Genomic DNA, 53926 nt, shown 5'->3' with positions numbered 1-53926 from the left:
TGCAGCTGCCCTATGGCAGCGCGGCGCCGGGCTCGCACACCGTGCATTTCGATGTGCGCTCGGAGGACGGCGCGTCGCATGTCTCGGAAAAAGCCATCTTCCTGGTCCCGCGCTAGCGCGGACCGCCATGTTCAACAGAAAGAGATCGTCATGAATGCTCCCGGCCTCCTGCCCACCGTCGCCGAACCCTGGTGGAAGTTTCCCTATGTCTGGATGGTGATCGCCGGGCCGGCCGCCGTCGTGGTGGCGGGCTTCGCCACGCTGTGGATCGCGGTCCGCACGCCCGACCCGGTGGTGGCCGAGGACTACTACCGCCAGGGCGTTGCGATCAACAAGACGCTGGCCGACAAGAAGCTGATGCCGGCGCAGTCGGGCCGCAACCACGCCGCCACGCCCAGCGACGACGTGCCGCTGCCGAAGCACTGACGGCCATGAAGCAGCGCATCCGTCGCCTGGCCTGGATCCTCTGGCCCTCGTTCCTGCTGGCCTGCGTGGTGGAGATGCTCGTGTTCGCGCTGGTCGACCCGGGCGACCTGCACTGGCGCGGCGAACCGCTGCCGCTCTCGCGGCAGGGCATCTACACGCTGGGTTTCTTCGTGTTCTGGGCGCTGGGCATGGGCTCGAGCGCGCTCACGGCGCTGCTCGGCATGTCCAGGCGCGAGATCAACAGGCCGGAGGATTGACGATGCGCTTGAGCTTGTCGGCGTCGACGATGCGCACATGGCGCTGCTGCACGGCCACGATGCCGTCCTCGACGAACTTCGACAGCGTGCGGCTCACGGTCTCGAGCTTGAGGCCGAGGTAGCTGCCGATCTCCTCGCGGGTCATGCGCAACACCAGCTCCGACTGCGAGAAGCCGCGCGCATGCAGCCGTTGCACCAGGTTCAGCAGGAAGGCCGCGAGCCGCTCCTCGGCGCGCATGCTGCCCAGCAGCAGCATCACGCCGTGCTCGCGCACGATCTCGCGGCTCATGATCTTGTGCACATGGCGCTGCAGGGCCGTGACCTCGCGCGACAGCTCCTCGATGCGGTCGAAGGGCATCACGCAGACCTCGGAGTCCTCCAGCGCCACCGCGTCGCAGGTGTGGTGCTCGCTCACGATGCCGTCCAGCCCGATGATCTCGCCCGCCATCTGGAAGCCCGTGACCTGGTCGCGCCCGTCCTCGGCCGTGATGCAGGTCTTGAACACGCCGGTGCGGATCGCGTAGAGCGAGGTGAAGCGTTCGCCGTTGTGGAACAGCGCCTCGCGCCGCTTGACCTTGCGCCGCGTCGCGACGATCTCGTCGATGCGTTCCAGCTCCGCGGGCTGCAGGCCCACGGGCATGCACAGCTCGCGCAGGTTGCAGTTGGAGCAGGCGACTTTGATGGTGTCAGGTGTCATGGCGGTTCGGTGCCGGCCGGGGAGGGGGCGGCCACGCTTCAAGTTGGTGCCCCGATTGTCGTCGCCTCCCCGCGCACGGGACTTGATGCAGGTCAAGGAAGTCCGGCCCGGTCGTCGGCACAGTCAGGGAGCCCCGTGTGCCACATCACCATGCCAACCACCCTGTCCCCCGTCCTCGCCGCCCCCGTGGCACCCGCCGCGCCTGCTTCCGCCGCGCCCGTCATGACGGCCGCGATGCTCCAGCGCTTCGACGTGCAGGGGCCGCGCTACACCTCCTACCCGACCGCCGACCGCTTCGTCGAGGCCTTCGGCAGCGAGGACTACGCACAGGCGCTGCGCCAGCGCGCGCTGAACACCGGCGCGCGGGCGCTGCCGCTGTCGGTCTACGTGCACCTGCCCTTCTGCGCCTCGCTGTGCTATTTCTGCGCCTGCAACAAGATCGTGACCGGCCACCCCGAGCGCGCCGAGGCCTACCTGGACTATCTCGAGCGCGAGATCGCCCTGCAGGTGGCGCAGCTCGGGCGCGGCGCGGCCGTGAGCCAGCTGCACCTGGGCGGAGGCACCCCGACCTTCCTCGACGATGCGGCGCTCGCGCGGCTGATGGCGATGCTGCGCGGCGCCTTCACCTTGGCGCCCGAGGGCGAGTACGCGATCGAGATCGACCCGCGCACCATCGACGAGGCCCGCCTGGAACGGATCGCGGCGCTGGGCTTCAACCGGCTGAGCTTCGGCGTGCAGGATTTCGATCCGGCGGTGCAGAAGGCGGTGCACCGCATCCAGCCGGCCGAGCAGGTGTTCGACCTGGTGGCCTCGGCGCGGCGGCTGGGCTTCGGCTCCATCAACGTCGACCTGATCTACGGCCTGCCCCGGCAGACCGCGGCTTCCTTCGACCGCACGCTGGAAAAGATCTGCGCCCTGCGGCCCGAGCGCATCGCGCTCTATGCCTATGCCCACCTGCCCGAGCGCTTCAAGCCCCAGCGCCGCATCGACCCGGCCGAGCTGCCCGATGCCGCCGCCAAGCTCGACATGCTTTCGCGCTCGATCGCGGCGCTGACCGCGGCCGGCTATGTCTACATCGGCATGGACCATTTCGCGCTGCCCACCGACCCGCTGGCCGTCGCGCGCCGCCAGGGTCGGCTGCACCGCAATTTCCAGGGCTACAGCACCCAGCCCGAATGCGACCTGGTGGCGCTGGGCGTGTCGGCCATCGGCCGGGTCGGTGCCACCTACAGCCAGAACGCCAAGACGCTGGAGGAGTACTACGACCTGCTCGACCAGGGCCGGCTGCCGGTGGTGCGCGGCCTCGCGCTGTCGCGCGACGACGTGCTGCGGCGTGCGGTGATCATGGCGCTGATGTGCCAGGGACAGCTGAGCTTCGAGTCCATCGGCCTGGCGCACCTGGTCGACTTCCGCCAGCACTTCGCGGCCGAGCTCGAGGCGCTGCAGCCGCTGGTGGCGCAGGGCCTGGTCACGGTCGACGACCACGAGATCGAGGTCACGCCCGTCGGCTGGTTCTTCGTGCGCGCCATCGCGATGGTCTTCGACCGCTACCTGCAGGCCGACCGCAACCGCTCGCGCTTCTCGCGGATCATCTGATGCAGACGGCGCTCATCGGCAGCGCGTTGTTGATGGGCCTGGCCGGCGGCCCGCACTGCGTGGCCATGTGCGGCGCGGCCTGCGCGGGCGTGATCCGCTTCGCGCGTGCGCCCGCGGGCGGCGGCGCGGCGGTGCTGCCCACGCCGGCGGTGCCGGCCGCAGTCCTGTTCCATGGGGCGCGCCTGGCCAGCTACGCGGCCGGCGGCGCGCTCGCGGCGAGCGCCGTGCAGGGCCTGGCCTTCGCGAGCGAGCAGGTCGCGCTGCTGCGGCCGCTCTGGCTGCTGCTGCATGTGGCGGTGTTCGCATGGGGCCTGCTGCTGGCCGTGGCGGGGCGCCAGCCGCTGTGGGCGCACAGCCTGGGGCGCTTGCTGGCGAAGCGGCTTCGACCCCGGGAGGGTTCGCGCTGGCGGGTGCTCGCCACCGGCGCGCTGTGGGTCTCGATGCCCTGCGGGCTGCTCTATTCGGCGCTGATGCTCGCCGCCTTGGGCAACGACGCGGGGCAGGGCGCGGCCGTGATGGCCGCGTTCGCCCTGGGTAGCGGCATCGCGCTTCTGGTCGCGCCCTGGCTGTGGCGCCGTCTGCACGGCGTGTTCGGCGCGTCCCGGCGCGAATGGGGCACCCGGCTCGCGGGCGCGGTGCTGGCGGTGGTCGCGCTGCAGGCCGTGTGGCACGACCTGGGCCGGCAGATCGCGGTCTGGTGCCAATAGCACCCGGGACCCGCCTGCCGTCCTTACTTCACCAGCTTCAACGTGCCCTTCATGAGCGAGGAGTGGCCGGGGAAGGAGCAGAAGTAGCTGTAGCTGCCGGCCGCGTCCAGCTTCGCGACCGCGAAGCTCACGCTGTCGCTCTCGCCGCCGCCGACGATGCGGGTGTGGGCCAGCACGCGCGCGTCGCCGGCCTTCACGTAGTTCTGCGCCGCGCCGGCCGCGATGCCGTCGCTCGCGACCGCCTGCACGTCGGCTGCCTTGCTCAACACCCAGTTGTGGCCCATGGCCTGCCTGGGCAGCTTGCCGCTGTGCCTGAGCTTGACGGTGAATTCCTTGCAGCTTTTGCTGACCTCGATCACCGGCTGGTTGAACTGCATGGCGTCGTTGCCCTCGATCTCGATCGTGCAGTCGGCGGCGAAGGCGGGCGCGGCGGCGAAGGCGAGCAGGGCAAGGGCGAAGCGGGGGCGAAGCATGGGAGGGTTTCCTGATGAAGAAGGCGGCGGGCCGAGGTGCCCACCGCATCACAGGCATTGTGCGAATGCGCGTAGCGGCTTCGTCTGACCTGCATCAAGGGCCGTCCATTCCGCCTGGCCCTGGCGTTCAGGTCCCCGGCTCGATCCCGTGCGAGCGCAGCAGCGCCTTGGCGCGCCGCAGCTCGTGCTGCAGGTCGAGGATCAGCGCCGCCGCGTCAAGGTCGACGCCGAAGTCGCGCTCCAGCCGGCGCGCGGCCAGGGCCTGCTGCAGGTCGGCGCTCTGGAAGCGCCAGTCGTCGGGCGGCAAGGTGCGCGAAGGCACCGAGACGATGCCGACCTCGACCAGCTGCACGACCCATTCGATGCCGGCACCGCAGGCGTGCGCCAGCTCCCGCGCGGCCAGCGGGTGGGCCGCGCTCAAGGTGGTGGTGGTCGTCGTGACGGAAACATGGGCCATGGTGCTCACACTCCCAGGTGGCGGCGCGGGTTGAAGCCGCTGCTGGCCGCGGCCAGTTGTTCGTAGGCCTGCCGGGCCGCGTCGCTGTCGGCGGGCGGCAGCGCGATCTCCAGCAGCAGGTAGAGGTCGCCGGGCGGCGTGCCGGCGAAACCGCGGCCCTTGAGCCGCAGCTTGAGGCCGCTGCGCGCCTTGGCCGGCACGGTGATCTCGACCGTGCCGCCGGCGGGCACGGGCACCTCGATCGAGGCGCCCAGCGCGGCCTCGCTGGGCGTCACCGGCAGCGTCATGTAGAGGTCGCGGCCCTCGATGCGGTAGCGCGCATGCGGCGCGATGCGCACCTCGAGATACAGGTCGCCGGCCGGCTCGCCGCCGTGGCCAGGCATGCCCTGTTTGGCCAGTCGGATGAACTGGCCGGGATGCACGCCGGCCGGGATCTTCACGCTCAGCGTGCGGGTCTTGAATTCGGGCTGGCCGTCGGCGCCGGTCTCGATGCCGCGCAGCGAGATCTCGCGCTCGGCGCCCTGCAGCGCCTCTTCCAGCGTGATCTCGATCGCGGCGTGATGGTCCTCGCCGCGTGCGCGGTAGTTCTGGCGCGCGGCGCTGCGGCGCTCCGAGGCGCCGAACAACGAGGAGAAGAATTCGCTGAACTCGGCCTGGTCGGCCGGGCCGTGGGCGCCGGTCGGCGGACCGCGGTGGAATTCGAAGCCTTCGTCCCAGCCGGGCGGCGGCTGGAAGTCGCCGCCGGGGCTGCCGCCGCGCGCGACCCGGTCGGCCAGCGCATCGTAGGCCGCGCGCTTTTCCTTGTCGGCCAGCACGTCCTTGGCCTCGTTGAGGTCGCGCATCCTGTGCTCGGCGTCGGCTTCCTTGCTGACGTCGGGGTGGTACTTGCGCGCCAGCCGGCGGTAGGCCTTGCGCACCTCGTCGTCGGAGGCACCGCGCTCGACCCCGAGCACCTTGTAGTAGTCCTTGAAGTCCATGGCGGTGTCCGGCGAGGTGATCAGGCCAGGGCGGCAGCGTCGCCGGTGCGCGCGAGCAGGGGTTCCACCTGCCAGCGGCCGTCGACACGCTCGAAGCGCAGCGGCTGCGCATTGCCCAGGATGGCCGGCTCGATCGTCACGCCCAGCAGCGCGGCCAGCACGTACAGCGTGCCGCCGTGCGCCACCACCAGCACCGGGCCCGGCTGCGCCAGCGCCAGGTTGAGCGCCGCGCGCTTGCGGTCGACGAACTGCGCCAGCGTCTCGCCGCCCTCGGGCGCGCAGGCCCAGTCGAGGTTCACCGAGGAGGTGCCGATCAGCGCGCCGAAATGGCGCTCGCGCAGGTCCTCGCGCGCCAGCGGCACGATGCGCAGGCTGGCGGCCACGGTGTGGGCGGTGTCGAAGGCGCGGCGCGCGTCGCTGCAGACGATGGTGCGGATCGGCTCGCCGGTCAGGCGCTCGGCGGCCAGCACGGCCTGCTGCTGGCCCAGTTCGCTCAGCGGCTCGTCGACGGCCTGGAAGATGCGCGACGCGTTGCGGCCGGTCTGGCCGTGGCGCAGGAAGTAGAAGTGGTCGCAGGCCGGCGCGATGGGCTCGGCGGCGGCCAGGCGGACCAGTTCGTCGAAGCCGGCGGGATGCTGCTGGGTGAAATGCGCGGTGGTGGTGCTCATGGGGCTGGGGTCAGGAGGAAGAGGGCCGGCCGATCTTCATGGCGTGGGGACGCGCCAGCAGACGGTCAACGTAGACGTCGATCTTCGCACTGCCCGAGCGCCGGCCCATCATGCGTTGCCAGATGAACATCGAGCCGATCATCACGTCGGCGGCGCTGAAGCGCGCGCCGAACAGGTAGGGGCCCTCGCCGAGTTCGCGTTCGACCACGTCGGTGACGATGGCGTAGTCGTTCCAGCCGCGCGCATCCGGCGTCTCCAGGTCCAGCAGTTCGTCGCTCAGCGAGGGCTCGAGTTGCGCGGTGGCGTAGACCATCAGCGAGAGATAGCGGCCGCGTTCGGGCGTGCCCAGCGGCGGCGCGAGCCTGGCCTGCGGATATTTCTCTGCGATGTAGAGCGCGATGGCCGGGTTCTCGAACACCCGCGCCTTGCCGTCGACCAGCGCCGGCAGCTTGCCCGCGGGGTTGATGGCGCGGAAGGCCGACGTCTTGTGTTCCTTCTTCTTGAAGTCGATGGGCACGATCTCGTAGGGCACGCCGGCCTCGTCGAGCATCCATTTGGCGATCAGCGCCCGGCTGTACGGGTTGAAGTAGAGCTTCATCGCGGTCTCCTGGGGTCAGAGTTTGGGAATGCGCAGCGTCTTGCTCACCATCAGCGTGCCCGACAGCGCGAACAGCAGGACCAGCGGATGCAGCTGCCACGGGCCCAGCATCCAGGCGCCGCCCCACACCGCATCGCCCACGCGGCCCTGCCATGCCGACCAGGCGAGCACGCCCACCAGCACCACGCTGGTCGGGATCGGCGTGCCTTCGAAGTACTTGACCTTGTCGGCGCCCTCGGACAGCGCCTCCGCCGTGACGTTGTAGCGCGCCAGCCGGCTCACGCCGCAGCAGACGAAATAGACCAGCACCAGGCAGTCCCAGCCGCCGTCCAGGCCGGCCGCGAAGGCCAGCGCAGCGGGCGCGACGCCGAAGGAGATCACGTCGGCCAGCGAGTCGAGTTCGCGCCCGAGCGCCGAGTGGGTCTGGCGCCAGCGCGCGATGCGGCCGTCGAACACGTCGAACACGAAGGCCGCGGGGGCCAGCGCCGCGGCCCAGAGGAAATGCGAGAGCGAGGGCTTGGCCATGTAGGCCATCGCGAGGAAGACCGCGCCGACGCCGCAGGCCGCGTTGCCCAGCGTGAACACGTCGGCCAGGTGGAAGCCGCGGATCATGGAGAAGTGCTGGCGTGGCATGGGGCGGTGTCCTCGGTGCGGGGTTCGGGCCGCCGGTCGGCGGTCGCATCGCCGCACCTTAGCGCAATCGGCGCGCGCGCCTTGTAGGCTCAATCCGGCGTCTCGGCCCCGCTGCGGGTCAGCAGCACGCGGTTGCCGCCCGACTTCTTGGCCGCGTACATCGCCTCGTCGGCGTAACGGATCAGCTGCTTGTAGTCGTCGCCGTGCTCGGGGTACAGCGCGATCCCGATGCTGGGCGAGACCTGCAGCTGGCGCGCGGCCAGCATGAAGGGCAGGCGCAGCACGCTCAGGATGCGGCCGGCCACGGCCATGGCCTGGCCCGCGGAATGGTCGTTGTCCAGCAGCACCAGGAACTCGTCGCCGCCGATGCGCCCGACGGTGTCGGCCGCGCCCACGCAATGGCGCAGCCGCAGGGCGGTTTCCTGCAGCAGCAGGTCGCCCACCGCGTGACCGAAGCTGTCGTTGACCTGCTTGAACATGTCCAGGTCGAGGTAGAGCACCGCGAAGCGCGAGGCGCGGGTGCGTGCGCGCTGCAGCGCGGCCTCCATGCGGTCGTGCAGCAATGCGCGGTTGGGCAGGTCGGTCAGCGGATCGTGGCGCGCGATGTGCCGCAGCCAGGTCTCGCGGCGCTTGCGCTCGATCGCGGTCGCGACCTGGTCCGAGACGAACTGCAGCAGCTCCACGTCGGCGTCGGTGTAGCGCTCGTCGCCCGAGTAGCTCTGCACCACCAGCACGCCGATCGTGCCCTGCTGGGTGCGCAGCGGCACGCCCAGCCAGTCGAGCGAGCCCTTGCCGACGTCGAGCTTCACGCGCGCCGGCAGCGGGGTCGGGATGTCGGAGCGCAGCAGCAGCGGCTGGCCGCTGCGGATCACCTCGGCGCTCAGCGTGCCCGCGCTCAGGGTCAGCGGCGCGGGGGGCGTGTGGTGGGTGTCGACGTAGTAGGGGAACGTGAGCGCGTCGGTGGCCTCGTCGTAGAGCGCGACGAAGAAGTTGAGCGCGGGCAGCAGGCCGCCGACGATCCGGTGCACGCGCTCGAACAGCGCGACCAGGTCCTCGGCCGTGTGCGCGGCCTCGGACACCGCGTACAGCGCGGCGCGCATCGATTCGGCGCGCCGGCGCTCGGTCACGTCGCGTGCCACGGCCACCCGCACCTGGTCGGCTTCCGACCAGCGGGCCGACCACATGATGTAGACCGGGCGCCCGTCCTTGCGGCGGTAGCGGTTCTCGAAATGCGGGTCCTGGGTGCCGGCGATGACCTTGTCCACGCCTTCGAGCGTCCGGGCGCGGTCCTCGGGCCAGACGAAATCGATCATCGGCTGGCCGACCATCTCCTGGGCGGTGTAGCCGAAGATTCGCTCGCAGGCCGCGCTCAGGAAGACGAAGCGGCCCGACCCGTCGACCACGCAGATGGCGTCGACCAGCAGGTCCATGACGGTGTGGAGGAAGTCGGCGCCGTGGCGGTTCATGGACAGGGTCGCGGAAAGGGCAAAGGAGCGGATGCAGCCGCAGGACGCACATGTCGTGCCAACGCAGGAGCGCATCATGCCGCACCCGCTGCCCGGCCGCCGCCGCCGCCTGTTTCCCAGGACCCTTGCGCCAGATCAAGGGCGACGCAGATCCGGGCGCCGCGCGCCGTCGCGGCGTGCGAAGGCGCCTAAGATTCTTCCGCAGCGCAACGGCCGCGCGAAGCGGCGAAGGACACACAGGCATGTACTACAGCAGTGGCAACTACGAGGCCTTCGCCCGGCCGCGCAAACCCGGCGGCGTGGAGAACAAGACCGCATGGTTCGTCGGCTCGGGCCTGGCGGCGCTGGCGGGCGCGGCCTTCCTGATCCGCGACGGGCACATGCTCGGGAACCGGATCACCATCCTCGAGCGGCTCGCGCTGCCCGGCGGCGCGCTCGACGGGCTCGAGGTGCCGAAGAAGGGCTTCGTGATCCGCGGCGGGCGCGAGATGGAGAACCACTTCGAATGCCTGTGGGACCTGTTCCGCTCGATTCCCTCGCTCGAAGTCGAGGGCGCGAGCGTGCTCGACGAGTTCTACTGGCTCGACAAGGACGACCCGAACTACTCCCTGCAGCGCGCCACGGTGAACCGGGGCGAGGACGCCCGTACCGACGGCCTGTTCACGCTCAGCGAGCAGGCGCAGAAGGAGATCGTCCAGCTGTTCCTGGCCACCCGCGAGGAGATGGAGAACAAGCGCATCGATGAAGTTCTGGGGCAGGACTTCCTCGCCAGCAACTTCTGGCTCTACTGGCGCACCATGTTCGCCTTCGAGGAGTGGCATTCGGCGCTGGAGATGAAGCTGTACCTGCACCGCTTCATCCACCACATCGGCGGCCTGCCGGATTTCTCCGCGCTCAAGTTCACCAAATTCAACCAGTACGAATCGCTGGTGCTGCCGCTGGTCGCGTGGCTGCAGGAGAAAGGCGTGATGTTCCAGTACGGCACCGAGGTCACCGACGTCGATTTCGACATCGCCGCCGCGCGCAAGCAGGCCACGCGCATCCACTGGACGAAGGACGGCGTTGCGGGCGGAGTCGACCTGGGGCCCGACGATCTGGTGTTCATGACCATCGGCTCGCTGACCGAGAACTCCGACAGCGGCGACCACCACACGCCCGCCAAGCTCGACGAAGGCCCGGCGCCTGCCTGGGACCTGTGGCGCCGCATCGCCGCCAAGGACCGCGCCTTCGGCCGGCCCGACGTGTTCGGCGCGCACATCCCTGAAACCAAATGGGAGTCGGCCACCGTCACCACGCTCGATGCGCGGATTCCGCAGTACATCCGGAAGATCGCCAAGCGCGACCCGTTCAGCGGCAAGGTCGTGACCGGCGGCATCGTCAGCGCCCGGGACTCGGCCTGGCTGATGAGCTGGACCGTGAACCGGCAGCCGCATTTCAAGCGCCAGCCCAAGGACCAGATCGTGGTCTGGGTCTATGCACTGTTCGTGGACACGCCCGGCGACCATGTGAAGAAGCCGATGCAGGACTGCACGGGCGAGGAGATCACCCAGGAATGGCTCTACCACCTGGGCGTGCCGGTCGAGGACATCGCCGAACTGGCGGCGACAGGCGCCAAGACCGTGCCGGTGATGATGCCCTACATCACGGCCTTCTTCATGCCGCGCCAGGCGGGCGACCGGCCGGACGTGGTGCCCGAGGGGGCCGCCAACTTCGCCTTCATCGGCCAGTTCGCCGAGTCGAAACAGCGCGACTGCATCTTCACCACCGAGTACTCGGTGCGCACGCCGATGGAAGCCGTCTACACGCTGCTGGGCGTGGAGCGCGGCGTGCCGGAGGTGTTCAACTCGACCTACGACATCCGCACCCTGCTGGCCGCGACCGGCCGCCTGCGCGACGGCAAGGAGATCGAGATCCCCGGCCCGGCCTTCCTGCGCCACCTGCTGATGAAGAAGCTCGACAGCATCCAGGTCGGCGCGCTGCTGCGGGAGTTCAAGCTGGTGGCCGACGACTGAGGGCGGCCGGCGGCCTCAGGGCCTGTAGCCCGTGCGGTCCTGGTCCGTGATCGCACGCAGGACCCGGCAGGGCGCGCCGGCGGCGATCACGCCCGCGGGGATGTCGCTCGTGACCACGCTGCCCGAGCCGACGATCGAACCCTCGCCGATCGTGACGCCGGGGTTCAGGTGCACGCCGGCGCCGATCCACACGCGGTGCCCGATCCGCACCGGCTTGGCGCGGCAGCCGCCCGCCGCGCGCTCCGCGGGGTCGAGCGCGTGGTTGCTGGTGTAGATGCCCACGCGCGGCGCCAGCAGCACGTCGTCGCCGATGAAGATCCCGCCGCCGTCGAGCATCACGCAATCGAAGTTGGCGTAGAAGTTGTTGCCGATGTGGATGTTGCGCCCGAACTCGCAGCGGAATGTGGGCTCGAAATGCACGCCGCGGCCGACCGATCCCAGAAGCTCAGCCAGCAGGGCTTCCCGCTCGGCGGCGGGGCGCGAGAAGGACTGGTTGTAGGCGTTGGTCAACAGCACGGCCTGCTGGCGCGCGGCGATCAGTTCCGCCGTCAGGTCGTTGTACATCTGTCCGCTCTGCATGTGGGCGAACTGCCGCTGCAGGTCGAGGGACGGCGGGGTGGGGCTGTGCATCCGCGGAATGCTCTCATGGCCGCGCCGGAGGCGGGACGGCCTTGGCCCCCCGCGAGGCAGGGAAAAGGGTGAGGCATCCCGTCAACCGGCCTTTCTCAGCCAGCGCGTGATGGCGACCCGATGGGCCGCGTCCTCGCGCCGCTCGCGGGCCAGCACCCGGAGGACCACGACCACGGCGGCGATCCCGAGCAGCGGTGCCAGCAGGCCGCTGTAGGGCACATGGGCGGAGAACACCGACAGGTCCCACAGGGCATGCAGCAGCATGGCCGGGACCAGCGAGCCGGTGGTGCGACGCGCCAGGTAGAACACCGATCCCATGCCGAAGGCGATGAACACCTGCACGATCGCCAGCGCGCCGATGCCGAAGAAGAGGTTGGGCAGGTGGAACAGCGCGAACATCGCGGTCGACAGCAGCCACACGCCGGTCTCGCCGAAGCGGCTGCGCAGCGCGACGATCAGCGTGCCGCGGTGGACCATCTCCTCGTTGAAGCCGACCACGAGGCAGCCGCCGACGAGGTAGAGCCACATCTCGGGCGTGACGCTGCGGTAGTCGCCGAACAGCATGTTCCCCACCGCCACCAGCGCCGCGAGGGCGGGTACGACCATGGCCCAGCGCGCCAGCCGGCGCCGCTCGGTCAACGCGGGGCGCCACCAGCCATAAGCCCAGACCGAGCCCAGCGCCACCACGAAGCCGGCGAGGGTCGGGGGCAGCAGCCAGGTCCGCAGGGTCTGGGCGCTCTCGCCGATGCGTGCGTAGTCGATGCCGACCCACACGAAGGCGGCGTAGAACACCGCCGCGTAGGCGAGGCAGATCCCGACGCCGCGCCACACGGAGGGTGGTACGCGCAGGACGGGGCGGATATCGGTCTTGTCGGTCATTGGCGGTTCTTCGCGCGCCCGGATCGCATGCAGGGGCCCGGTGCCCCTGGCGTCAGCGCGTCCGTAATGTAAACCAATATCGATAAAAACAGACCATATTGGTAGATTTTAGCGAATCAGGTCGCAGGCACAGAGGCCGCGAAGCGCATCACCGCGCGCCGCACACCGCGCGCAACGCCTGCACGAACAACGCATCGGCTTCGCGCAGCGAGGCTTCGGCGCGCCGGAACAGCGTCACGGGCGGCAGGGTCCAGCCGAAGCGATGGTCGACCACGCCCACACCCGCCAGGCGGGCCAGTTCCTCGGCGATGTCGGCCGGCACGATGGACACGGCCCGTTCATTGGCCGCGATCAGTTCGCCGATCACCTTGGCCGACAGGCTCTCCACCATGGGCGCGGGCGGGGCCACGCCCGCGCGCAAGAAGAAGTCGGTGATCTGCTCGCGCATGGGCGTGTTGCGCTGGCCCAGCACCCAGTCCAGCTGCGCCAGCTCGGGCCAGGACAGCGGCTTGCGGCCCAGCCGCGTCGCCAGGCGCCGGTGCGCCACCAGCCGCGGCTCCTGTTCGTAGAGCACCTCGTGCACCAGGCCGTCCATGGCCAGCACGGCCGAGCTGCGGCCGATCACGCAGTCGAGTTCATGGCCACGCAGCCGGGCCAGCAGGTGGTCGCTGGTGCCTTCGTGGATCGTCACCGTGATGCCCCGGTCCTGCGGCCGGGTGCGGCCGATGGCCTGGGCCAGCAGGCGACCCGGGATGAAGGGGATCACGCCCACCTGCAGGTGCGCGGCGCGGCCGGCACGCGCGGCCTCCATGTCGCGCACCCAATGGCCCAGGTCCTGCAGCATGGCCTGGGCACGGCTCAGCGCCACCTCGCCCAGCGCCGTCGGCGCCATGCCGCGCGCCGAGCGCGTGAACAGCGGCGCGCCGAACATCGCCTCGAGTTCGGCCAGCGCGTGCGTCACGGCTGGCTGGCTGGTCGCCATGTGCTCGGCCACGCGGGTGAGCGAGCCGTGCTGCGCGATCAGGCGCAGCAGCTGCAGGTGGCGCATCTTGAGCCGGGAGGCGAGCCGCGCCTGGATGTCGTCGGAGGAGGAGGTCATTGTCGAGGTCATGAGGAAATCATGATGCCTCGATACGCAATTCGAATGATCAGCTTATGCCCCCTGGCCACAATGCGGCATCGCCATTGCAAGACACACAGGAGCGGACAGGGGCATGGAGTCGATCTATTTCATCGTGGCACTGGGGGCGGTGGTCGCCGGTTTCGTGCAGGGCCTGTCGGGCTTCGCCTTCGGGCTGGTGGCCATGTCCTTCTGGGCCTGGGCGCTGGAGCCGCGCCTGGCGGCCGTGCTGGCGGTGTTCGGCGCGCTGACCGGCCAGGTCATCGCGGCCGTCTCGGTGCGGCGCGGCTTCGATGTCCAGCGGCTGCTGCCCTTCGTGCTGGGCGGCCTGGCGGGCGTGCCCATGGGCGTGTGGCTGCTGCCGCGCCTGGACGTGGACGCGTTCAAGGCGGTGCTGGGCGGCCTGCTCATCGTCTGGTGCCCGGCCATGCTGATGGCGAAGCGGCTGCCGCGCATCCGCTTCGGCGGCCGGCTGGCCGATGGCGCGGTGGGCCTGGCCGGCGGCGTGATGGGCGGCATCGGCGGCTTCACCGGCACCTTGCCCACGCTGTGGTGCACGCTGCGCGGCTTCGACAAGGACGCCCAGCGCGCGGTGATCCAGAACTTCAATCTGTCGATGCTGGCGGTGACCATGGCGACCTACGTGGCCACCGGCATCGTCACGCGGGAGATGCTGCCGATGTTCGCCATCGTGGCGCCGGCCATGCTGGTGCCCACGCTGCTGGGCGCGCGGCTCTATGTGGGCATCAGCGAAGCGCGCTTCCGGCAACTGGTGCTGGGGCTGCTGACCGTGTCGGGTGTCGTGCTGCTGGCCGCGGCCTTGCCGAGGCTGCTGACGCGGTAGCGATGGGTGAAGGGAACCGAGCGCGACGGTGCCTGCATCGCGAGCGGCTACAGTCGGCCACGGACGCGCATTCACGGTGCCGCCCACCTCGCAGGAGACTCGCATGGGACTGCTCACCTTCAGCCTCAACCTCACCCTGGACGGCTGCGTCGACCACCAGGAGGGCATCGCCGACGACGAGACGCACGCCTTCTTCCTCCGCCTCATGGAGGAGAGTGGCGCGATGCTGTGGGGCCGCACCACCTACGAGATGATGGAGAGCCACTGGCCGGCGGTTGCCCGCGGCGATGTGGCGGCGCCGCCGACGGTGCGCGAATGGGCGCTCAAGCTGGAGACCCAGCCGAAGTACGTCGTGTCGTCGACGCGAACGGACTTCCCCTGGGCCCACAGCCATCGCGTCCCCGGCGACCTGCGAACGGGCGTGCAACAGCTCAAGGACGCGACCCCGGCCGGCGTGCTGCTCGGCAGCGCCAAGCTCGCGAACGCGCTGGACCGGCTGGACCTGATCGACGAGTACAGATTCCTCGTCCACCCCAGGATCGCCGGCCACGGCCCGACGCTGTACCAGAACGGGCTGCCCGGCACGCGACGGCTGGCGCTGGTCTCGGCGAAGCCGCTGCGCAACGGCGCGGTCGCGATGCACTACCGGCGCGCGCGCGGCTGACCATCGCTTGCAGCGGACGGGCTGATGCGCGGCCCGCCGCGGACCGGAAGCGCTGGGACGCCTGCACGTCTGCCGAGCGCTGCCCATTCGGTGTGAACCGCTTGCGGCTCAAAGAACCCGCAGCACCTCGAACTGCTGTCGGTGGGGGGCGATCTGCAAGGACACCTCGTCACCCTCGCATTTGCCCTGGATGGCCCTCGCCAAAGGGGCTTCGCTGCTGATGACCTGAACCCGCTGAGCGCCACTGACCAACTTCATGCTGCCCCCATCCGGGCCGATAAAGAACTGGTGCTGCTTGTCGTCGGAATCGACCAGGCAGACCAGCGAGCCGAGCTGTATGCCTTGGATGGCGTCGTAGGGACGCGGGCGGAATTGGCGCCAATTGGCCATCGCCTGGCGTATGGCTTCGGCGCGCCGAGCCTGGCCGGTGGCCAGGTAGGCGGCTTCGAGTCCCAATGTGTCGTATTTGTTTTCGGCGATGTTTTCTTCGTGCGTCGCCGTCTCATGGGCTGCCCGCACGGCCTGTTCAGCTTGCAGCAGGTCTTCGGCGAGCCGTTCCAGCACCTGCTGTTGCAGCAGGAATTTATCCATGACAAAGGTCGGCATCTCGAACAAGCGGGGACAGGTTGGGACTATGAAGGGCGGCAGAAGCTTTGGACGCTTCTGTTGCCACGGGTTGACTTCAGCTAGGACGCTTGTGGCCGGGTGCCTTCAAGCGTGCGCGGGCGCGGCTTCAACCCAGACGACCTCGCTGCGGTGAGGCTGGTCGATGGTATCAAGCGCCCTCGCGAGGACCCGCGGGTCGCGAGCTTGCAACGCGCAGGTGAAGCGCGTCAGGCCTTTTCCTTCTCGCGAAAAAACGCGAACCCCCTCCGTTCAAGCAGAGAGGTGCGATTGGAGGAAGCGCGGCACCGGCCGGCCCTGCGAAGCCAGGAACTTCATCATCGGTCCGACCACCTTGCGCACCGCCACGCGCTGGCCGACGCGTTCACGCCAGGCGACCAGGCGCGGCGTGGCCTCGGTCATGCCGGCGCCCTTGCGGTCCGCGAACACGTGGGCCATGTACAGGGCGATGTCGGCGTAGGAATAGTCACCCGCGAGGTGGTCCTGCCCGGCGAGCAGCCCCTCCATCGCCTCGTAGTGCCGCGCACACGCCGCGCAGGCTGCGATGGCGGGGGCGCTCTGCATCGCTTCCTGCAGGCCGAACAGCTGGACGACGTTGGGAAAGAAGACCTCGTCGGCCAGGTGCTCGAGCTTGCGTGCCTGGGCACGCGCCGCCGCGCCGCTCGGCCAGAGGGCAGGGTGCGGCTTCAGGTCTTCGAAGTACTCGAAGATCTGCGTCGAGTCGAAGAGCTCGACGGCCCCGTGGATCAGCACCGGCACCTGCTGCTTGGGGTTGATGCGCAGCACCTCGGGGTGGCGTGGCGCGTAGCGGTCGTCACGGTCGAAGGGCACCATCACGCGCTCGAAGGCCAGCCCTTTCTCGAGCGCCGCGATCTCGGCCTTGGCGCCGAACATGCTGAGCGGGCCGGTGAACAATTGCATGCGCTCGGATGTCATCGGGTCGTTGCGCCGTGATCGCCTGCACGTTTCAACCGGCGCGCCTCACACGCCTTCGACGATCCGCAGGTCCCGCTCGGCGCCGTCGCCCAACGCATCAAGCGCGGCCTGGTAGGCGGCACTGTCGTGCACGGACTTCGCCTGCGCGACGCTGTCGAATTCGATCAGCACCGTGCGCTGGGCCAGGCCGAACTCGTAGACCTCGGCCGGCAGTCCCCGGGCCAGGAAGCGTCCGCCGCCGGCGGTGATGGCCGGGCCGGCCAACGCTGCATAGGCTGCAAGTTTGTCGGCGTCCTTGACCGCACGGTACGCACTGACCCAGTAGGCTTTTGCCATGGTGATCTCTCTTTTGGTGTTGGAAAAAACGGAAGCCCGCATCGGCTCGGTCGCAGGCAGCGACGCGCGCGGTGCCGCTTCTGGCCGGATCTTGCCAGACCTGGAAGAAGATGGCGCCCGGCCCGTCGCGCAGCTGTCGGCGACGAGGGATTTCTAGGGCGTGCCCGTCGGCTCCGGCCACCGCTGCGGTACGCGGCGCAGCTTGTCGGTGCTGTAGCCCAGCGCCACCAGCCGCGCCACCGCCGCCTGGTAGCGCGGTTCGGGGATGGTCGGCGTGCGCGCCATGATCCAGGCGTAGTCGCGGTCGCTGCGCCCGACGATGGTGAGCTGGTAGTCGGGGTCGATGTCGACGATCACGTACTCGGCCTTGATCGGCCAGATGAACTGCATGCCCCACACCGCGTTGCCTGTGCCCGGCACCACCGTGCCTTCGGGGTGCATCGTCTTCACTTCGCCGTCGAAGGCGCCCTCGCGGTAGCGGAAGCGCGTCGCGATCCGGCCGTCGGGCTGGAGCGTGTACGACTCCACCGCGTTGAAGGCCTCGCGCTCGGGCCGGGTCGGGATGTTGCCGATCACGTACCAGTCGCCCATGAAGCGCTGCAGGTCCACCTGCGCGACCGGCGGGATCGTCGACCTCGACGAGGTGGCGCAGCCCGCGACGACCAGTGCGGCGGCCAGCGCCACGGCGATCAGGACGGGCGGGCGGGTGAGGGTCTGGCGCAGGCTTCGGGTCATGGCGGGCTCCTGGAATGCTGCGCAAGCTACCGGAGCCGCGGCGTCCCCGGCGTCGGACGATGCCGCCAGAGCGAGGGCCGCCGCCGCTACTTCAGCGCGCCGAAGCGCTCGGCATAGATCGCCGTCACCCAGTCGATGAACACCCGCACCCGCGGCGAGAGCTGCCGGTGGTGCGGGTACAGCACCGAATGGACCATGGGCGGGCAGGGCGTGTGGGCCAGGATCTCGACCAGCGTGCCTTCGCGCAACTGCCGCTCGATGCCGTAGCGCGGCACCTGGATGATCCCGCAGCCCTGCTCGGCGCAGAGCTTGTAGCTGTCGGCGCCGTTGACGCTGATCCAGCCCTGCAGCGTGTGCTCTTCCACCTTGCCGTCGACCTCGAACAGGTAGGGAAAGACGTCGGGCCGCGCGGCGGAGAAGAAGTTCACGCCCAGGTGCCGCGCCAGGTCGGCGGGCTGCAGCGGCGTGCCATGGACTGCGAGGTAGGCCGGGCTGGCGCAGGTCACCTGCGGCACGAGCGCGAGCCGGCGCGTGACCAGCGACGAATCGCGCGGCTCGCCGCCGCGCACCACGCAGTCCACGCCCTCGCGCACCAGGTCCACCAGCCGGTCGCCGCTGCCCATCACCATCTCGATGTGCGGATAGCGCGCATGGAACTCGCCGATGCGCGGCAGCAGCAGGTCGTTCGCGGCGGCGCCGTGGATGTCGATGCGCAGCCGCCCGCGCGGGCTGACCGCCAGCTGCGCCAGCGAGGATTCGGCGTCCTCCAGGTCGCGCAGCAGGTGGCGGCAACGCTCGTAGAAGGCCTGGCCGTCGACCGTGGTGCGCACCTGGCGCGTGGTGCGTTCGAGCAGCCGCACCTGCAGCCGGGCCTCGAGCGCCTTGAGCGCATGGGTGGCGGTGGCGCGCGGGATGTCGAGGGCATGGGCGGCCTGCGTGAAGCTGCCGAGCTCGACGATGCGGGTGAAAAGTTGCATGGCATCGAAGCGGTCCATGGCGTCCTTCTCAAGCTGATTGTTGAGGTGGGTTGGATTGTATTGGCGAGTTTTGGGCCTTTATCCCACCGGTGCGAATAGAGAGACTCGTGCCGCATCCACCCCAGAGGCCCCGATGAACCATCCCTCCACACCGCCCCCGGCAGCGCCCCAGCTGAACCGGCGCACCTTCATGATGAGCACCGCGGCCGGTGCCGGCGTGGCCGTGACCCCGCACGCGGCTGCGGCGCCGGATGCGCCTCCGACCGCTCATGCCGGCACGCAGCCCACGCAGGTCAGCGTCAACGGCCAGCCGCACGCGCTGATGCTGGAACCGCGCGCCTCGCTGCTCGATGTGCTGCGCGAGCAGCTGGGCCTGACCGGCGCCAAGAAGGGCTGCGACCACGGCCAGTGCGGCGCCTGCACGGTGCACCTCGACGGCCGGCGCGTGGCCTCCTGCCTCACGCTCGCCGTCAAGGCCGACGGCTGCGCCGTCACCACCATCGAAGGCATCGAGTCGGCCGACGGCACGCTGCACCCGATGCAGCAGGCCTTCGTCGACCACGACGCGCTGCAGTGCGGCTACTGCACGCCGGGCCAGGTGATGGCGGCCATCGCCTGCGTGCGCGAAGGCCATGCCACCAGCGACGCGCAGATCCGCGAGTACATGAGCGGCAACCTCTGCCGCTGCGGCGCCTACGCGGGCATCCTCGAGGCGATCCGCGAAGCCGCGCCGCAGATGCTGCACCGGGAGGGCCTGCGCCATGCGTGACTTCGCCTACCTCCGCCCGCGCAGCACCGGCGAGGCCGTGCAGCTGTTCGCCCGGCAGCCGACCGGTGCGCGCTACTTCGCGGGCGGCACCACGCTGTTCGACCTGATGAAGCTGGGCGTGGAAGCGCCGGCCACGGTGATCGACGTCACGCGCATCGAGGGGCTGGCCCGCATCGATGCGAGCGAGCGCGGCGAGCTGCGCATCGGCGCGCTCGCGGCCATGAGCGAGGTGGCCGAGCACGCGGTGGTGCTGCGTGAATTCCCGGCCCTGTCGGAGTCGCTCTGGAAGGCCGCCTCGCAGCAGTTGCGCAACATGGCGACCGTAGGCGGCAACCTGCTGCAGCGCACGCGCTGCGCCTACTTCCGCGGCGGCCCCGAGTTCGCCTGCAACAAGCGCCAGCCCGGCAGCGGCTGCGCGGCCCTCGGCGGGCAGAACCGCGGCCATGCGGTGCTGGGCGGCAGCGAGGCCTGCGTGGCGGTCTATCCCGGCGACATGGCGGTCGCGCTCACGGCCTTCGACGCGGTGGTCGACACGCTGAGCCCGCGCGGCGAGCGCACGGTGCCGGTGCGCGAGCTGCACCGCGCGCCGGGCGCCACGCCGCACCTCGAGACGGTGCTGGCGGCCGACGAACTGATTGTGCGGATCCGCATCCCGCGCGGGCCGGTGGGCCGGGCCTCGACGTACCACAAGATCCGCGACCGCGAGTCCTATGCCTTCGCGCTGGCCTCGGCCGCGGTGGCCGTGCACCTGCAGGGCCAGCGCGTGGCCGATGCGCGCATCGCGCTGGGCGGCGTGGCCACGCGGCCCTGGCGCGCCACCGAGGCCGAGCGCAGCCTGCGCGGGCTGCCGCTCACGCGCGCGGCCGCACGGCGCGCGGCCGAGCTGGCTTTCGCGGGCGCACAGCCGCTGGAACACAACGCGTTCAAGGTGGCGCTGGGCATCGAGACCGTGACCGATGCGCTCATGCTGGCCAAGGACAGGAGCTGACGATGGCAACGACGATCAAGAACACCCCGCGCGCCGGCACCGAGCGCGTCGACGCGCACGACAAGGTGCGCGGCGCCACGCGCTACGCGGCCGACGACACGCGCCCCGGGCTGCTGCATGCGGCGCTGGTGCCTTCGCGCATCGCGCGCGGCCGCATCACCGGCATCGACACGGCGGCCGCGCAGCGCGTGCGCGGCGTGCGCGCGGTGCTCACGCACGAGAACGTCGGCGCCTTCGACAGCGGCGGCTTCCTGATGGGCGGCGGCTTCGGCTTCCAGAGCGTCTATCCGCTGCGCTCGGCGCAGATCGCCTACCGCGGCCAGAGCGTCGCGATGGTGGTGGCCGACACGCTCGAGGCCGCGCGCGAGGCGGCCGCGCTGGTGGTGGTGGCGTACGAAGCCGCGCCCTTCGTCGCCACGCTCGACGCGCCCGAGGCCGAGCCGCTGGCGCAGACCGCGGTGCTGCCGCAGCCGATGTTCGCCGACCGCCGCGTGGGCGATCCCGAGGGCGCGCTGGCCGGCGCGGCCGTGACGGTGGACCTGCGCTACACGCTGCCGGCCCAGCACCAGAACCCGATGGAGATCATCGCCACCGTGGCCGAGTGGGACAGCGAGGGCGTGCTCACGATCCACGAGCCCACGCAGAACGCCGAGGGCGTGCGGCACGGCGTCGCGAAGCAGCTGGGCCTCGATGCCGCCAGGGTGCGCGTGCGCTCGCCCTCGCTGGGCGGCGGCTTCGGCCAGAAGAACTCGCTGCAGTCGCACACCGCGCTGGTGGCGATCGCGGCGCGCATGCTGGGGCGTCCGGTCAAGCTGGTGATGACGCGCGCGCAGCTGTTCCACAACGCCAGCTTCCGCCCGGCCAGCCGGCACCGCGTGCGGCTGGGCGCCGACCGGAATGGCCGCTTGCTGGCGGCGGTCCACGAGATCGACCAGCAGAGCTCGCGCCACGACCTGTTCCCCTCGATGGGCACCGAGATCACGTCGCGGCTGTACGGCATCGACCATTTCCTCGGGCGCGAGCGGCTGGTGCGCACCGATGTGCAGACGCCGGGCTACATGCGCGCACCCTTCGAACATCCCGCGGCCTTCGCCTTCGAGAGCGCGATCGACGAGATGGCCTACGCGCTCGACCGCGACCCGGTGGCGCTGCGGCTGGCCAACGACGCCGCGGCCGACCCGCTGACCGGCAAGCCCTTCTCCTCGCGCCACGTGGCCGAGTGCCTGGTGAAGGGCAGCGAGATCTTCGGCTGGGCCCGCCGCACGATGGCGCCGGGCTCGATGCGCGCGCCCGACGGCAGCCAGGTCGGCTGGGGCGTGGCCATCGGCACCTACAAGGCGGCCATGGCGCCGGCCATCGCCACCGTGCGCCTGCGCAGCAACGGCACGGTGCGGGTGGCGGTGGGCGGCCACGAGATGGGGCAGGGCATGCGCACCGCCATCGCGGTGACGGTGGCGCGCGCCCTCGGCGCGCCGGTGGCCGCGGTCGAGATCCTGCTGGGCGACACCACGGCCGCGCCGCAGCACCTGACGGCCGGTTCCTGGGGCACGGCCACCGCGTTGCCGCCGGTGCAGGAAGCCGCGCAGCGGCTGATGGACGACCTGCGGCAGCACGCGGGCGCCGCGGCCGGCGAGGCGGGCGTCACGGCGCTGTCGCTGCTGCGTGCCTCGGGCCGCGCCTTCGCAGAAGCCGAGAGCCGCCGGCGCGCGCCGGGCCAGCCCGAGCAGGTGTTCGGCCGGCTGACCGGCGGCCTGCCCGCGGCCGCCGGGCCGGTGTACCCGGACTTCGTGGGCTTCAGCTTCATCGCGCATTTCGTCGAGGTGCGCATCGAGCCCACCACGCGCCGCATCCGCGTGCCGCGCGTGGTCAGCGTGGCCGACTGCGGCATCGTCGCCAGCCCGCGCACCGCGCGCAGCCAGGTCGAGGGCGGCGTGGTCTGGGGCATCGGTGCCGCGCTGCGCGAGGTCAGCGAGGTCGATGCGCGCTACGGCGGTTTCCTCAACGCCGACCTGGCCGAGTACGTGCTGCCGGTGGCGGCCGACATCGGCCGCATCGAGGTCGACTTCGTGGGCAAGCCCGACACGCGGCTCAACGCGCTGGGCGTCAAGGGCCTAGGCGAGGTGGCGATGGTGGGGGTGGCGCCGGCCATCGTGAACGCGGTGTTCCATGCGACCGGCAAGCGCTTGCGGCGGCTGCCGCTGATGCTCGAGGACCTGCTGTAGCGGCGCTGCGCCATCAGCCCGGCGAATCGAAGAAGGCCTTGAGTTCGAGCAGCTTGCGCGCGATGTGCGCCGCGTCGCGGAAGTCGCCCTCGGGCCGTGCCACGCCCACCGCCAGCGTGGCGGGGTGCGCGCTGGAGCTCGAGCGCGCGAGCTGCAGCGCCATCAGGTTCACCAGCCCGCCATGGTCGCCGTACTGCGCGTTGGTGGCCAGCGTGAGCTCGAACACGCCGGGCCGCGTCAGCTCCGAGGGCGGGGGCGCGGTCGCATAGCGATAGGTCTGGAAGGACTGCACCACCAGGTGCCCGGGGTTGAAGCCCATGGCCACGGTGCCCACCGTCAGGATCTCGGCCATGCTGGCCATGAACACCGTCTCGCCCGACTGGTCGCGCAGGTGGCGCACCAGCGGCGCCAGGCGCTGCGCCGCCACCTGGAAGCCCAGCGCGTCGAGCGCCATCTGCTGCGGCCGGATGCCCACCAGCAGGTAGCCGCTCTCGTCGCGCGCCAGGCAGGACAGGCGTTCCAGCTCCGTCACCGTGAGGTAGGTCGAACTCACCGGCAGCTTGAGCCGCACCGCGATCTCGTAGGCCGTGCGCACCTGCTCGCGCGACACCAGCGCGAGGATGTCGCGAAAGCGCGTGACGGCTTCGGTGGCCCAGGCCGCGGACATCAGGCCGGCCCCGCGTTCACACGAAGAAGGGCTTGCGCCCGTTCGGCGTGGTGCTGCTGGGTATCCAGCCCGAGGCGTGCACGTATTCGTCCTCGCGGTCCCAGCGCACCTTTTCCTCGGCGAACAGGTCGGCCTTGACCGAGGCGGTCTCGTGGCCGCGCGAGATCACGATCTCGAGGTTGGCCTCGACGCGGCGCGGCACCTGGCGGCCGAACAGCGTGTCGAGCGCGGTCTGGAAGCTCAGCGCGCCCATGGCCGCGGGGTAGTCGACGCCGCACAGCGGGATCTTGTGGTGGAAGGCCAGCTTGTACATCAGGTTGACCTCGCCCCCGGTGTGCGGCGGGATGGTGCCGCGCTTGTAGCCGGCCTCGGTGAAGGCGCGCAGCGAGCCCACGCCCTGCAGGCCCGAGTCGCACCACACGCCGTCGAACTTCGTGCCCTCGGCCAGGTGGCGCTGCACGATCGCATGGCCCAGGCTGGCCTCCCAGTTGGTGAACTCGATCGCCACCACCTCGATGTCCGGATGCAGGCCCAGGATCTCCATCGCGGCCTGCAGCCGCAGCCGGCAGGGGCTCGCGTCCTCGCGGCCGCAGAGCATCAGGATGCGGCCGCGGCCGCCCAGGTGCTCGACCAGCCACAGCGCGCTCATGCGGCCGACCAGCACGTCCGACGCCGTCACGAAGGACACCATGTCCTCGGGCTGGCCGCAGAGGCGGTCGACGCCGATCACCGGGATGCCCGCGGCGCCGAGCCCGCGCACCGCGGCCAGCAGCTCGGGGTGGTCGCTGGCGGCCGCGCTGAGGATGCACAGGTCCATGCGCTCCGCGCGCATCTCGGCCAGCTGCTCGATCTGGCGGCGCGGGTCGTCCCTGGCGTCGCGCACCATCACGCGCGAGACCACGTCGCGCTGGCGCTGCGCCGCGGCCATCAGGCTGCGCGCCATGGCCACGCGCCAGGGGCTGGAGCTCGAGGCGTTGGCGAAACCGATCACGAAGGGCGGCTCGCGCCGGAAGCGGGTGGTCGACACCAGGTCGAGCAGGTTCGGGTTCCACTGCGCCATGCGCGGCATGCCGCGGCCGCTGGCGTCGGGGTAGTGGCGCACGCCGCCCGAGATGCTCGGGTCGCCGGCGGGCGCCAGGGCCCGCAGCGGCGCGAAGAAGAAGGCCGCGGCCGCCGGGCCCAGCGCGAGCATGCCGCGCGCCGGCCGCTGCAGGAAGCCCTCGTCCACCAGCGCGTTGACCAGCTTGTAGCCCGAGGACTGCGGGATGCCGCTGCGCGCCAGCAGCGTGGCCAGCGGCAGTTCCGCCTGGCCCTCGCCGAAGCTGGACAGGAGGTTGGCGATGCGCTCGAAGCTTTGCATGGTGGGCCTGACTTTAGCCAAGCGAATCTTCCATGGGCCTGAGTTTTCTCCCTATGTGGAATAGAAAGCTCGGGGCTAACCCTATTTTTCTCGTCGGCTGGAATAAGCGCTGCGGATAGGCGTTGAGAGGGCAGGGGGCACTGGGAACACTACGCATCCCCTGAACACCGCCCCGAGCGACCCGATCCCATGGCCCTTCCTACCGACATCCAGCCCGCCGTCTTCCAATCGCACAACCCCGCCACCGGCGCACTGATCGAGGCCAGCACCGGCCACGATTCGGCCGAGATCGAAGCCCGCGTCGCGCAGTCCCACGCCACCTGGAAGACCTGGTCGCGCACGCCCATGGCCGAGCGCAGCGCGATGCTGCACCGCCTGGGCGACCTGCTCGAGCAGCGCGCCGAGACCTACGGCCGCCTCATCACCACCGAGATGGGCAAGCCCATCGGCGAGGCCATCGCCGAGGTGAAGAAGGCCGCCCTGGGTGCGCGCCACTTCGCCGACCAGGGCCCGGCCTACCTGGCGCCCGTGCCCATCGAGGGCATGAACGCCCGGGTGGTCTACGAATCCCTGGGCCCGGTGTTCGCGGTCATGCCCTGGAACCTGCCCTTCTGGCAGGTGCTGCGCTTCTTCATCCCCACCGCGCTGGCGGGCAACACCGTGCTGGTCAAGCATGCCGAGACGGTGCAGGGCTGCGCCCGTGCGCTGGAGCAGCTGGTGCTCGACGCCGGCGCGCCGCCCGGCCTGTACCTGAACCTGGCGATCCGCCGCGGCGCGGTGGCGGCCGTGGTGGCAGACCCGCGCGTGCGCAGCGTGACCGTCACCGGCAGCACGCAGGCCGGCCGCGCGGTGGCGGCGGAAGCGGGTGCCCATGGCAAGAAGGCCGTGCTCGAACTGGGCGGCTCCGACCCCTTCATCGTCTGCGAGGACGCGGACTTCGAGCGCGCGGTGCAGCTGGCCGTGACCTCGCGTTTTTCCAACAACGCGCAGAGCTGCATCGCGGCCAAGCGCTTCTTCATTCACGAGGCCATCGCCGAGAAGTTCCAAGCGGCCTTCGTCGCGCGCGCCTCGGCGCTGCGCATGGGCGACCCGCTGCAGCCCGACACGCAACTGGGCCCGCTGGCGCGCGCCGACCTGCGCGAGAGCGTGCATGCGCAGGTGCAGGCCGCGCTGGCCCAAGGGGGCACGCTGCTGTGCGGCGGCCAGCCCGGCGAGGGCCCGGGCAATTTCTACCCACCCACCGTGATCGCGGGCCTGTCGCACGATGCGCCCATCGTGCAGGAAGAGATCTTCGGCCCGGTCGCGTTGCTGTTCACCTTCAGGACCGACGAAGAAGCCATCGCGCTGGCCAACGCCACCGAGTTCGGCCTGGGCGCGACGATCTGGAGCCGCGACCTCGAGCGTGCGCACAAGCTTGCCTCGGCGGTGGAAGCGGGCGCGGTGTTCATCAACGACTTCGTGCGCTCGGACCCGCGGGCGTCCTTCGGCGGCGTCAAGGGCTCGGGCTTCGGCCGCGAACTCGGCGCGCTGGGCGCACGCGAGCTGACCAACGCCAAGCTGGTCTTCGTGGGGTGAGCGCTCCACACGACAACGCGCCGCGGCTGGAGATGCGCGCGATCCGCAAGGTCTTCGGCGCCGTCACCGTGCTGCGCGAGGTGAGCCTGCAGTGCCGCGCCGGCCAGGTGCATGCGATCTGCGGCGAGAACGGCGCGGGCAAGTCCACGCTGATGAAGGTGCTGGGCGGCATCCATGCGCCCGATGGCGGCGAGATCCGGATCGACGGCCAGGCCGTGCGCTTCGGCCACCCGTCGGAGGCGCGCCGCGCCGGCATCGCGATCATCCACCAGGAGCTCGCGCTGCTGCCGCACCGCACGGTGGCCCAGAACATCTTCCTGGGCCACGAGCCCGCGCGCTGGGGCGTGATCGACACGCAGGCGATGAACGCCGGCGCCGAGGCGGCCCTGCGCCGGGTCGGCTGCCACATCGACCCGCGCACCGAATGCGGCCGGCTCTCGGTGGCCGAACAGCAGATGGTCGAGATCGCCAAGGCGGTGTCGCTGGACGCGCGCATCCTGGTGCTCGACGAACCCACGGCCGCGCTCGACGACGTCGAGTCGCAGAAGCTCTTCGACCTGATCGCCGAGCTGCGCCGCGCGGGCGTGGCCATGCTCTACATCTCGCACCGCATGGCCGAGGTGATGGCACTGGCCGACGACATCTCGGTCATCAAGGACGGCCAGTTGATGGCCACGCTGCCGGCCGCCGAGGCCACGGTCGACCGCATCGTGCGGCTGATGGTGGGGCGCGAGCTCAGCGACTTCTATCCGCCCGCGGCCGCGCAGCCGCCGGGCGCCGAGGTGCTGGCGGTCGAGCAGGGCGGCAACGACCGGCTGCACGGCATCGACCTGCGCCTGCATGCGGGCGAGATCGTGGGCGTCGCGGGGCTGGAAGCCTCGGGCAAGGTCGAGCTGGCGCGCGCGCTCTACGGCGAGCGCCGCTTCACCCGCGGCACGGTGCGCGCCTGGGACGGCAAGGGCGCGGCCCGCAGCCCGCGCGAGGCAGCGCGGCGCGGCATCGGCTACCTGCCCGACGACCGCAAGCGCGAGGGCCTGGGCCTGCAGCAATCGCTGCGCGACAACGCGGCGCTCACGCTGCGTGCGCTGGCCGGGCCATTCGCGGGTGCTGCGAGTGCGCAACGCGCCCGCAGCCGCATCGATGCGCTGCTGAACAAGGTGGAGGTGCGCGCCGCCGATTTCGAGATGCCGGTGGGCGCGCTCTCGGGCGGCAACCAGCAGAAGGTGATAGTCGCCCGCTGGATGGCGCGCGAGCCGCGCCTGTGGATCGTCTGCGAACCCACGCGCGGCATCGACGTGGGCGCCAAGGCCACCATCTACCGGCTGCTGCGCGACTACGCCGACGCGGGCGGCGCGGTGCTGGTGGTGTCCTCGGACGTGGCCGAGATCATCGGCCTGTGCGACCGCATCTGCGTGATGGCGCTGGGGCGCATCGTGGCGCAGCTGCCGCGGGGTGCGTCCGAAGAGGCCGTCATTGCGCAGGCCGTGCGGCACGACGTGGCCGAAGGGGCGCCGGCATGAGCGCGCAACCGCATTTCGCGCGCCGCCACCTGATCCCGATCACGCTGGTCGCGATCTCGGCCTGCGTCTACGTCGGCACCGCGATCGCGACCGGCCAGCATGCGCAGCTCACGCTGGCCGGCGTGATGGGCCTGGTGCAGCGCATGGTCGCGCTGGGCCTGGTGGCGCTGGGCCAGAACTTCGTGATCCTGGCCGGCTCGATCGACCTGTCGGTGGCCAACCTGATCAGCGTGAGCGCGGTGCTCGCGTCGTACTTCATGCAGGGCGACACCGGTGCCATCGGCTATGCGGTGGTGGGCGTGCTCGGCGTGGCCGCCGCGGTCGGCATGGTCAACGGCCTGCTGGTCGCGCGGCTGGGCGTGAGCCCGCTGATCGCGACGCTGGGCGTGGGCCTAGTGCTGCAGGGCGTGCTCACCGTGGCCTTCACCTCGTTGCAGGGCCAGGTGCCCAAGGCCTACCAGGCGCTGGCCTATGGCAGCGTGGCCGGCGTGCCGATCGCGGTGCTGGTGCTGGGGGCGGTTGCGGTCGCGGCGGCCCTGGCGCTCACGCGCACGGTGGCGGGCGCGCACCTGTTCGCGGTGGGCGGCAACGCCGACAGCGCGCGGCTCGCGGGCATCCGCACCGCGCGCGTGACCATCGGCGCGCATGCGGTGGCGGGCCTGATGTCCGGCCTGGCCGGGCTCTACCTCGCGAGCTGGCTGGGGGCGGGCACGCCCTGGGTCGGCCGCGACGGCGGCTACGACCTCGACTCGATCGCGGCCGTGGTCATCGGCGGCACCCTGCTGGCCGGCGGGCGCGGCAGCATCGCCGGCACCATGGCGGGCGTGTTCGTGTTCGCCACCCTCGACGCGGTGTTCAACATGCTGCAGATCGACGCCTTCCTGAGCCAGGTGCTGCGCGGGCTGATCGTGGTCATGGCGGTCGGGGTCTACACCTTCCGCAACAAGGGGCATGTCGCATGAAGCGGCTCCGCAAAGTAAATCCGGCGCTGGTGCTGCTGCTCGTGCTGTTGGCCACGATGGTGTGCATGAGCCCGCTCTACCAGACGGCGCCGGGCTTCATGAGCTTCCTGCAGCGCGCGGCACCGCTGGTGATCCTGACCTGCGGCGCGTCCTTCGTGCTGATCGCCGGCGGCTTCGACCTGTCCTCGGGCGCGCTGATCACGCTGGTGGTGATCGGCTGCGCGCTGATCACCAACGGCGATCCGTCGATGACCTGGACCGCCGTGGCCGCGGTCTACGGCATGGGCCTGGCGGTGGGCCTGCTCAACGGCCTGATCGTCACCCAGCTCAAGGTGCCCTCGATCATCGCGACGCTGGGCGGGCTGCTGTCGATCAAGGGCCTGGCCATGGTCTGGTCGGGCGGGGCGCCCTCGGGCTACCTGCCGCCCAACCTGCGCTACCTGGGCCGCGGCGTGCTGCGCGACATGCCCATCACCGGCACGCTGCCCATCGCGGTGATCGTGCTGGTGGGCTTCGTCGCGCTGTACCACTGGCTGATGCATCGCACCAACTTCGGCCGGCTGGTGCTGATGATCGGCGACAACCCGGTGGCGGCCGAGCTCGCGGGCGCGCCGGTGCGGCGGGTGCGGGTGGCGGCCTTCGTGCTGTCTTCGCTGTCGGCCGTCACGGCGGGCATCCTGCTGGGCGGCTTCTCGGGCGTGTCGGTCGATGTCGGCACGGGCTACGACCTGCAGGCCATCGCCGCGGCCGTGATCGGCGGCGTGGTGCTGCTGGGCGGGCGCGGCTCGATCCCGGGCGCCTGCATCGGCGCGCTCACGCTCTACACGCTGTTCACCGTGCTCAACCTGCTGGGCTTCTCCGAGCCGCTGCGGGTGGCTGTGCAGGGGCTGATCCTGATCGGCGCCGCGGCCCTCACGGCCTGGCGCCACCAGCGCCGCTAACACGGAGGCCTCGCATGCAGTGAACACGACGCCACTTTTTCCATCCCGTTCCCACAACAGATCCACAGGAGACACCCTCATGAATTTCACCCCCTCCCTCCGGCAGCAAGCGCTGCGTTGCGGCGCCCTGGTGCTCGCGCTCGCCGCCCCCGCGGGCGCCTTCGCGCAGGTCGCCAACGTCAATGTCGACCAGGAGATGCAGGCCCAGGCCCAGCTCATGGCCACCAAGCCCGAAGGCCCGGCCGACCAGCCCTGGCTGCAGCACATCGGCGGCAAGAACATCGACACCGCCAAGTACAAGAAGAAGGGCCCCTACACGCTGTGCTTCTCGAACGCCAGCGTGGGCAACCCCTGGCGCGTGGTGGGATGGAACACCATGCAGGCCGAGGTCGAGCTCAACAAGGCCGACATCAAGGGCTTCGAATACGCCGACGCGCAGGGCAAGGACGAGAAGCAGATCTCCGACATCCGCTCGCTGGTGAACAGCGGCAAGTGCGATGCGCTGATCGTCTCGCCCAACACCTCGGCCGCGCTCACGCCGGCGGTGGAGGAGGCCTGCAAGAAGCTGCCGGTCGTGACCTTCGACCGCTCGGTCAACAGCCTGTGCCCGGTCACGGCCGTGCGTTCGGTCGGCGGCTATGCCTGGGGCAAGGTCGGCGCCGACTTCATCGCGGCCAACGCACCCAAGGGCGGCAAGGTGCTGGTGCTGCGCACCGCGCCGGGCGTGGACCTGTTCGAGACCCGCTGGGCCGCCGCGAAGAAGGTGTTCGACGATGCCGGCCTCAAGGTGGTGGGCAACGAGTTCGTGGGCGGCGACCGCGCCAAGACCAAGGCCACCGTGGCCGACTACCTGAGCCGCAGCGGCAAGATCGACGCGGTGTGGGTCGACCTCGGCGCCGTGTCGGTCGCCGTGGCCGAGGCCTTCGAGGACGCGGGCCAGCCGTACCCGGTCATCACCGGCGAGGACCAGCAGGACTACCTGCAGGCCTGGAAGAAGAACGGTTTCAAGGGCATCGCGCCGACCTACCCGGCCTACCAGTGGCGCACCGCCGTGATCGCCGCGCTCAAGACCCTCAAGGGCGAACCGCTGCCGGGCCCGACCTGGGTGCTGCCGCAGCCGAGCATCACCGCCAAGGAGCTGCCGCTGTACGTCAACGAGAAGCTGCCGCCGCTGCATTACTCGATGTGCGGCTGCGAGAAGATGCCGGGCTACCCGCAGCGCTGGGGCGGCAAGCAGTGATGGCCCGGAAGATCGACTACCTGATCCTGGGCGGCGGCACCGCGGGCTGCGCGCTGGCCGCGCGGCTGTCGGAGAGCGCGGACAAGCAGGTGCTGCTGGTGGAAGCCGGCCGCGACCTGCGGCCCGATGCCATGAGCGACAGCATCCGCAGCCGCTACCCCGGCCTGGCCTACCTCGACAAGCAGAACCTCTGGACCGCGCTGGTCGCCACCGTGAGCGGCGCGCCCACGCGCCAGCCCCACCGCACGCCGCGCGGCTACGAGCAGGCGCGCGTGCTGGGCGGCGGCTCGGCCATCAACGCGATGGTGGCCAACCGCGGCGCGCCCGACGACTACGACGAATGGGCGCGGCTCGGCGCCGAAGGCTGGAGCGGCGAGCTCGCGCTGCAGTACTTCCGCAAGCTGGAGCGCGACTGCGACTTCGACGACAAGTACCACGGCCAGACCGGGCCGGTCCCGGTGCGCCGGCTCGCGCCGGGCCGCGTGTCGCCCTTCGTGCAGGCGGTGTGCCGCTCGCTCAGGCTGCGCGGCCATCCGCAGCATCCGGACCAGAACGGCGAGTGGAAGGACGGCGTGTTCCCGGCCGCGATCGCCACCAGCGACGACGGCCAGCGCGTGCCCGCCTCGATCGTCTACCTGACGCCTGAGGTGCGCGCGCGCCAGAACCTGCGCATCCTCACCGACACCCAGGTGCAGCGTTTGCTGTTCGACGGTGGCCGCGTGGTCGGCGCCGAGGCTGGCGGTCAGCCGCTGCATGCGGCGCAGACCATCGTCTGCATGGGTGGCATCCATTCGGCCGCGCTGCTGCTGCGCAGCGGCATCGGCCCGGCCGCCGACCTCGAGGCGCTGGGCATCACGGTGAAGGCCGACCGGCCCGGCGTGGGCGCGAACCTGATGGAGCACCCGCTGACGGCCGTCTCGACCTACCTGCCGCCCGCCTCGCGCATGAAGGACCTGGCCGAGCACCACGACCAGGCGCTGCTGCGCTACACCTCCAAGAGCATCCCCGACGCACCCGCGGGCGACATGCACGTGGCCATCATCGGCCGCACCGCCTGGCATGCGATCGGGCAGCGCATGGGCACGATGCTGGTGTGGGTCAACAAGTCCTACTCGCGCGGCACCGTCAAGCTGCGCTCGGCCGATCCGAACGAGGAGCCGGCGGTGGACTTCAGGCTGCTGTCCGACCCGCGCGACCTGGCGCGGCTCAAGGAGGGCTTCACGGTCGCGGCCAAGGCGCTGGCCGACGCGAACCTCGACGGCGTGCGCGGCACGGTGTTCCCCACCAGCTACTCGGAGCGCGTGCGCCGGGTCTCGGCACCCGGTGCCTGGAACGCCTTCCAGATGGGCATGCTGTCCTTTGTGCTCGACTGGGCCGGGCCGCTGCGCGGCGCGATCGTGCACGGGCTGATCACGCTGGGCGTGCGCATCGACGACCTGCTGGCCGACGACGCCAAGCTCACCGAGTTCGTGGGCAACGGCGTGGCCGGCGTGTGGCATGCCTCGGGCACCTGCAAGATGGGCGCGGCCGACGACCCGATGGCCGTGACCGACGGCGCGGGCCGAGTGCACGGTGTGGAGGGGCTGCGGGTGTGCGACTCGTCGATCATGCCGTCGATCCCGCGCGCCAACACCAACATGCCGACCCTGATGCTGACCGAGCGGATCGCGGACCTGATCAAGGCCGAGGCGGCGCGCTTCGCGGTGGGCGACCGGCGCGTGGCCTGAGCGGCTTCAGCGGGCCGCGAAGGCGCGCTGCAGGACCTGCGCGAGCGTGCCCACCAGCGCCTCGCGCTGCGGCGAGGCGCGGCGGAAGTGGTGCACCACGCCGCCGCGCGCTTCCCATTCCGGATGGTTGCGTGCCGGCTGCACCGCGCGCACCGCATCGGCCGCGGCGCGCGTGGGCGCATCGCCGTCCTTCGCAGCCTCGGTGTCGATGCGCTGCGTGGCCGCATGGCCGCGCCGCTCCAATGCCTGGGTGAGCTGCAGCTGCCAGGCGGCCAGCGCGTACAGCACCTTGTCTTCCACCGTGAGCTCGTGCAGGTCGCGCAGCTTGTTGGCGAGCTTGCGGCCCAGCGGGCCCCAGCCCTGCGAGACCGCGCCGCCGATGGCACCGCCCAGCGCAGCACCCGCGCCCAGCGACAGGCCGGCCAGCGCGAGGTCGGCCACCACGCCCACGGCCACGCCGACCGCCGCCCCTTTGCCCAGGCGCAGGCTCGCGTCCTTGAGCGCCTCGGGGCTGAAGAAATCCATCGACCAGCGGCCTTCGAGCAGCGGCAGCGCGGCCTCGGCCGCATCGCCTTCGCGGAAGCCGTAGAGCGCCAGCAGGTCGGAGGTGCAGCGCTGCGCCTTGGCCGACACCGCCTGCTGCAGGGCCGCGACCTGCGGTGCGCGGCGCGCCGCGTCCTCGAACTCGGCCGCCGGCAGCGTGCGGCGCGTGGCGGCCACGTCGACCAGCAGCTCGGCGATGCGCGCGGCGGCGTCGCCGCGGCGCTGGGCGAACTCGGCGTCGAGCGAGGCGATCACCTCCTGCAGCTGCGCGCGGCGTTCGCGCAGCAGCGTGACCAGGTCCTGGTAGAGCTCGTGCTCGGCACCGACGAAGGGAGCGGCCGCATCGAAGCGCACCACCGCATGCATGCCGTAGGCCGCCAGCAGCTGGCGCCATTGGTCTTCGCGCGCCGCATCGTCGCGCACGAAGTTGAGCACCGGCAGCACCGGCCGCGCGCAGGAGCGCAGCAGCTCGATCTCGTCGCGGTACTTGGGCAGCACCGGTTCGCGCGCATCGATCACCAGGAAGGCGGCGTCGACCTCGAGCAGCGTGCGCAGCACCTTGGCCTCCTGTTCGAAGCTGCCGTGCGCCTCCGGGCCCTCGAGAAAGCGGCGGATGCGCTCGGGCGGCGTGGGGGCGTCGCCGAGTTGCGCGATGTGTTCGCGCAGGCTCACCGCGTCTTCCAGCCCGGGCGTGTCGAAGAACTGCACGGCCGCGCGCTCGCGCACCTTGAGCTCGATGCGCTCCACATGGCGCGTGGTGCCCGGCCGCGCCGACACCTCGCCGAAGTCGACGCGCCGGGTCAGCGTGCGCAGCAGCGAGGTCTTGCCGGCGTTGGTGTGGCCGACCACGGCGATGCGGATGGCGGGGTCTTGCATGCTCATCCTCCCGCCAGCGCATCGCCGAGCCGCGCATGGACGGCGATGCGCTCGAGGCCGCAGTCCCGCAGCCAGTCGCGCCAGCGCTGCACACCGGTCTCGGGCAGCGCAGCGCCGCCGTCCTCGGCCAGCAGCCACAGACCGCAGTCGCCGCAGTGGGCGAGCAGCTCGCGCAGCAGGCGTTCGGTGCCGCGGTCGGGGCTGGCGGCCGCGCGACAGGCCAGCAGCAGGGCGCGCGGCCGCAGCTGCGCGGCGGTGTCGAGCAAGGTGCGCCGGGCCTCGGCGCTGCCGTCGATGCGCAGCGCCCGCGCATCGGCGGGCAGGCCGGCCGGCGGCCAGGCGACGTCGGGCGGCAGCTCGAAGCCGACGGCGAGCAGCGCGTCGCCGGTGTCGAGCGGGCGCGCGGGAGCGGGCGGGTGTTCGGCACCGGGGTCGGCATCGACGATGGCGCGCGGCGCCAGTGCCTCGAAGCGCGCGGCCAGCCGGCGGTGGCAGGGCGCATCGAGCGCGGGTTGCAGGCCGCGCCGGCGCCACTGCCACATCGCGACGCTCAGCAGCAGGAGCAGCATGCGCGGCAGCAGCCCGTAGACCACGATGCAGCCTGTGAGCCACAGGGCCCAGCTACGCTGGCCCGCCGCATCGGCCATGCCGCCCGGTGCCAGCACCACGCCGGCGTCGGGGGTGGCGAAGCCGAACACCGCGGGCAGGCGGCCCAGCCATTGCACCGCCTGCAGGAAGAACTGCGGGTCGAGTATGGTGGTCTCCCAGTTCAGCGTGTAGCGGTGGAAGGCCAGCGCGAAGAGCAGGGCGGCCAGCACGACCAGGAAGGACAGCGTCCAGATGCCATGGCTCACCAGCCCCAGCGCCCAGGGCAGCAGGCGGGCGCGTGCCAGCAGCCGGGTGGCGGCGCGCATCAGCACCGGGGCCTGGCCCTGGCGCCCGCCCGCGACGCGCGCCGTGAGCGTCATCCAGAGCCAGCCGAAGGACAGGCGCGGTGCCCGCAGGGGCAGCAGCAGGCCGAGCAGCCAGGCCAGCAGCGTGAGCAGGTGCAGGCCCAGCAGGCTGACCAGCGCCGCCATGATGTTGATGCGCCGCTCGGCGCCGCCGACCACGCTGCCCGCCAGGCCCAGGCCCGCGAGCACGATGGCCAGCACCAGGCCCAGGCCGATCCAGGGCGCCCACTGGCGGGCGCGTGCGAGTTCGTGTTGGAGGCCGAGACGCTGGCCCAGCAGCTGCGCGCGCAGCGCGATCCGGCCGGGCAGGTCCGTCCGCCGGGCCATGGCTTCGCGCATGGCGGCCGCATCGTCGAGCGGGCCGGCTTCCTCGATCAGCTGGACGGCTTCGGTGATCAGCGCATTCGGCGGCGGCGTGGCGGCGGTCGGGCGCGATGCGATGTTCAACGGCGTTTCTCGGTTCTTCTTCGGCGGCACCGGCGCAAGGGGCCGGCAGGGTGCGGGAAATTATGCCGTGCGCACCAACGCGAAGGGGCCGCGAACGGCCCCTTCGGATGGCCGGCCTTGCGGTCGGCGCTTTGGTTTGCCGGGTTCAGCGCAGGCCGAAGAACGACAGCACAGCAACCACGACCACGACCAGACCGACGATGTAGATGATGGAATTCACGCGAGGGCTCCTCTTTGTTGACAACAGCGACAGCCTCTCACGCAGCCGTTTTTTCACTGTCGGCGGCCAGCGGCGTGTGCTGTAGGACGCACCGATCTTCGCGGGGGCGCCGCCAGGTGGCCCGCAGAATGGCCGCTGCGCTCACTTCCTGTCACCGATCTCCATGCCCACGCCTCGCCTTCGCTCCTTCCTCCTCCTGTGCAGCCTGGCTTTCAGCGGCCTCTGCATCGCAGCCGAGCCCGCCAGCGACGACCGGCGCCAGGCGCGCCTGTTCATCGATCCCGCAGGTCAGGCTCAGTTCAGGCCGCCCGCAGGCTGGAAGCCCTTGTCGACCGCCGAAGCGCAGGGCAAGCGTTTCTTCTTCTACAGCTACGCGCTGCCCGGCGTGAACGGCGTGAAGGGCGCACGGGCCGTGGCCCGGGTCTCGCTGAAGCCGGTGTCGCGCTCGGTGCGGCTCGCCGACCTGACACCCGAGGAGCAGAAGGCGGCCGAGCATGCCAGCAGCGCCGCCATCGAGGACATGCAGCGCGAGGTCGACGCCATGCCCGGGCTCGACTTCCTGGCCGGCGGCACGCAGTACATCTACACCGCGCTCGAGGACGGCCAGCGCTTCCACTATTCGCAGTTCATCAACGTCAAGGGTGTGACCCGGGAAGATCAGGCGCTGCGTCCTGCGGTCGCGATCGGGTTGCGCTGCCGCAACGCGGTCGCCGAGGGTGCGCCGGGTGCGGCCAGGGCCGCGGAGGCGCTGGAGGCGAGTTGCTACCAGACGATGCTGGGCCTGCAGACGCGCTGAAGGGCGCAGGGGCGGACCGGTCGCGTGTCGGCATCGCGTCGGCGGCATGACGCCACCGAAACGTCATGGACGCTTCACCCACGCGTCACGGCCGCTGCCTACGCTCGCGGGCTCCTCTGGCTCTTGTCCCCGACTCCTCCATGTCCCAGTCCAAAGATCCGCGCGAGCTTCGTTCGAGCGCGCCCGATGCCGCTTCCGTCACCGCAACGCCTGCCGGCGAAGGTCCGGCGCGTCGACAACTTCTCAAGCTCGGTGCCGGCCTGCTGGCCGTGACCGGCAGCTCCCTGCTGGCCGCCTGCGGTGGCGGCAACAACGATGCGGCCGCCGCGCCCGCGCCCCCCGCGCCGTCGCCCGCACCCGCGCCGGCCCCCGGCCCGGCACCGGCGCCCGCGCCGATCTCCAGCTTCGCGCTCGCCGTGATGCCCGACACGCAGTTCTACGCCCGCTATGCGACCTCGGCCGAAGGCAGCGAGTACATGACCCGCTTCGGCAACGAGCCCTTCTCGGCCCAGACGGGCTGGATCGTGGCCAACGCCAAGGCGCTGAACATCCCCTTCACCATCCACCTGGGCGACGTGGTCGACCAGGTCGGCAAGCCCGACCAGTGGAAGGTGGCGGACGCCGCGATGAAGCTGCTCGAGGCCGCCAAGCAGCCCTACAGCGTGCTGGCCGGCAACCACGACGTGCTGCGGGACATCGACTTCGGTGTCGATCCCGTCGACGGGACCGAGGCCAACCGCAACCTGGCCAACGAGCCCTACCTGCAATGGTTCGGCAAGACGCGCGCCGCGGCCCAGTCGACCTTCCGCGGACGCGACCCGAGCGGCTTCCACGAGTACCACGTGTTCGAGGCGCAGGGCCAGAAGTTCATGGTGCTGTCGCTGTCGTGGCGCATCTCCGATGCCGGCATCGTTTGGGCGCGTCAGGTGATCGCAGCCAACCCGACGCTGCCGGTGATCCTGGCCAACCACCAGCTGCTCAACATCGACGCCGACGGCGTGAGCCCGCTGGAGACCGGCTACGGCCAGATGCTGTGGCAGAAGCTGATCCGCGACAACGACCAGATCTTCATGACGCTCAACGGCCACCACCACGGCGCGGCCCACCTCACGAAGACCAACGACTACGGCCATGCGGTCGAGGAGATGGTGGTGGACTACCAGATGGCCTACCAGGGCGGCAATGGCCTGATGCGGCTCTACGAGTTCGACCTGACGAACAAGAAGATCAAGGTGCTGTCCTTCTCGCCCTGGGTGCCGCAGAAGCCGGCCGCGACGCTGACCGCCTTCGACCAGGCGGTGCTGACCACGCCCAACGAGGAGTTCAGCATCGACATGGACTTCAGCCAGCGCTTCGGCGGCTTCAACAAGTCCTTCGGCGTCGGCGAAGCGACCGTCGCCAGCTCGCTGGTGGCGCAGGCCAAGGCCATGCTGCTCAAGAACTACGTCGAGCCCGTGGTCGCGACGCCGCGCCCGGCCGCCAATGCCGACGACTATCCCAAGGTCGCGAACACGCTGGCCCACTGGCGCTTCTTCGGCGGCACGGCGAACCAGGCGGTGCCGGTGGGCGCGGTGATCGCCGACGTGACGGGCGCCAATCCGCTGCACCGCGATGCGCTCAACCAGGGTGGTATCCAGAGCGCGCAGGCCGGCGACATCGTGTGGAGCGACGACCGCCATTTCCTGTCGGCCGCGCCGGGCTCGGTGCGCTTCCTCAACACCGACAAGAACGTGCCGCGCCTGAGCTACTTCCTCACCGATGCCGCCGCGCCGATCAATGCGCAGACGCTCGAGAACGGCTACACGGTCGAGGCCTTCATCAAGATCGACCCCAGCTGGACCAGCGGCAAGCAGGCCTGGATGAACATCATGACGCGCGACGGCATCCGCGGCCAGCTGCCGGGGTGGAACGGCGGCGACGCGGAATCGCCGCCGATGCTGTTCGCGATCTCCAGCCTGCGCGAAGTGCAGTGGGAAGTGGTGCCCACGCAGGGTTCGCGCACCGGCCGCACCAACTGGTCGGGCGAGATCATCGCGGGTGGCTGGGTGCACATCGCGATCGTCAACGATCCGGCCACGCACAACACCACGATGTACGTCGAGGGCGCGCCGGTGCTGCGCAACGCCGGCAACGTGCAGGGCCTGTCGACGCTGTCGGCCAGCTCGCCCTGGGTGGTCGGCGGCGGCTCGTGGGATGGCGGCCGCGCCGACGGCTTCTTCGGCAACATCGGCGAGGTGCGTGTGGTCGCGGCGGCGCTGAAGTCCTCGCAGTGGCTCACCGCGCGCGCCAGCTGAGGCGCGCCGGCGAGCGCTTCAGGACCTGATCACTGCTCGCCCAGGAAGCCGCCGCTCTGGTGCGCCCAGAGGCGGGCATAGAGCCCGCCCTGGGCCAGCAGGGTGGCGTGGTCGCCTTCTTCCACCACCTTGCCTTCGTCGAGCACGATCAGCCGGTCCATGGCGGCGATGGTCGAGAGCCGGTGCGCGATCGCGATCACGGTCTTGCCCTCCATCAAGCGGTACAGGCTGGCCTGGATCGCGGCCTCGACCTCGGAGTCGAGCGCGCTGGTGGCTTCATCGAGCAGCAGGATCGGCGCGTCCTTGAGCATCACGCGCGCGATCGCGATGCGCTGGCGCTGGCCGCCCGAGAGCTTGACGCCGCGCTCGCCCACATGCGCCTCGTAGCCGCTGCGGCCCTTGGCGTCGCCCAGCGAATCGATGAAGGCCTGCGCCTCGGCGCGTTCGGCGGCTTCGCGGATTTCGTCGTGCGGCGCATCGGGGCGGCCGTAGGCGATGTTGTCGGCCACCGAGCGGTGCAGCAGCGAGGTGTCCTGCGTGACCATGCCGATGTGCTTGCGCAGCGAATCCTGCGTGACCTGCGCGATGTCCTGCCCGTCGATCAGGATGCGGCCGCCGTCCAGGTCATGGAAGCGCAGCAGCAGGTTCACCAGCGTCGACTTGCCGGCGCCCGAGCGGCCCACCAGGCCGATCTTCTCGCCGGGGCGCACCGTCAGCGTCATGTCGTCGATCACGTTCGGGCGGCCTTCGCCGTAGCGGAAGCTCGCATGCTCGAAGCGCACTTCGCCACGCGGCACCACCAGGGCCGGCGCGGCCGGTGCGTCGAGCACGGTGCGCGGGCGCGACAGCGTCTTCATGCCGTCCTGCACCGTGCCGATGTTCTCGAACAGGCTGGTCATCTCCCACATGATCCAGTGCGACATGCCCTGCAGCCGCAGCGCCATCGCGGTGGCTGCGGCCACCGTGCCCACGCCGACCACGCCGCGCGACCACAGCCACAGCGCCATGCCGGCCATGCCGGCGGTGAGCGCCATGCTGAGGATGTGGTTGGTGATCTCGAAGGCGCTCACCAGCCGCATCTGGGCCTGGCCCGTGGCCTGGAACTCCTGCATGGCCGAGCGCGCGAAGCCGGCCTCGCGCTGGGTGTGCGAGAACAGCTTGACGGTGGCGATGTTGGTGTAGGCATCGGTGATGCGCCCGGTCATGAGCGCGCGCGCATCGGCCTGGGCCTTGCCGATCTGGCCCAGCCGCGGCACGAACCACGCGAGCTGCGCCACATAGAGCAGCAGCCAGACGATGAAGGGCAGCATCAGCGTGGTGTCGAGCACGGCCGCCAGCACGATCAGCGTGGCGACGTACACCCCCATGGCCACCAGCACGTCGGCCAGCACGAAGATGGTGTCGCGCACCGCCAGCGCGGTCTGCATCACCTTGGCCGTGATACGGCCGGCGAACTCGTCCTGGTAGAAGGCCATGCTCTGGCCGAGCATCAGGCGGTGGAAGTTCCAGCGCAGCCGCATCGGCAGGTTGATGGCCAGCGTCTGGTGCTTGACGATGGTCTGCAGGCCCACCACCACGATGCTCGCGACCAGGGCCGCGGCCAGCCACATCAGCGTGGTGCCGCGGTCTTCCCAGAGACGCGCCGGGACCTGGCCGCCGAGCCAGTCGACGATGCGGCCCAGCATGGCGAACAGCAGGGCCTCGAAGGCCGACATGACGGCGGTGAGCCCCGCCATCGCGGCGATCTTGCCGCGCGTGCCCTGGGTGCAGGCCCAGAGGAAGGCGAAGAAGCCATTGGGCGGCGGAACGGGTTCGGCGGCGGGGTAGGGCTGGAGAAGTCTTTCGAAGAAACGGAACAAGGCAGGCGCTCTTTCAAGTGAAAAAAGGCGCCAGGCGCCTTTTCGAGAGGGCTCCACTGTAGCGGGCGCGCGGCGCCCATGCCCGCATCAGGACTTTGGCGCGACCATCTGCCGCACGCGCCGTGCCAGTGCATCGAGCGTGAAGGGCTTGGTCATGATCTCCATGCCGGGCTCGAGGTGGCCATTGCCCACCACCGCGTTCTCGGCATAGCCGGTGATGAACAGCACCTTGAGCCCGGGGCGCGAGGCGCGGGCGGCGTCGGCCAGCTGGCGGCCGTTCATGCCGCCGGGCAGGCCGACGTCGGTGATCAGCAGGTCGATGGCCGCGCTCGACTGCAGCACCGCCAGGCCGGCCGCGCCTTCCTCGGCCTCGAGCGTGCGGTAGCCGAGTTCGCCCAGCACCTCGGTCACCAGCGAGCGCACCGAGGGTTCGTCGTCGACCACCAGCACCAGGCCGGCGCCGGGCACCTCGGTTGCATCGAAGGGCGCGGGTGCTTCGTAGGGCGCCTCGGCTTCGTGGTGGCGCGGCAGGTACACGCACAGCGTGGTGCCCATGCCGACTTCCGAATAGACCCGCACCTGGCCGCCCGACTGGCGCGCGAAGCCGTAGACCATCGACAGGCCCAGCCCGGTGCCCATGCCGATGGGCTTGGTGGTGAAGAAGGGCTCGAACACCCGTTGCGCGACATCGGGCGGCATGCCGGTGCCGGTGTCGGTCACGCACAGCGAGACGTACTGGCCGGTGGGCAGGTCGCGGTCGCGCGCGGCCCGCTCGTCCATCCACTGGTTGGCCGTCTCGATGGTCAGGCGGCCGCCGCCGGGCATCGCGTCGCGCGCATTGAGGCAGAGGTTGAGCAGGGCGTTCTCGAGCTGGGGTGGATCGACGCGCGTGATCCACAGCCCGACCGCGCCCACCACCTCGAGCCGGTTCTCCGGTCCGATGGTGCGGCGGATCAGTTCCTCCATGCCGCGGATCAGGCGGTTGATGTCGGTGGCCTTGGGGTCCAGCGTCTGGCGCCGCGAGAAGGCCAGCAGCCGGTGGGTGAGTGCGGCCGCGCGCTTGGCCGCGCCCTGGCCGGTGTGGATGTAGCGCTCGAAGTCCTCGTAGCGGCCCTGGCGCAGCCGGCGCTGCATGAGCTCGAGGCTGCCGGTGATGCCCGACAGCAGGTTGTTGAAGTCGTGCGCCAGCCCGCCGGTGAGCTGGCCCACCGCCTCCATCTTCTGCGCCTGGCGCAGCGCATCCTGCGCGGCCTCGCGCTCCTGCGATTCCTCGCGCAGCCGGGCCAAGGCGCTTTCGACTTCGTGGGTGCGCTCGGCGATGCGGGCTTCGAGGCTGTCGTTGAGCGCGCGCAGGGCGTTGCCGGCTTCCACCTTGTCGGTCACGTCGACGCCCTCGGCGAAGATGCCGGTGGCGGCGCCGTGGGCATCGAGGATCGGCTGGTAGACGAAGTCGAGGTAGCGCTCTGTCAGCGCGGCGCCGGGTTCGCGTTGCAGCGCGATGCGCAGGCCCTGGCCGACGAAGGGCACGCCGCTGCGGTAGACCTCGTCGAGCCGTTCATAGAAGCCCTGTCCCGTGAGTTCGGGCAAGGCCTCGCGCACCGGCTTGCCCTCGACCGCGCGGTGGCCGATGAGCTGCTGGTAGGAGGTGTTGACCAGTTCGAAGACATGCTCGGGCCCGCGCAGCACGCACATGAAGCCGGGCGCCTGCTGGAACAGGTCGCGCAGGCGGTCGCGCTCGGCGGTGCGCGCGGCCAGCGCCTCGGCGTTGGCCAGGCTGGGCGCGATCTGGCCCGACAGCAGCTGGACGAAGCTCATCGTGTCGTGGCTGGCCGGCGCATAGGGGCTGGCGCCGCACACCAGGAAGCCGGCCGCGCGGGCCGTGCCCTGGGGCGGCAGCGACACCACGAAGGCCGAGGGCGCGAGCCGGTCCCAGGGGCCGTGCGGGATGTCGTCGGCGCCGTCGAGGGATTGCACGAAAGAGGTCTCGCCGGCCGCGAGCCGGTCCAGTGACCAGGGCGGTGGCGTCGCGCGCGAGTGTCCGCGGCGCCAGCCGATGGCCGGGCGCGATGCCGGTGGCGCAGGCCAGCTGCGCGGCGCCGCTGCCGTCGAACAGGTACATCAGCGCGAAGGGCAGGTCGCGCTCGGCCTGGGCCAGCGCATCGCGGGTGGTCTGCACCACGGCCTCGCGCGTGTCGCTGGCCGCGAGCCCGGCGCCGAGCTCGCGCAGCGCGCGCAGGCGGCGTTCACTGATCACGCGTCCGGTGTCTTCGGAGACCGCGCAGAACAGGCCTTCGACCCGGCCGCCATGGCCCTGGAGCGGGCTGTAGGAGAAGGTGTGGTAAGTCTCCTCGGGGTAGCCGGAGCGTTCCAGCAGCAGCATCAGCGCATCGTCCCAGGTCGACTCGCCCTTGTCGTAGACCGTGCGGACGCGCCCTTCGACGTCCTTCCAGATCTCCGACCACAGGATCTGCGTCGGCATGCCCAGCGCGCGCGGGTGCTTGAGGCCCAGCGTGGGCCGGTAGGCGTCGTTGTAGAAGAAGGCGACGTCGGGGCCCCAGCCCAGCCACATCTGGAAGCGCGAGGTCAGTAGGATGCGCAGCGCCACCTTCAGCGCGTCGGGCCACTGCGCGGGTGGCCCGAGCGGCGTGGCGGCCCAGTCATGCAGGCGCATGCGCTGGGCCATCTCGCTGTCGCCGACGAAGATGTCGGCGTCCGGCGCCGCTTCGGAACCTGTCGGGTGCTTCATTTGGCGAAAAATGTAGCAGGCCGTTTTGGGCTGCCGCGTCGGACAACAGCCCAGCCGCGAAGCGGCCGCCGATCCGATCAGCGCGCGTTGGGCTTGATCAGGAATTTCTCGCCGGTCGCGCGCTGGTTGTAGCGCGCGATGGCCGCGGGTGACAGCACCTCGGTCAGCGACAGTTCGCCCGCATAGCGGCTGGCGAAGGTCGTCTTGAGCTCGGCCGCCACGCGCTGCTTGAGCACCTGCGCCGCCGCCGGGCCGATCTTCTGCAGGAAGGGGAACAGCAGCCAGCCGCCCATGCCCCAGGCCATGCCGAAGCTGCGGTTGAAGGTGGTGGGACGGGTGTCGAGGCCGCCATAGAGGTAGACCTGCTTGTGCGTGCTCGAGCCGTAGCGGTTGTAGACCTTGGCGGTGCGCGAGATCGCGGCCTCCATGCACGAGAGGATCTGGCCGGCCAGCGGTCCGCCGCCGGTGGCGTCGAAGGCCAGCGTGGCGCCGGTCGCGGCCAGCGCATCGGTCAGGTCGGCGAGGAAGCTCGGCGCGCTGGCATCGCAGACATGGGTGGCGCCCATGGCCTTGAGCAGCGCCGCCTGTTCGGGCTTGCGCACGATGTTGACCAGGGCCACGCCGTCGGCCAGGCAGATGCGCTGCAGCATCTGGCCCAGGTTCGAGGCCGCGGCCGTGTGCACCAGGGCGGTGTGGCCTTCGCGCTTCATGGTCTCGACCATGCCGAGCGCGGTCAGCGGGTTGACGAAGGACGAAGCGCCGTCGGCCGCCGTGGCGTCGTCGGCCAGCAGCAGGCTCTGGTCGACCGGCACGGCGCGGTACTGCGCATACATGGCGCCGCCCAGCACCGCCACGGTCTTGCCGAGCAGGGCCTGGGCCGCGGGCGCGCTGCCGGCCGCGACCACCACGCCCGCGCCCTCGTTGCCCACGGGCATCGGTTCGTCGAGCCGCGCGGCCATGGCCCTCATGCCGGCCTCTGGGATGCGGGCCGTGAGCAGCGGACGCTCGGCCGTGCCGCCGGCAACCGCGGTCTCGAGGTCGGCGGTGCCGAACAGCAGGCCCAGGTCGGAGGGGTTGAGTGGCGCAGCCTCGATGCGCACCAGCACCTCGTGGTCGGCCACGGCGGGCACGGGCATTTCGGCGAGCGAGAGTTCGAGTTCGCCGCTGCTTTTCACGAGCGAGCGCAGTTGCAGGGCGGTGCGGGGAAGGTCGAGCGGCATGTTGTCTCCAGAATGGGTGAGCGACAGTCTAGGTCGTGTCGCCACACAGTGCTTGACCCAGGAAATCGATGAAGCTGCGCAGCTTGGGCGCCATGTACTGCCGGCTGGTGTAGACCGCGAACAGCGTGACATGCTGCGCGCTGTACTCGGGCGCCACGCGCACCAGCGTGCCGGCCGCCAGGTCGTCGTCGACCAGCCACTCGGGCAGGAAGGACATGCCCAGGCCCGCGCGCACCGCATGCAGCGTGAGCGTGGTGTCGTCTGAGCGCAGCACCGGGGTCAGGCGCAGCGGCGCCTGCCGGCCGCCGGGTCCCTTGAGCGACAGCCCCTCGATGTTCACGTAGCTGGGCACGATGGCGCCCAGCCGGGCCAGCTCCGAGGGCAGCGCGGGCGTGCCGGCACGCGCCAGCAATTCGGGCGTGGCCACGAGGTGGAATTGCACCCGGCACAGGCGACGCGCGATCAGCGCGGGGGAGGGCTCCTGCGTGGCGCGCAAGGCCAGGTCGTAGCCGTCGGCCGCGAGGTCGACCTTGCGGTTCTCCAGGTGCATGTCGACCAGCACCTCGGGACAGGCCGCGTGGTAGCCGGCCAGCACGCGCGCGAAGTGCGGCGTGGCGCACCACACGGGCGCGCTCACCTTCAACTGGCCGCGCGGCGCATCGTTCTTGCGGCCGATCGCGGCCTCGGCCGCGTCCAGCAGGTCGAGCGCCTGCGCGCTCTGGGCGTACCAGGACTCGCCCGCCTCGGTCAGGCTCAGGTGCCGGCTCGAGCGGTTGAGCAGCCGCGCGCCCAGCGACTTCTCCAGTTGCGCGACATGCTTGCTGGCCATCGGCGCCGAGATGTCCAGGCGCTCGGCCGCGGCGGTGAAACTGCCGGCGTCCACCACCTCGCGGAACACCCGCAGGCTGGTCATGCGGTCCATGGATGATTTCCTGTGGAGAAACGAATCGTTGAATCCTAGCCCATCGATTTCCTGAAGGGAAATCTCTAGACTCGTGTCAAAGGAGCCATTCCATGACCACCACGACTTCCACCGACCGTCTGCTGCCCACCTACTTCATCTCGCACGGCGGCGGCCCGTGGCCCTGGATGAAGAAGGAGATGGGCGACGCCTATGCCCAACTCGAGGCCTCGCTGGCCGACATGCCGCGCCAGATCGGCCGCGCGCCGCGCGCCATCCTGATGGTCTCGGCGCACTGGGAGATGCCCGCCTTCACGGTGCAGGGCAACCCCAAGCCGCCCATGATCTACGATTACGGCGGCTTCCCGGCCCACACCTACCAGGTGCACTACGACGCGCCGGGCTCGCCCGAGGTGGCGCGGCGCGTGGTGGATCTGCTCGAGGCCGCGGGCCTGCCGGCCGCGATCGATGCCGAGCGCGGCTTCGACCACGGCGCCTTCTCGCCGATGGCGGCGATCTACCCGAAGGCCGACGTGCCCATGGTGCAGCTGTCGCTCAAGCGCGGCCTCGACCCGGCCGAGCACATCGCGCTGGGCCGCGCACTCGCCCCGCTGCGCCGCGAAGACGTGCTGATCGTCGGCAGCGGCCTGAGCTACCACAACCTGCGCAACTTCGGCCCGCAGGCCCGCGAGGTGTCGAAGGCCTTCGACGACTGGCTCGACACCGCGGTGGTGGGCGCGACGCCGGAGGCGCGTGTCGCGCAGCTGCTCGACTGGGCCTCGGCCCCCGCGGCACGCATCGCGCATCCCCGCGAGGAGCACCTGATCCCGCTGATGGTCGCGGTCGGCGCGGCCGAAGCCGAGGCGGGGGAGCGCGTGTACCACGAGCAGGCCTTCATGGGCGGGATCGCGGTGTCGAGCTTCCGCTTCGGGTCGGTCTGAGGCCGACCCGGCGCCGCGGCCTCAGCGCTGCTGAACCGCCACCTTCAGGCCGAGGCCGATGAAGATCGTGCCGACGATCTTGCCCTTCCAGCGATGGAGCCAAGCGATGCGACCGAGGACGCGGCCCAGGGGACGCGCGGACAGCGCCAGCGCCGCGGAGTAGAGCGCGCTCAGCACGACGAAGATCAGGCCCAGCACCGTGAACTGCAGGAAGCTGGACCCGCGCTCGGGATGCACGAACTGCGGCAGGAAGGCGAGGAAGAACAACGCGGTCTTGGGGTTCAGCACCTCGGCCGGAATGGCCTGCAGGAAAGCCTGCCTGGCCGTGACGCGTGGCCGCGCCGCTTCGACCGCCGGATCGCCCGTCTTCTCGAGCCAGGCCTGCACGCCCAGCCAGATCAGGTAGCCCGCACCGACCAACTTGATGACGTTGAAGGCCAGCGCCGAAGTCATCAGGATCGCCGACAGGCCGATGGCCGCCGCCATGGCATGGACGAAGTCGCCGCAGGCGATGCCCAGACCCGTGGCCACACCGACAGCGCGCCCGCCTTGCGCGGTCCGCATGAACACCAGCACCACCGCCGGGCCGGGGATCAGGAACAGGCCGATGACGACAGCGGCATAGGACAGCAGGGTGGACAGTTCGAACATCGCGATTCCATCGGGCGCGCAAGGCGGGACGGCCATGGTAACCATCCACTGGCTCCGCCGCGTCCAGGCTGGCGGCCGACGGCAGCCGCCGCCCACATCTGCCAGGCAACGAGGGAACAGCTGGATCGTCCTGGTGATCCGAAATTTACCCGGGTGTTATTGACTGGATCAATTTAGCCCGGGTAAAATTATCGACATGGATCAAGCCATGCCGCTCACTCACACCGCTTTCCCGGCGCGGTGCTCTGTCCATACGGTTCCTTTTTTGGCGCACCGTGCTGTCGGCCGCGATGCGCGCGAGCGGCACGGCGCCGGTGCTGCATGGCCTCTGTGGCCGTCACAAGGAGAAAAAAATGGACGCTTCCGCTGACCAGGACTCGCGCTCGGCGCGGCGGGCGGCCGCCCGCCAGGCGCGTGACGCCTTCCCGCCCATGGGCATCTACGCCATCCGCGACACCGCGAGCGGTCACCTGCTGCTCGGCGCGAGCCGCAACGTGCACGCGTCGCTCAATCGCGCTCGCTTTGAACTGCGCATGGGCAAGCACGGCAACCGCGTGTTGCAGGCCGAGTGGAACCGCAGCGGCGGGGACGGGCTGCGCTTCGAAGTGCTGGAACTCGTGAAGGAGCGCGAGGATCCAGCCTTCGACTACGCGGGCGAACTGAAAGCGCTGGCGCAGGTGTACCGCGAACTGGAGGGCTTGACGCCATGAGCGAGGAGGCCCTGCAAGCCTGCGTGGCGCGGCACCTGGTGCACGCGGCCCTGGTGTCTGTGCTCGACAACGAACTCGGCACCCATCACGGCCTGTCGTGGGCCGATTTCGTGCTGCTGACCGTGCTCGATGCCGCCGACGGCTCTGCGCCTGCCATGGAACTCGCGCGCACCTTGCGCACACCGGCTTCGCACTTGCTGCTGCGGCTGCTGCCGCTGGAAAAGACCGGGCTGGTGGAGCGCGTTTCCGGCGCCGACGGCCAGCGCCGCGTCACGCTGCGTCCGCAAGGCCGGCGGCGGCTGCACGAGGCGCGATACACGGCTGCGAACGCCTGTACGGCCTGAGCGCGTCTCGGAGCCCCGTTGTCGTGACGGGCGCACGACCGGGGTCATGCGCACACAGGGGGCCAAGGACACGGCGGACCTCAGCTTTGGGCCGGCCTGGAGCGGTCTGTGGTGGAGCCGTCCCTGATGACGGGCTGTCGCTCATGTTCGGCGCGCTGCGACAGCCAGGCCCGGGGCGACATCCCGAGCTTCTGCGTGAAGAGCCGCGACAGCGCCGAGGCATTGGCATAGCCGAGCTCGTCGGCGATGGCCTTGATCGAGTCACCGCTGCGCAGCCGGGCCTGCACGATGCTCAGCCGCCAGTGGGCGAGATAGTCCGACGGCGTGGTGCCGACCGTCGCCTTGAAGCGTGCGGCGAAGGCACTGCGGGACATGCCTGCTTCCTGCGCCATCCGTTCGAGCGGCCAGGGCGCGCCCGGCAAGTCGTGCAGGCCGACCAGGACGCGTGCCAGCTGCGGGTCGCCCAGTCCCGTCAGCAGGCCCACCGGAAGTCGGCTTTCTTCCGGGTGATCCAGCAGCCAGCGCAGCAGCTGGATCAGCACCACCTCGAAGAGCCGGTCCGCGAGGAGACGGTGGCCGCAAAGCACCCGGGTGGTCTCGGCGAAGAGCAGGGCCAGCGACTGCTCCAGGCCGGCGACTTCGCGCAGCGGCAAGCGCACCAGCGGCGGCAGCGCACGTGCCAGCGGATGCGCGTCGCCGCCGTCGAAGTCGATGGTCGCGCAGACGAAGTCGGAGTCCTCGGTCGGCGCATTGTGAAAGTGATGCGCGAGGGGGCGGGGATAGAAGAGCAGGGTGGGTTCGTTCACGACGATCTTGCGCGGCGCTCCGCTGCGCGGCGCGTGGGTGACGACCATCTCGCCGCGTCGCAGCACATGCAGGAAGCCGCGCCCTGGCTGCGCCGCGAAGGTGGTCACGCCGCACAACGGCCCGGCGTGGAACAGATGGGCCCGGACCCGGAAGCGTTCAAGCAAGGAAGACAGCCGGTCGATCGGTGGCGTGGCACGCATTGGACGAAAAGGTGTTTTTGAAGGACAAAACGATACCTATCCTACGACGGGTTCGCGGAAACTTTCTCCATCGACATCACTTCAAGGAAAGCAAATGACCCGCATCCCACTCGTCGCCGACAACGCCGCTGCCGATGAGGCCAGGACCCTGTTGTCCCAGATCCACGGCGCGTTCGGCGCGACGCCGAACATGTTCCGCGCCGTCGCCAATTCGCCAGCGGCGCTCAAGAGCCTGTGGGGATCGTTCGGCGCGTTGGGCGGTGGCGTCATCCCGGCGCGCCTCGGCGAACAGATCGCCGTCGCGGTCGCCGACCGCAACGCATGCCACTACTGCCTGGCCGCCCACACTGCGCTCGGCCGCAAGGCCGGCTTGTCGGTCGAAGAGATGGCGGCCGCACAGTCCGGAGAATCGTCGGATCCCAAGACCGCGGCCGCCCTGCGCTTCGCGCTCAAGCTCGTCAACGAGCGCGGGCAGCTCGGCGATGCCGATGTGCAGGCCCTGCGCGCCGCGGGCTTCGACGACGAGCACATCGTCGAGATCCTGGCCCATGTCGCGCTCAACCTGTTCACGAACTACGTGAACGTGGCGTTCGATGTGCCGGTCGACTTTCCCGGCGTGAAGTTGCGCACCGCGGCCTGAGGCACGCCGCCGCAGGCTCGCGCGTCCACCGGAGCGGGCACGGCCCGCTCTGCCTTCTTCTTTCCGTTCGGAGCTTCACCATGGCAAGAAACTTCCACCCCGATGCGCCGCCCCTGCAGATTGCGCAATGGCTCAACACGGACACGCCGCTCACCCTTGCATCGCTGCGCGGCCGGGTCGTCGTGCTCGAGGCCTTCCAGATGCTGTGCCCGGCCTGCGTGACGCACAGCCTGCCGCAAGCCAGCAAGGTCCGGCAGCTCTTCGCCGCCAAGGACGTTGCAGTGATCGGCCTGCACACGGTGTTCGAGCACCACGACGTCATGGGGCCCATGGCGCTGGAGGCCTTCGTTCGCGAATACCGGCTCGGTTTCCCCATCGGAATCGATGCGCCCTCCGGCGGCAGCATCCCCGCCACCATGCGCGAGTACCAGATGCAGGGCACGCCGAGCACGGTGCTGATCGACCGGCAGGGTCGGCTGCGGATGAGCCACTTCGGCGTGCTCGACGACATCGCGCTGGGCGCCGCCATCGGCCAGCTGCTGGCCGAGGACATGCCGGCGGGGCCGGCCGTGCAAGTGTCGAATGAGGCCGCTGCGGCACGGGAGGCGGGCATCGCTTGCGATGCGCTCGGCTGTCGTCTCGGCGAAGGCCTGTCGGCATGAAGCGCCGCAGCGCCGCACGGGCAGGCATCGATCTGCACCGGGGCATGACGCCATGAAATGCATCGCTTTGCAGCATGTGGCTTTCGAGGACCTGGGGCTGTTCGCCGATGGCCTGCGGCACGCCGGCTACGAGATCGACTATCGCCAAGCGGGCATCGCCCCAGTGGAAGCCGACGAATGGAGCGACGCGGACCTGGTCGTGGTGCTGGGCGGCCCCATCGCCGCCTACGACACGCGCACTTTTCCGTTCCTGCATGACGAGATCGCCGGAATCCGGGCGCGCCTGGAACGGCGGCGTCCCACCTTGGGCCTGTGCCTGGGCGCGCAGCTGATGGCCCGCGCGCTCGGTGCGCGGGTCTTTCGATCTGCGGCCAAGGAAGTCGGTTGGGCGCCCGTGGCCCTCACGGCAGAGGGCAGGGCATCGTGCCTCGCCCCGCTCGAGGGCGTGCCGGTGCTGCATTGGCACGGTGACACCTTCGATGTTCCGGCAGGCTCGACGTTGCTTGCACGCACGCAGGCCACGCCGCACCAGGCCTTCGCTATCGGTCGGCATGCACTGGCGTTGCAGTTTCATCCGGAGGTCGATCCGTCGACGATCGAAGCCTGGCTGATCGGCCACAGCTGCGAGCTTGCGCAGGCCGGCATCGATGTTGCGGCGTTGCGCGCGCAGAGCGCCGCAACGGGTGCCGCCACGCGTGCGGCTGCTGCGTCGGTCCTGAGGAATTGGTTGGAGCAATTCGAATGAGCCTCGGCGAGACCACGATCGATGCGCTGCTGGTCGGCCAGGTCCGCCTGCTGCCCGACGGACGGTCGTCCAGCGGCATCTGCAAAGCCCCGACAGACCAGCCGCTGTGGTTGTCGTCGACCGGCCTGCAGGGCGACGCACAGGCCGACCTGCGCGTGCACGGCGGTCCCGAGAAGGCCGTGCATCACTACCCGCGCGAGCACTGCGAGCACTGGGCCCAATGGAGCCGCCGGGCCGATCTGCTGGGCAGCGCCGGCGCGTTCGGCGAGAACATCTCGACCACGGGCTGGTCGGAGTCGAATGTGTGCGTGGGCGACATCGTGCGGCTGGATGAAGCGCTGGTGCAGGTGTCCCAGGGACGGCAGCCGTGCTGGAAGCTTGACCTGCGCTTCGGCGAGCCCGGCATGGCGCGCGAGATGCAGTCGAGCGGCCGCACCGGCTGGTACTACCGCACGCTCACGCCGGGTTGGGTGCGCCGCGGCGCGCAGATGGCCGTGGTGGACCGCCCGCATCCAGACTGGCCACTGGCCCGCGTCATCGCGCTCATGTTCGCGCGCGGCGAGAACCACCTGGACGAATGGGCACTCGCAGCCGAGTTGCCGGCCCTGGCCGAACGGTGGCGCCTCACCTTCCGCAAGCGCGTGGCATCGCGGCGGATCGAGGACTGGGCACTGCGATTGCAGCCGCCACCGCGCCAGGGGGCCTGACAAACCGAGAGGTCCCGGCGCCGCACTCCCGACATCGCAGCGCTTCGAATCCCGCATCGACCGCTTCTTATAAATCGTTCGACCGGAGCGGTTGGCGAGTCGAAACCGCAACAAGAAGCAGCCGACGGGCATCCAGGGCGCGCTATCCGCGGCCGTCTGAAGGGGCGGGCAGAATACGTCGGGTGACTTCCGCACCTTCCTTCCTTACCGCCACCACCGACGCCGACGCGCGTCGCCTGCTCGCGCAGATCGATGCGCGCGCCACCGCCCACGATGCCGAACACGAAGGCGTGCGCGTGCGCTGGCGCCGCTTCGGCCCCGACAGTGCGACGCTGCCGCCGCTGGTGCTGCTGCACGGCGGCCACGGCAGCTGGATGCACTGGCTGCGCAACATCGAGGCGCTGTCGGCCGAGCGCGCGCTGTGGCTGCCCGACATGCCCGGCTTCCACGACTCCGGCGTGCCGCCCGCACCCGCCGCGGGCGAAGCCGCGATCGACCCGCTGCTGCGCGCGCTGGGCGGCACGCTCGATGCGTTGATCGGCGCCGGCACGCCGATCGACCTCGGCGGCTTCTCCTTCGGCGGCCTGACTGCCGCGCAGTTCGCGGCCCGCCGCGGCGCGGTGCGCCGGATCGCGTTGATGGGCAGTGGCGGCCACGGCACGCTGCGCCGCATGACGGTCCAGATGATCAACTGGCGCGCCGCGCCCGACCGCGAAGCGGAGATCGCGGCGCTGCGCCACAACCTGGGCGCGCTGATGTTGCACGACCCCGCCGCGATCGATGCGCTGGCCTTCGCGATCCACGACATCTCCTGCCACGGCACGCGCTTCCGCAGCAAGGACGTCTCGCTCGCGGGCGGCCTGCAGGCCGCGCTGGCCACGCACGACGGCCCGCAACTGCTGGTCTGGGGCGAGTACGACGTCACGGCCGATCCACGGCCGCTGGTGGCCGGGCTGGCCGCCGGGCATCCGCGGCGTCGCGCCGTGGTGGTCGATGGCGCCGGGCACTGGGTCCAGTACGAGCGCGCCGAAGAGACCAACCGGCTGCTGCGCGACTTCTTCGGCGCGCCGGACTGACGCGTTTCAGTCGATCGGGATCGGCATGCCCAGCAGCAGCTGCGCCATGCCCTTGCCCATCGGGTCGGGCCGCAGCGAGGAGGGGCCACCGCCGTCGAGCGCCTCGGTCATGAAGAAGTTGAAGGCGCCGAGCCCCGGCACTTCGTAGCGCGTGACCTCGCCGTGCACCAGGTGCGCGAGGTAGGCGCGCACGCGCTCGGGCGTGAGCACGCGGCGCAGCAGGTCCAGGTCCTCGGGGCGCCGCGCGATCACCGCGATGTTCGAGGTGTCGCCCTTGTCGCCCGAGCGGCCGTAGGCCAGCGCGATCAGCGGCACCTGGCGCATCGCTGCGGCCGTGGCCATCAACTGCGTGCTGCCCGGCCCGGCGCTCGGTGAGGCGGCGCTCGGCGGCACCGGCGCGCCGCCGCAGGGGATCGGCACGCTTTCCTGGCGATCGCCGAGCACCACGCGCGGCGCGGGCAGCCGCTCCTTCGCGACCAGGCAGGAATACAGCCGGTAGCGCGGCTCGACCGCGGCGCGGCCATTGAGCGTGAGCGCGCTGCCGCTGGTGGTGCCGGGCGCGAAGGACACGCCCGGTGCGCGCGCCTCGCGCGAGAAGATCTCCAGCGCCTCCTTGCGGGCATGCGTGACCGCGACGCGCGCGATCGCCTCGCGCAGCACGCTGGGCGCGGCGTGCGGGCCGTAGCTGTCCTCGGCACCGAGCACCGTGACGGCCGCGCGTTCGAAATCGCCCAGCCCCTTCTCCTGCAGCAGCCTGCGCACGCGGCCCAGCAGCGCATCGCCGGTGCGGCGCGCCTTGGCCACGGCCTCGGCGCCGAACACCGAGACCTGCGCGGTGCAGCGCCAGCCCTGCTGGTAGGTCGCGGCCAGCTTGTAGGTCGGCGGCGGCGCCATGCCGCGCGCGC

Annotated in this window: 57 protein-coding genes (2 of these 57 running past the window's edge); 29 read left to right on the top strand and 28 right to left on the bottom strand. The window is 70.6% G+C overall.

Annotated features, from left to right (window positions below; translation table 11 throughout):
• The 3 genes in view from ccoG to A9977_RS26625 are tightly spaced (at most 34 nt apart) and all read left to right on the top strand, a layout consistent with a single transcriptional unit that may run on beyond the window.
• A protein-coding gene (ccoG, locus tag A9977_RS26635) for a cytochrome c oxidase accessory protein CcoG (RefSeq protein ID WP_183027798.1) crosses the window boundary here: on the top strand, positions 1 to 116 show its 3' portion. 1312 nt of this gene lie to the left of the window's left edge; 116 of the gene's 1428 nt are visible here — the last part of the coding sequence; its start codon lies off the left edge, out of view; its stop codon occupies positions 114 to 116.
• Between the two features lie 34 nt (positions 117 to 150).
• Positions 151 to 426, top strand: coding sequence for a FixH family protein (locus tag A9977_RS26630; RefSeq protein ID WP_183027797.1), 276 nt, complete (start codon positions 151 to 153; stop codon positions 424 to 426).
• Between the two features lie 5 nt (positions 427 to 431).
• Positions 432 to 683 (top strand): hypothetical protein, encoded by a 252-nt coding sequence (locus A9977_RS26625; protein WP_183027796.1) that lies wholly within the window; start codon positions 432 to 434, stop codon positions 681 to 683.
• On the opposite strand, the gene fnr is transcribed toward A9977_RS26625, so the two are convergent.
• Entirely contained in the window at positions 664 to 1380 is a 717-nt protein-coding gene (fnr, locus tag A9977_RS26620; RefSeq protein WP_183027795.1) for a fumarate/nitrate reduction transcriptional regulator Fnr, read from the bottom strand. The genes A9977_RS26625 and fnr overlap by 20 nt on opposite strands.
• 222 nt (positions 1381 to 1602) lie before the next feature.
• Between fnr and hemN the strand changes: the two genes are divergently transcribed.
• The gene (hemN, locus tag A9977_RS26615) at positions 1603 to 2976 is read left to right on the top strand and encodes an oxygen-independent coproporphyrinogen III oxidase (protein WP_183027952.1); all 1374 of its coding nucleotides are present in this window, start codon (positions 1603 to 1605) and stop codon (positions 2974 to 2976) included.
• Positions 2976 to 3683, top strand: a complete 708-nt coding sequence (locus A9977_RS26610) for a sulfite exporter TauE/SafE family protein (protein ID WP_183027794.1) — start codon at positions 2976 to 2978, stop codon at positions 3681 to 3683. The genes hemN and A9977_RS26610 overlap by 1 nt, the downstream gene beginning before the upstream one ends.
• A gap of 23 nt (positions 3684 to 3706) precedes the next feature.
• Here the strand turns inward: A9977_RS26610 and azu are convergent, their stop codons facing one another.
• The 7 genes from azu to A9977_RS26575 form a co-directional block, all read right to left on the bottom strand.
• Positions 3707 to 4156 (bottom strand): azurin, encoded by a 450-nt coding sequence (gene azu, locus A9977_RS26605; protein WP_183027793.1) that lies wholly within the window; start codon positions 4154 to 4156, stop codon positions 3707 to 3709.
• A gap of 127 nt (positions 4157 to 4283) precedes the next feature.
• On the bottom strand, positions 4284 to 4613 hold the full coding sequence (locus tag A9977_RS26600; protein ID WP_183027792.1) for a chaperone modulator CbpM: 330 nt from the start codon (positions 4611 to 4613) through the stop codon (positions 4284 to 4286).
• Between the two features lie 5 nt (positions 4614 to 4618).
• Positions 4619 to 5590, bottom strand: a complete 972-nt coding sequence (locus tag A9977_RS26595; RefSeq protein WP_183027791.1) for a DnaJ C-terminal domain-containing protein — start codon at positions 5588 to 5590, stop codon at positions 4619 to 4621.
• Between the two features lie 20 nt (positions 5591 to 5610).
• The gene (locus A9977_RS26590; protein ID WP_183027790.1) at positions 5611 to 6258 is read right to left on the bottom strand and encodes a histidine phosphatase family protein; all 648 of its coding nucleotides are present in this window, start codon (positions 6256 to 6258) and stop codon (positions 5611 to 5613) included.
• Positions 6259 to 6268: 10 nt separating this feature from the next.
• Positions 6269 to 6856: a glutathione S-transferase family protein gene (locus A9977_RS26585; protein WP_183027789.1), complete on the bottom strand. Its 588-nt coding sequence runs from the start codon at positions 6854 to 6856 to the stop codon at positions 6269 to 6271.
• Between the two features lie 15 nt (positions 6857 to 6871).
• Positions 6872 to 7489: a phosphatidylcholine/phosphatidylserine synthase gene (locus A9977_RS26580; RefSeq protein ID WP_259652156.1), complete on the bottom strand. Its 618-nt coding sequence runs from the start codon at positions 7487 to 7489 to the stop codon at positions 6872 to 6874.
• Between the two features lie 89 nt (positions 7490 to 7578).
• A complete protein-coding gene (locus A9977_RS26575) occupies positions 7579 to 8955 on the bottom strand; it encodes a diguanylate cyclase domain-containing protein (protein ID WP_220812092.1) in 1377 nt (458 codons plus the stop codon).
• Between the two features lie 242 nt (positions 8956 to 9197).
• Between A9977_RS26575 and A9977_RS26570 the strand changes: the two genes are divergently transcribed.
• On the top strand, positions 9198 to 10967 hold the full coding sequence (locus A9977_RS26570) for an oleate hydratase (RefSeq protein ID WP_183027788.1): 1770 nt from the start codon (positions 9198 to 9200) through the stop codon (positions 10965 to 10967).
• 15 nt (positions 10968 to 10982) lie between these two features.
• Here A9977_RS26570 and A9977_RS26565 read toward each other — a convergent pair whose 3' ends face one another.
• The 3 genes from A9977_RS26565 to A9977_RS26555 all read right to left on the bottom strand — a co-directional run bounded on the left by A9977_RS26565 (position 10983) and on the right by A9977_RS26555 (position 13575).
• The gene (locus tag A9977_RS26565) at positions 10983 to 11597 is read right to left on the bottom strand and encodes a sugar O-acetyltransferase (protein WP_259652155.1); all 615 of its coding nucleotides are present in this window, start codon (positions 11595 to 11597) and stop codon (positions 10983 to 10985) included.
• An 81-nt stretch (positions 11598 to 11678) separates the two neighbouring features.
• Complete coding sequence (locus A9977_RS26560) at positions 11679 to 12476, bottom strand: CPBP family intramembrane glutamic endopeptidase (RefSeq protein WP_183027787.1); 798 nt, start codon at positions 12474 to 12476, stop codon at positions 11679 to 11681.
• 148 nt (positions 12477 to 12624) lie between these two features.
• Positions 12625 to 13575, bottom strand: coding sequence for a LysR substrate-binding domain-containing protein (locus A9977_RS26555; protein WP_183027786.1), 951 nt, complete (start codon positions 13573 to 13575; stop codon positions 12625 to 12627).
• A 115-nt stretch (positions 13576 to 13690) separates the two neighbouring features.
• On the opposite strand from A9977_RS26555, the gene A9977_RS26550 reads away from it, so the two are divergent.
• Together A9977_RS26550 and A9977_RS26545 are read left to right on the top strand one after the other, a co-directional pair.
• Positions 13691 to 14440: a sulfite exporter TauE/SafE family protein gene (locus A9977_RS26550; RefSeq protein WP_183027785.1), complete on the top strand. Its 750-nt coding sequence runs from the start codon at positions 13691 to 13693 to the stop codon at positions 14438 to 14440.
• Positions 14441 to 14543: 103 nt separating this feature from the next.
• A complete protein-coding gene (locus A9977_RS26545) occupies positions 14544 to 15104 on the top strand; it encodes a dihydrofolate reductase family protein (RefSeq protein WP_183027784.1) in 561 nt (186 codons plus the stop codon).
• Between the two features lie 108 nt (positions 15105 to 15212).
• Here A9977_RS26545 and A9977_RS26540 read toward each other — a convergent pair whose 3' ends face one another.
• The 3 genes from A9977_RS26540 to A9977_RS26530 form a co-directional block, all read right to left on the bottom strand.
• Positions 15213 to 15695 carry a GreA/GreB family elongation factor gene (locus A9977_RS26540; RefSeq protein WP_183027948.1) on the bottom strand — a complete coding sequence of 161 codons (483 nt, stop codon included), beginning with the start codon at positions 15693 to 15695 and terminating at the stop codon, positions 15213 to 15215.
• A 285-nt stretch (positions 15696 to 15980) separates the two neighbouring features.
• On the bottom strand, positions 15981 to 16649 hold the full coding sequence (locus tag A9977_RS26535) for a glutathione S-transferase family protein (protein WP_183027783.1): 669 nt from the start codon (positions 16647 to 16649) through the stop codon (positions 15981 to 15983).
• A 60-nt stretch (positions 16650 to 16709) separates the two neighbouring features.
• Positions 16710 to 17000: a DUF1330 domain-containing protein gene (locus A9977_RS26530; protein ID WP_183027782.1), complete on the bottom strand. Its 291-nt coding sequence runs from the start codon at positions 16998 to 17000 to the stop codon at positions 16710 to 16712.
• Here A9977_RS26530 and A9977_RS26525 point away from each other — a divergent pair.
• A complete protein-coding gene (locus tag A9977_RS26525; protein ID WP_183027781.1) occupies positions 16999 to 17157 on the top strand; it encodes a hypothetical protein in 159 nt (52 codons plus the stop codon). The two genes, A9977_RS26530 and A9977_RS26525, sit on opposite strands and share 2 nt — an antisense overlap.
• Here A9977_RS26525 and A9977_RS26520 read toward each other — a convergent pair.
• Together A9977_RS26520 and A9977_RS26515 are read right to left on the bottom strand one after the other, a co-directional pair.
• The gene (locus A9977_RS26520) at positions 17154 to 17735 is read right to left on the bottom strand and encodes a lipocalin family protein (RefSeq protein ID WP_183027780.1); all 582 of its coding nucleotides are present in this window, start codon (positions 17733 to 17735) and stop codon (positions 17154 to 17156) included. The genes A9977_RS26525 and A9977_RS26520 overlap by 4 nt on opposite strands.
• 86 nt (positions 17736 to 17821) lie before the next feature.
• A complete protein-coding gene (locus A9977_RS26515) occupies positions 17822 to 18730 on the bottom strand; it encodes a LysR family transcriptional regulator (protein ID WP_183027779.1) in 909 nt (302 codons plus the stop codon).
• 115 nt (positions 18731 to 18845) lie between these two features.
• Between A9977_RS26515 and A9977_RS26510 the strand changes: the two genes are divergently transcribed.
• Genes A9977_RS26510 through A9977_RS26500 form a run of 3 tightly spaced genes read left to right on the top strand, consistent with a single transcriptional unit; the run spans position 18846 to position 22691 of the window.
• Positions 18846 to 19481 (top strand): (2Fe-2S)-binding protein, encoded by a 636-nt coding sequence (locus A9977_RS26510; RefSeq protein ID WP_183027778.1) that lies wholly within the window; start codon positions 18846 to 18848, stop codon positions 19479 to 19481.
• Positions 19474 to 20469 carry a xanthine dehydrogenase family protein subunit M gene (locus tag A9977_RS26505; protein WP_183027777.1) on the top strand — a complete coding sequence of 332 codons (996 nt, stop codon included), beginning with the start codon at positions 19474 to 19476 and terminating at the stop codon, positions 20467 to 20469. Before A9977_RS26510 ends, A9977_RS26505 begins: the two co-directional genes overlap by 8 nt.
• A 2-nt stretch (positions 20470 to 20471) precedes the next feature.
• Positions 20472 to 22691 (top strand): xanthine dehydrogenase family protein molybdopterin-binding subunit, encoded by a 2220-nt coding sequence (locus A9977_RS26500; protein ID WP_183027776.1) that lies wholly within the window; start codon positions 20472 to 20474, stop codon positions 22689 to 22691.
• A 13-nt stretch (positions 22692 to 22704) separates the two neighbouring features.
• Here the strand turns inward: A9977_RS26500 and A9977_RS26495 are convergent, their stop codons facing one another.
• On the bottom strand, positions 22705 to 23358 hold the full coding sequence (locus tag A9977_RS26495; RefSeq protein ID WP_183027775.1) for a hypothetical protein: 654 nt from the start codon (positions 23356 to 23358) through the stop codon (positions 22705 to 22707).
• Positions 23359 to 23374: 16 nt separating this feature from the next.
• Positions 23375 to 24718, bottom strand: coding sequence for a substrate-binding domain-containing protein (locus A9977_RS26490; RefSeq protein WP_183027774.1), 1344 nt, complete (start codon positions 24716 to 24718; stop codon positions 23375 to 23377).
• Between the two features lie 189 nt (positions 24719 to 24907).
• On the opposite strand from A9977_RS26490, the gene A9977_RS26485 reads away from it, so the two are divergent.
• From A9977_RS26485 to A9977_RS26460, 6 genes are all read left to right on the top strand, one after another.
• The gene (locus tag A9977_RS26485; RefSeq protein WP_183027773.1) at positions 24908 to 26293 is read left to right on the top strand and encodes an NAD-dependent succinate-semialdehyde dehydrogenase; all 1386 of its coding nucleotides are present in this window, start codon (positions 24908 to 24910) and stop codon (positions 26291 to 26293) included.
• Entirely contained in the window at positions 26290 to 27813 is a 1524-nt protein-coding gene (locus tag A9977_RS26480) for a sugar ABC transporter ATP-binding protein (protein WP_220812090.1), read from the top strand. The genes A9977_RS26485 and A9977_RS26480 overlap by 4 nt, the downstream gene beginning before the upstream one ends.
• Positions 27810 to 28775: an ABC transporter permease gene (locus tag A9977_RS26475; RefSeq protein WP_183027772.1), complete on the top strand. Its 966-nt coding sequence runs from the start codon at positions 27810 to 27812 to the stop codon at positions 28773 to 28775. The genes A9977_RS26480 and A9977_RS26475 overlap by 4 nt, the downstream gene beginning before the upstream one ends.
• A complete protein-coding gene (locus tag A9977_RS26470) occupies positions 28772 to 29716 on the top strand; it encodes an ABC transporter permease (protein WP_183027771.1) in 945 nt (314 codons plus the stop codon). Before A9977_RS26475 ends, A9977_RS26470 begins: the two co-directional genes overlap by 4 nt.
• A gap of 79 nt (positions 29717 to 29795) precedes the next feature.
• Positions 29796 to 30956, top strand: coding sequence for an ABC transporter substrate-binding protein (locus A9977_RS26465; RefSeq protein WP_183027770.1), 1161 nt, complete (start codon positions 29796 to 29798; stop codon positions 30954 to 30956).
• Positions 30956 to 32683 carry a GMC family oxidoreductase gene (locus tag A9977_RS26460; protein ID WP_183027769.1) on the top strand — a complete coding sequence of 576 codons (1728 nt, stop codon included), beginning with the start codon at positions 30956 to 30958 and terminating at the stop codon, positions 32681 to 32683. The genes A9977_RS26465 and A9977_RS26460 overlap by 1 nt, the downstream gene beginning before the upstream one ends.
• Before the next feature lie 6 nt (positions 32684 to 32689).
• Here the strand turns inward: A9977_RS26460 and A9977_RS26455 are convergent, their stop codons facing one another.
• The 3 genes from A9977_RS26455 to A9977_RS34470 all read right to left on the bottom strand — a co-directional run bounded on the left by A9977_RS26455 (position 32690) and on the right by A9977_RS34470 (position 35779).
• Positions 32690 to 34102 carry a GTPase/DUF3482 domain-containing protein gene (locus tag A9977_RS26455; RefSeq protein ID WP_183027768.1) on the bottom strand — a complete coding sequence of 471 codons (1413 nt, stop codon included), beginning with the start codon at positions 34100 to 34102 and terminating at the stop codon, positions 32690 to 32692.
• 2 nt (positions 34103 to 34104) lie between these two features.
• On the bottom strand, positions 34105 to 35502 hold the full coding sequence (locus tag A9977_RS26450; protein WP_259652154.1) for a DUF2868 domain-containing protein: 1398 nt from the start codon (positions 35500 to 35502) through the stop codon (positions 34105 to 34107).
• A 145-nt stretch (positions 35503 to 35647) separates the two neighbouring features.
• Positions 35648 to 35779, bottom strand: coding sequence for a hypothetical protein (locus tag A9977_RS34470; protein WP_259652153.1), 132 nt, complete (start codon positions 35777 to 35779; stop codon positions 35648 to 35650).
• Between the two features lie 106 nt (positions 35780 to 35885).
• Here A9977_RS34470 and A9977_RS26445 point away from each other — a divergent pair, with 106 nt between their 5' ends.
• On the top strand, positions 35886 to 36518 hold the full coding sequence (locus A9977_RS26445) for a hypothetical protein (RefSeq protein ID WP_183027767.1): 633 nt from the start codon (positions 35886 to 35888) through the stop codon (positions 36516 to 36518).
• A gap of 140 nt (positions 36519 to 36658) precedes the next feature.
• On the top strand, positions 36659 to 38812 hold the full coding sequence (locus tag A9977_RS26440) for a LamG-like jellyroll fold domain-containing protein (protein ID WP_183027766.1): 2154 nt from the start codon (positions 36659 to 36661) through the stop codon (positions 38810 to 38812).
• A 29-nt stretch (positions 38813 to 38841) separates the two neighbouring features.
• Here the strand turns inward: A9977_RS26440 and A9977_RS26435 are convergent, their stop codons facing one another.
• Together A9977_RS26435 and A9977_RS34465 are read right to left on the bottom strand one after the other, a co-directional pair.
• Positions 38842 to 40671, bottom strand: a complete 1830-nt coding sequence (locus A9977_RS26435; RefSeq protein ID WP_183027765.1) for an ABC transporter ATP-binding protein — start codon at positions 40669 to 40671, stop codon at positions 38842 to 38844.
• Between the two features lie 87 nt (positions 40672 to 40758).
• Entirely contained in the window at positions 40759 to 42645 is a 1887-nt protein-coding gene (locus A9977_RS34465; RefSeq protein WP_310936197.1) for an ATP-binding protein, read from the bottom strand.
• Between the two features lie 79 nt (positions 42646 to 42724).
• Here A9977_RS34465 and A9977_RS34680 point away from each other — a divergent pair, with 79 nt between their 5' ends.
• On the top strand, positions 42725 to 43261 hold the full coding sequence (locus A9977_RS34680) for a hypothetical protein (protein ID WP_183027764.1): 537 nt from the start codon (positions 42725 to 42727) through the stop codon (positions 43259 to 43261).
• A gap of 233 nt (positions 43262 to 43494) precedes the next feature.
• On the opposite strand, the gene A9977_RS26420 is transcribed toward A9977_RS34680, so the two are convergent.
• Both A9977_RS26420 and A9977_RS26415 read right to left on the bottom strand, forming a co-directional pair.
• A complete protein-coding gene (locus tag A9977_RS26420) occupies positions 43495 to 44637 on the bottom strand; it encodes a zinc-binding dehydrogenase (protein WP_183027763.1) in 1143 nt (380 codons plus the stop codon).
• Between the two features lie 28 nt (positions 44638 to 44665).
• Positions 44666 to 45559 carry a LysR family transcriptional regulator gene (locus A9977_RS26415; protein WP_183027762.1) on the bottom strand — a complete coding sequence of 298 codons (894 nt, stop codon included), beginning with the start codon at positions 45557 to 45559 and terminating at the stop codon, positions 44666 to 44668.
• Positions 45560 to 45651: 92 nt separating this feature from the next.
• Between A9977_RS26415 and A9977_RS26410 the strand changes: the two genes are divergently transcribed.
• Positions 45652 to 46479 (top strand): class III extradiol ring-cleavage dioxygenase, encoded by an 828-nt coding sequence (locus A9977_RS26410; RefSeq protein WP_183027761.1) that lies wholly within the window; start codon positions 45652 to 45654, stop codon positions 46477 to 46479.
• A gap of 21 nt (positions 46480 to 46500) precedes the next feature.
• Here A9977_RS26410 and A9977_RS26405 read toward each other — a convergent pair whose 3' ends face one another.
• Positions 46501 to 47130, bottom strand: a complete 630-nt coding sequence (locus tag A9977_RS26405; protein WP_183027760.1) for a LysE family translocator — start codon at positions 47128 to 47130, stop codon at positions 46501 to 46503.
• Between the two features lie 353 nt (positions 47131 to 47483).
• Here A9977_RS26405 and A9977_RS26400 point away from each other — a divergent pair, with 353 nt between their 5' ends.
• Positions 47484 to 47840, top strand: a complete 357-nt coding sequence (locus A9977_RS26400) for a GIY-YIG nuclease family protein (RefSeq protein ID WP_183027759.1) — start codon at positions 47484 to 47486, stop codon at positions 47838 to 47840.
• Positions 47837 to 48184: a MarR family transcriptional regulator gene (locus A9977_RS26395; RefSeq protein WP_183027758.1), complete on the top strand. Its 348-nt coding sequence runs from the start codon at positions 47837 to 47839 to the stop codon at positions 48182 to 48184. Before A9977_RS26400 ends, A9977_RS26395 begins: the two co-directional genes overlap by 4 nt.
• A gap of 80 nt (positions 48185 to 48264) precedes the next feature.
• Here the strand turns inward: A9977_RS26395 and A9977_RS26390 are convergent, their stop codons facing one another.
• Positions 48265 to 49191: an AraC family transcriptional regulator gene (locus A9977_RS26390; protein ID WP_183027757.1), complete on the bottom strand. Its 927-nt coding sequence runs from the start codon at positions 49189 to 49191 to the stop codon at positions 48265 to 48267.
• Positions 49192 to 49285: 94 nt separating this feature from the next.
• Here A9977_RS26390 and A9977_RS26385 point away from each other — a divergent pair, with 94 nt between their 5' ends.
• The 5 genes from A9977_RS26385 (at position 49286) to A9977_RS26365 (ending at position 53021) form a co-directional block, all read left to right on the top strand.
• A complete protein-coding gene (locus A9977_RS26385) occupies positions 49286 to 49831 on the top strand; it encodes a carboxymuconolactone decarboxylase family protein (protein ID WP_183027756.1) in 546 nt (181 codons plus the stop codon).
• A gap of 80 nt (positions 49832 to 49911) precedes the next feature.
• Positions 49912 to 50493, top strand: coding sequence for a redoxin domain-containing protein (locus A9977_RS26380; protein ID WP_183027755.1), 582 nt, complete (start codon positions 49912 to 49914; stop codon positions 50491 to 50493).
• Positions 50494 to 50545: 52 nt separating this feature from the next.
• Positions 50546 to 51238 (top strand): glutamine amidotransferase, encoded by a 693-nt coding sequence (locus A9977_RS26375; protein ID WP_183027754.1) that lies wholly within the window; start codon positions 50546 to 50548, stop codon positions 51236 to 51238.
• Positions 51235 to 51945 carry an MOSC domain-containing protein gene (locus A9977_RS26370; protein WP_183027753.1) on the top strand — a complete coding sequence of 237 codons (711 nt, stop codon included), beginning with the start codon at positions 51235 to 51237 and terminating at the stop codon, positions 51943 to 51945. The genes A9977_RS26375 and A9977_RS26370 overlap by 4 nt, the downstream gene beginning before the upstream one ends.
• A gap of 236 nt (positions 51946 to 52181) precedes the next feature.
• Positions 52182 to 53021, top strand: coding sequence for an alpha/beta fold hydrolase (locus A9977_RS26365; protein WP_259652170.1), 840 nt, complete (start codon positions 52182 to 52184; stop codon positions 53019 to 53021).
• A 6-nt stretch (positions 53022 to 53027) separates the two neighbouring features.
• Here the strand turns inward: A9977_RS26365 and A9977_RS26360 are convergent, their stop codons facing one another.
• Positions 53028 to 53926, bottom strand: partial view of an acyclic terpene utilization AtuA family protein gene (locus A9977_RS26360; RefSeq protein ID WP_183027752.1) — the 3' portion only. 895 nt of this gene lie beyond the right edge of the window; the window shows 899 of its 1794 coding nt (coding positions 896-1794); its start codon lies off the right edge, out of view — the gene reads right to left on this strand; the stop codon is at positions 53028 to 53030.

This window comes from Variovorax sp. UMC13 (assembly GCF_014170375.1).
GTDB lineage: Bacteria > Pseudomonadota > Gammaproteobacteria > Burkholderiales > Burkholderiaceae_C > Variovorax.
Note: the sequence above shows the minus strand (reverse complement) of the source record. Positions and strands in the feature narration are given on the sequence as shown.

Excerpts from the sequence above, each read along its gene's own strand:
- A9977_RS26630 (WP_183027797.1), top strand. The coding sequence starts at position 151 with ATGAATGCTCCCGGCCTCCTGCCCACCGTCGCCGAACCCTGGTGGAAG.
- A9977_RS26625 (WP_183027796.1), top strand. The coding sequence starts at position 432 with ATGAAGCAGCGCATCCGTCGCCTGGCCTGGATCCTCTGGCCCTCGTTC.
- fnr (WP_183027795.1), bottom strand. The coding sequence starts at position 1,380 with ATGACACCTGACACCATCAAAGTCGCCTGCTCCAACTGCAACCTGCGC.
- hemN (WP_183027952.1), top strand. The coding sequence starts at position 1,603 with ATGACGGCCGCGATGCTCCAGCGCTTCGACGTGCAGGGGCCGCGCTAC.
- A9977_RS26610 (WP_183027794.1), top strand. The coding sequence starts at position 2,976 with ATGCAGACGGCGCTCATCGGCAGCGCGTTGTTGATGGGCCTGGCCGGC.
- azu (WP_183027793.1), bottom strand. The coding sequence starts at position 4,156 with ATGCTTCGCCCCCGCTTCGCCCTTGCCCTGCTCGCCTTCGCCGCCGCG.
- A9977_RS26600 (WP_183027792.1), bottom strand. The coding sequence starts at position 4,613 with ATGGCCCATGTTTCCGTCACGACGACCACCACCACCTTGAGCGCGGCC.
- A9977_RS26595 (WP_183027791.1), bottom strand. The coding sequence starts at position 5,590 with ATGGACTTCAAGGACTACTACAAGGTGCTCGGGGTCGAGCGCGGTGCC.
- A9977_RS26590 (WP_183027790.1), bottom strand. The coding sequence starts at position 6,258 with ATGAGCACCACCACCGCGCATTTCACCCAGCAGCATCCCGCCGGCTTC.
- A9977_RS26585 (WP_183027789.1), bottom strand. The coding sequence starts at position 6,856 with ATGAAGCTCTACTTCAACCCGTACAGCCGGGCGCTGATCGCCAAATGG.
- A9977_RS26580 (WP_259652156.1), bottom strand. The coding sequence starts at position 7,489 with ATGCCACGCCAGCACTTCTCCATGATCCGCGGCTTCCACCTGGCCGAC.
- A9977_RS26575 (WP_220812092.1), bottom strand. The coding sequence starts at position 8,955 with ATGAACCGCCACGGCGCCGACTTCCTCCACACCGTCATGGACCTGCTG.
- A9977_RS26570 (WP_183027788.1), top strand. The coding sequence starts at position 9,198 with ATGTACTACAGCAGTGGCAACTACGAGGCCTTCGCCCGGCCGCGCAAA.
- A9977_RS26565 (WP_259652155.1), bottom strand. The coding sequence starts at position 11,597 with ATGCACAGCCCCACCCCGCCGTCCCTCGACCTGCAGCGGCAGTTCGCC.
- A9977_RS26560 (WP_183027787.1), bottom strand. The coding sequence starts at position 12,476 with ATGACCGACAAGACCGATATCCGCCCCGTCCTGCGCGTACCACCCTCC.
- A9977_RS26555 (WP_183027786.1), bottom strand. The coding sequence starts at position 13,575 with ATGACCTCCTCCTCCGACGACATCCAGGCGCGGCTCGCCTCCCGGCTC.
- A9977_RS26550 (WP_183027785.1), top strand. The coding sequence starts at position 13,691 with ATGGAGTCGATCTATTTCATCGTGGCACTGGGGGCGGTGGTCGCCGGT.
- A9977_RS26545 (WP_183027784.1), top strand. The coding sequence starts at position 14,544 with ATGGGACTGCTCACCTTCAGCCTCAACCTCACCCTGGACGGCTGCGTC.
- A9977_RS26540 (WP_183027948.1), bottom strand. The coding sequence starts at position 15,695 with ATGGATAAATTCCTGCTGCAACAGCAGGTGCTGGAACGGCTCGCCGAA.
- A9977_RS26535 (WP_183027783.1), bottom strand. The coding sequence starts at position 16,649 with ATGCAATTGTTCACCGGCCCGCTCAGCATGTTCGGCGCCAAGGCCGAG.
- A9977_RS26525 (WP_183027781.1), top strand. The coding sequence starts at position 16,999 with ATGGTGATCTCTCTTTTGGTGTTGGAAAAAACGGAAGCCCGCATCGGC.
- A9977_RS26530 (WP_183027782.1), bottom strand. The coding sequence starts at position 17,000 with ATGGCAAAAGCCTACTGGGTCAGTGCGTACCGTGCGGTCAAGGACGCC.
- A9977_RS26520 (WP_183027780.1), bottom strand. The coding sequence starts at position 17,735 with ATGACCCGAAGCCTGCGCCAGACCCTCACCCGCCCGCCCGTCCTGATC.
- A9977_RS26515 (WP_183027779.1), bottom strand. The coding sequence starts at position 18,730 with ATGGACCGCTTCGATGCCATGCAACTTTTCACCCGCATCGTCGAGCTC.
- A9977_RS26510 (WP_183027778.1), top strand. The coding sequence starts at position 18,846 with ATGAACCATCCCTCCACACCGCCCCCGGCAGCGCCCCAGCTGAACCGG.
- A9977_RS26505 (WP_183027777.1), top strand. The coding sequence starts at position 19,474 with ATGCGTGACTTCGCCTACCTCCGCCCGCGCAGCACCGGCGAGGCCGTG.
- A9977_RS26500 (WP_183027776.1), top strand. The coding sequence starts at position 20,472 with ATGGCAACGACGATCAAGAACACCCCGCGCGCCGGCACCGAGCGCGTC.
- A9977_RS26495 (WP_183027775.1), bottom strand. The coding sequence starts at position 23,358 with ATGTCCGCGGCCTGGGCCACCGAAGCCGTCACGCGCTTTCGCGACATC.
- A9977_RS26490 (WP_183027774.1), bottom strand. The coding sequence starts at position 24,718 with ATGCAAAGCTTCGAGCGCATCGCCAACCTCCTGTCCAGCTTCGGCGAG.
- A9977_RS26485 (WP_183027773.1), top strand. The coding sequence starts at position 24,908 with ATGGCCCTTCCTACCGACATCCAGCCCGCCGTCTTCCAATCGCACAAC.
- A9977_RS26475 (WP_183027772.1), top strand. The coding sequence starts at position 27,810 with ATGAGCGCGCAACCGCATTTCGCGCGCCGCCACCTGATCCCGATCACG.
- A9977_RS26470 (WP_183027771.1), top strand. The coding sequence starts at position 28,772 with ATGAAGCGGCTCCGCAAAGTAAATCCGGCGCTGGTGCTGCTGCTCGTG.
- A9977_RS26465 (WP_183027770.1), top strand. The coding sequence starts at position 29,796 with ATGAATTTCACCCCCTCCCTCCGGCAGCAAGCGCTGCGTTGCGGCGCC.
- A9977_RS26460 (WP_183027769.1), top strand. The coding sequence starts at position 30,956 with ATGGCCCGGAAGATCGACTACCTGATCCTGGGCGGCGGCACCGCGGGC.
- A9977_RS26455 (WP_183027768.1), bottom strand. The coding sequence starts at position 34,102 with ATGCAAGACCCCGCCATCCGCATCGCCGTGGTCGGCCACACCAACGCC.
- A9977_RS26445 (WP_183027767.1), top strand. The coding sequence starts at position 35,886 with ATGCCCACGCCTCGCCTTCGCTCCTTCCTCCTCCTGTGCAGCCTGGCT.
- A9977_RS26440 (WP_183027766.1), top strand. The coding sequence starts at position 36,659 with ATGTCCCAGTCCAAAGATCCGCGCGAGCTTCGTTCGAGCGCGCCCGAT.
- A9977_RS34680 (WP_183027764.1), top strand. The coding sequence starts at position 42,725 with ATGGCCGGGCGCGATGCCGGTGGCGCAGGCCAGCTGCGCGGCGCCGCT.
- A9977_RS26420 (WP_183027763.1), bottom strand. The coding sequence starts at position 44,637 with ATGCCGCTCGACCTTCCCCGCACCGCCCTGCAACTGCGCTCGCTCGTG.
- A9977_RS26415 (WP_183027762.1), bottom strand. The coding sequence starts at position 45,559 with ATGGACCGCATGACCAGCCTGCGGGTGTTCCGCGAGGTGGTGGACGCC.
- A9977_RS26410 (WP_183027761.1), top strand. The coding sequence starts at position 45,652 with ATGACCACCACGACTTCCACCGACCGTCTGCTGCCCACCTACTTCATC.
- A9977_RS26405 (WP_183027760.1), bottom strand. The coding sequence starts at position 47,130 with ATGTTCGAACTGTCCACCCTGCTGTCCTATGCCGCTGTCGTCATCGGC.
- A9977_RS26400 (WP_183027759.1), top strand. The coding sequence starts at position 47,484 with ATGGACGCTTCCGCTGACCAGGACTCGCGCTCGGCGCGGCGGGCGGCC.
- A9977_RS26395 (WP_183027758.1), top strand. The coding sequence starts at position 47,837 with ATGAGCGAGGAGGCCCTGCAAGCCTGCGTGGCGCGGCACCTGGTGCAC.
- A9977_RS26390 (WP_183027757.1), bottom strand. The coding sequence starts at position 49,191 with ATGCGTGCCACGCCACCGATCGACCGGCTGTCTTCCTTGCTTGAACGC.
- A9977_RS26385 (WP_183027756.1), top strand. The coding sequence starts at position 49,286 with ATGACCCGCATCCCACTCGTCGCCGACAACGCCGCTGCCGATGAGGCC.
- A9977_RS26380 (WP_183027755.1), top strand. The coding sequence starts at position 49,912 with ATGGCAAGAAACTTCCACCCCGATGCGCCGCCCCTGCAGATTGCGCAA.
- A9977_RS26375 (WP_183027754.1), top strand. The coding sequence starts at position 50,546 with ATGAAATGCATCGCTTTGCAGCATGTGGCTTTCGAGGACCTGGGGCTG.
- A9977_RS26370 (WP_183027753.1), top strand. The coding sequence starts at position 51,235 with ATGAGCCTCGGCGAGACCACGATCGATGCGCTGCTGGTCGGCCAGGTC.